Raw genomic sequence first — 57,671 nt, forward strand, 5'->3', positions numbered from 1 at the left:
TGCGCGGCGGCGAGCGGGAGTCTGCGATCCGGCTGCGGGAGAAGGACTCCCCGACCGAGGTGCTGACCGGGGCCAACCTGGTGCCGGGACTGGCCGAAGCCCTGGCCGCCACGTTCGTCGAGGACTGAGGCGCCCCGCCCCCGCGAGGGGGCGCCCGGCGCCCGCGGGGGCCGGCGCGGCGGCTCGGGGGCTCGGGGGCGCCGGGCCCCCGTCCTCCGCCCGTCAGCCGGCGGCGCGGCAGGTGGGGAGCCGGTCCTTCTTCCCCTCGCGGATGAGGGCGAGGGCGTCAAGGGCCCCGTCGAGGTCCTCGACCTCTACCAGGGTGAGCCCCTCGGGGGTGTCCGCCGCCGCGGCGGCGCAGTTGTCGGCCGGGGTGAGGAAGTACTCGGCGCCCGCCTCGCGGGCCGCGATGGTCTTCATCGTGATGCCGCCGATCGGCCCGACCGTGCCGTCGTCGTCGATGGTGCCGGTGCCGGCGACGAACCGGCCGCCGGTCAGGGGGGGCGCGTCCAGCTTGTCGATCAGCCCGAGGGCGAACATCAGGCCCGCGCTGGGGCCGCCGACGTCGGCGAGCTCGATCTCGATGTCGAAGGGGAAGGTGTGCTCGGTCCCCGCCTGTATGCCGACGACCGCCCTGCCGTCATCGGGCGACCTGCGGGTGGTGACGGAGACCTCCTTGCCGGCCGGGTCCGTCCCCTTCCCCTTCGCGCGGGAGGCCGGGACCACGGTGAAGACGGCCTTCTCGCCGGGGCTGTGCCGGGTCACGCGCTCCACCACGTCGGCCGGCTCGCGCACCTTCTCCCCGTCCACGGCCAGGATCACGTCCCCGGCGTGGAGTTCGCCCTCGGCTGCGCCGCCCTTGACCACGGAGGAGACGATCACCCGGGTGCCGACGGGAATGTCCAGCGCCTCCAGGGCCGCGACCTTGGCGCTCTCCTGCGAGGCGGTGAACTCCTCGGCGTTCTCCTGGTCGACCTCCTCGGCGGACTTGTCGTCCGGGTAGAGGGTGTCGTGCGGGACGACCGCGCCGTCGTGGGCGATCCAGCCGGCCATCGCCTCGACCAGGTTCATCCGGTAGTCCGCGCCGGTGACCTGCACCGTCGTCATGTTCAGATGGCCGCTGGTGGGGTAGGTCCGGTGCCCGTCGATCTGCAGCACCGGGTCGCCGTCGTGCTTGCCGAGGGTGTTCACGGTCGGCCCGGGGGCCAGCTCTGAGTACGGCACGGGCATCAGGAGGCCGGTGCAGAGCAGGGCTATGAGCGTCAGGGTCGAGCAGAGCATCGTCACGGTGCGGCGCGGCATGCCCCGACACTACGGGAAAGGGCGGGGCCGCGGCCCGTGGGAGCGGGCGGTGTGCGCCCGTCCGGGACGGGCGCACACCGTGTTCCGTCAGTGTCCTCCGGACCGCTCCATAGCCTCCCGGAACCGGGCGTAACCAGCGAGCGACGCTCCGTCGCCGGTGGTCCGGTTCCGGGCTGCCCAGCCGCCCCACAGGGCGGCCAGCACCGCGGCGACGACCGGAATGACCAACCAAGCAAGCGCAGCCACATCGGCCTCCACACCCCGCACGTACCCACCACGGCTATGAGCAGATTAACTGCCCTGCCAAGGAAATTATGGTACGGCGCGATGTCGTCCGGTCGCTCGTCGTAGCGCACCGGCGACGCCCCGGACGGGGCGGGGGCCGGGGACCGCGGCAGCCGGTGCCGGTGCGGTCGTGCCGGTGCGGTCAGCGGGAGCAGGCGCCGACCCACTCCTCGGTGCCGTCGGCGAAGGTCTGGTGCTTCCAGATCGGCACCTCGCGCTTGAGGTCGTCGATCAGCCGGCGGCAGGCCTCGAAGGCCTCCGCGCGGTGCGGGCAGGAGACCGCCACCACGACCGCGAGATCACCCACCCGCAGGTCACCCACCCGGTGGACGGCGGCCATCGCCCGGACGGGGAAGTCCGCGGCGACCTTCTCCGCCACCCTGCGCAGCTCCGACTCGGCGCCGGGGTGGGCCGAGTACGACAGGGCCGTGACCGGGGCCCCGCCGTCGTGGTCGCGGACGGTCCCGACGAACAGGGCGGTGCCGCCCGCCGCGTCGTCGCCGACCGCGGCGAAGACCTCGTCGACCGAGAGCGCGCCGTCGCGGACCGCGAGCAGCCGGATCGGTCCGGGCCCGGCGGGCCGGTCGTGGTCGTGGTCGTGGTGCGTGTGGGACATGGCCCCCATCCTGGCCCAATCGGCCGCGATACGGAACCGGCTCCCGCGTGCGGCGGGGGTGACGCGCGGACCGGCGGGGGCGGGAGCACCGGGGACGGGGTGCCCCCGGCTCACAGCCGGCGCTTCCTGCGGGCCCTGCGGACCAGGGCCGCCGTGCCGACCAGGGCGACCGTCGCGCCCGCCGCCCCCAGGGTCGTGGCGTCCTTGCGGCCCAGCCGGCGGCCGACGACCGTGCGGTTGCCCGAGACCTCCTCCAGCAGCTCCGCCAGGACCTCCTCGTTGGTCCACTTCGGCCGCCACCCGGCCTCGTGCAGCCTGTTCCCGGAGACCACCCACGGGTGCATGGTGTACGCCAGGTCCGCCGCCGGGGACGGGGTCAGGCCCAGGCGGTGCAGCCGCGAGGCCGCGCCCAGGGCGATGGAGGCCGGCAGCTCCATCCGCCGTATCCCGCTCAGCTCCTCGACCTCCTCCTGCTCCAGCCAGCCGTCGCAGCCCACGGCCAGCTCGCCGTCGACCTTCTCCAGGACCGCGAACTCCAGCGCCGAGACCAGGTCGTCGACGTGGCAGAACTGCCAGCACGGGCGGCTGCCCGCCACCACCAGCAGCCTCGGCGACTCGAAATGCCTGGTCAGCACGGTGTCGACGCCCCCGACCAGGGCTGCGGGGCGCAGCACGGTCACGTTCAGGCCCGGGTGGGCCCGCGGCGCGCGGCGGCCCAGCCGCTCGATCTCCAGCAGGTCGCCGACCAGCGCCGCGTCCTCGGTGGCCCGCAGCGGGGCGTCCTCCGCCAGCGGCACGTCGTTGTCGGGCAGGGCGCCGTAGACCATCGCGGAGGTGACCAGGACGACCCGCCGCACCCCGGCCGCGGCCGCCGCGGTGAGCACCGTCTGCGTGCCGCGCACGTTGTACGCGGTGCGCGCGGCCGGGTCCCCCTCCAGGCCGAAGTCCACCGCCAGGTGCACCACCACGTCGACGCCCCGCAGCCGCTCCGCGATCGCCGGGTCGCGCACGTCCAGCACCCGCCACAGCGCGCCGGGGACGTCCCCGCGCCGCTCGTCGACGGCCACGACCTTCGCCACCTCGCCGGACTCGGCCAGGCGCAGGGCCAGGCGGTGGCCCGTCCCCGAGGCCGCCCCGGTGACCGCCACCACGGGGCCTGCCGGGCCGTCCCCGCTCTGCCGAGAGCGAACGGGCGGTACATGGGAACTCACCGGTCATCTCCCGCGGTTTCTCTTGGTGTGCACGTGTGCCCCATCCTGCCCGAGGCACAGGTACGACATAGCACCCAGGTCGGTTGCAGCCGGGGTGTCTAGGCTTGGTCGTGTAGTCGGGTATACCGCCGCTGGAAGATCCAGCGGCCGAAGGAGCCGAGGATTCCCGTGAGTGACACCCCATTCGGTTTTGGCGTCCCGCCCGAGGACGGCGACGACGACAAGAAGGGCGGCCAGGACTCCGGGAACACCGGGGACCGCGGCGGCCGAGGCGGGCAGGGTCCCGCGAACCCGTTCGGATTCGGCGGCGCCAACCCCTTCGGGGGCGGCAACCCCTTCGGGGGCGGGGACAACCCGCTGGCCGCCATGTTCGGCTCCTTCAACCCGGCCGACCTGGGCGCGGCCTTCCAGCAGCTGGGGCAGATGCTCTCCTCCGAGGGCGGCCCGGTGAACTGGGACATGGCCAAGGAGATCGCCCGCCAGACGGTCGCCCGCGGCACCGAGGACGGCGTCAAGGACGTCAGCGTCGGGCCGAGGGACCGGTCCGCCGTGGAGGACGCGGTGCGCCTGGCCGACCTGTGGCTGGACGGCGTGACCTCGCTGCCCTCGGGCTCCTCCTCCGCCGTGGCGTGGAGCCGGGCCGAGTGGGTCGAGGCGACGCTGCCGGTGTGGAAGGAACTGGTCGACCCGGTCGCCGAGCGCGTCGGCGCGGCGATGGGCGACGTGCTGCCCGAGGAGATGCAGGCCATGGCCGGCCCGCTCATCGGGATGATGCGCAGCATGGGCGGCGCCATGTTCGGCACCCAGCTCGGGCAGGCGCTCGGCACCCTCGCGGGGGAGGTCGTCGGCTCCACCGACATCGGCCTGCCCCTCGGCCCCGCCGGCAAGGCCGCCCTGCTGCCGGTGAACGTGACCTCGTTCGGCGAGGGCCTGGGCGTGCCCCAGGACGAGGTGCGGCTGTACCTGGCCCTGCGCGAGGCCGCCCACCAGCGGCTGTTCGCCCACGTCCCGTGGCTGCGCGCCCACCTGTTCGGCGCGGTGGAGGGCTACGCCCGCGGGATCGCGGTGGACACCTCCCGGCTGGAGGACCTCGTCGGGCAGATCGACCCGTCGAACCCCGAGGCCATGCAGGAAGCCCTCCAGCAGGGCATGTTCCAGCCCGAGGACACCCCCGCGCAGAAGGCCGCGCTGGCCCGGCTGGAGACGGCGCTGGCGCTGGTCGAGGGCTGGGTGGACGCGGTGGTGCACGCCGCCGCCGAACCGCACCTGCCGTCGGCCGGGGCGCTGCGCGAGACCCTGCGCAGGCGCCGGGCGAGCGGCGGCCCCGCCGAGCAGACCTTCGCCACCCTCATCGGGCTGCAGCTGCGGCCCCGCCGGCTGCGGGACGCCTCCCGGCTGTGGGCGTCGCTGACCGACGCGCGCGGCACGGAGGGCCGGGACGCCCTGTGGTCCCACCCGGACATGCTGCCGACCGCCGCCGACCTCGACGACCCGGACGGCTTCGTGCACCGGGACCAGCTCGACTTCTCCGAGCTGGACAGGATGCTCGGCGACGCCGCGCGCGGGGACCGCGCGGAGGACGGCGGCGAGCGCCGGGAGGACGGCGGCACGGACGGCGGCGGCGACAACGGCGGCGACCGCGGTCGTGACCGTGACCGTGGGGACGAGGGCGGCGAGTGAGCCGGCTCCACGAGGACGCGGTCCGCGTCCTGAAGGAATGGACCGCGCCGGACGGCGAACGCGAACGGCTGCGCTCCGACTACCTCGACCACCTCGCGGCGCACCCGGACGGCATGTGGAAGTCCTGCCGGGACGGGCACCTCACGGCCAGCGCGCTGGTCGTGGACCCCGCGCGCGGACGCGTCCTGCTGACGCTGCACCGCAAGCTGACCATGTGGCTGCAGACGGGCGGGCACTGCGAGCCGGACGACGCCTCGCTGGCGGACGCCGCGCTGCGCGAGGCCCGCGAGGAGTCGGGCGTCCCCGGCCTGCGGCTGCTGGGCGGGGAGCCGGTCACCCTGGACCGGCACCTGACCCCGTGCGCCTGGCACCTGGACGTGCAGTACGCGGCCGTGGCCCCGGAGGGCTCGGTCGAGGAGATCAGCGACGAGTCGCTGGAGCTGAAGTGGTTCACCTACGACGAGGTCGCGGCGGTCGCGGACGAGTCCGTGCTGCGGCTGGTGGCGAGGACCCGCTCGCTGCTGTAGGCGCGCGCCGCGGCCGGGGTGCTCCGTGCCCGTCGCGGCGGAACCGCCCGGGCGTCCTCCGGTCCGGGTGAACGGCGCGGCCGGGCGCGGCACGGACGCGGTGTGCGGGGCCGGAGCCGGGGCCGGAGGGGACGGGCGCCGGACGTCCTAACCGCCGTCCCCCGGCCCCCGGAGACCTGTCGGCGGGGCCTCCTGCCCGCACGGGTCCGGCAGGTCCGGCAGGTGCGGCAGGCCGGCCGCCGCGACGACGCCCTCGAGGTAGCCGCGGGCCCGCTCCGTAAGGGGGTACGCCTCCAGCAGCTTCCAGAAGCGGGGGCCGTGGCCGGGCACCAGCAGGTGGGCCAGCTCGTGCAGCAGCACGTAGTCCACGACGTACTCCGGCATCCCCTGCAGGCGGTGCGAGAGGCGGACGGTGCCCTCGGCGGGGGTGCACGAGCCCCAGCGGGTGGTCTGGTTGGTGACCCACCGCACGCTCAGCGGGCGGGCGCGTCCGGCCAGGTACCGTCCGGACAGCTCCTCCGCCCGCCGGGCCAGTGCGTCGTCGCCGGCGGGCCGGCGCTTCTCCCGGGCGGCGAGCCGTTCGAGCATGGCGGCCACCCAGTGCTCCTCCTCCTCGGCCGACATCCGCGCGGGCAGGAACACCACGACCCGGTCGCCCTCGCGGCGCGCCGAGACCGTGCGGCTGCGGCGCGCGCTGCGCCGCACCTCGACCGCGGGGGTGCGTGCGTCGGCCGCGGGGGTGCGCGCGGGCACGGCCCGGGAGGGGCCGGGGGCAAAGTCGGGGCCGGAGGTGGGACCGGCGGGGCCGGGGGCGTCGGCGGCGGGGTCGGCTGGCACGTCGCCGAGGCTACCGGGCACGGGGCCGCCCGCGATCCGTCGTCCACAGGCTGCGGTGCGATCGTCCGACCGTCCTCCCGTGCCTGTGGACAACCGCGGACGGCGCAGGCCTCGGGGGCGCATGCTGGGGCCGTCGTCATGTGCCCGGCCGAGGGCCGTGTGCCCGGTTCAGGACAGGGGGTCGGTTTCCGTGCATCCGATGGTCAAGCCCGCGGTGCGCCGCGGGTGGCGGGACGCCCGCACTCTGCAGTTCGGCGTCGATCCGGCCCGCGCGGTCCTCATGGAGCACGTGGACCGCACCACCGAGCGGCTGCTGGGCCTGCTCGACGGCACCAGGTCGGTGGAGCGGGTGCGCGAGGAGGCGGGGCTGCTCGGGCTCGACCCGCAGCGCGCGGACCGGCTGCTGGACCTCCTGGCCGAGCACGGCGTCCTGGACGACACCGAGTCGCTGCGCGACCTGGTGCGCGGCCCCGGCGCGCCGCCCGCCGCCGCGCTGGACCGGCTGCGCCCCGACCTCGCCTCGCTGTCGGTGGTGCACCCGGCCCCGGGGGCCGCGGGCGCGGTGATGGCGGCCCGGCGCGCGGCCGTCGTGCAGGTGCGCGGGGCGGGGCGGGTGGGCGCGGCGGTGGCGGCGCTGCTCTCTGCCGCCGGGGTGGGCACGGTGGAGCCGGTGGACGAGGGGCGGAGCGATCCGTGGGACGTGTCGCCCTGCGGGATCGCGGCCGAGGACGTGGGGCGGCAGCGGACCCTGGCCGCCCGCGGCGCGGTGCGGCGGGCGGCGCCCGACCCCCGCGCCGCGGTCCGCGCCCGGCGCGCCCGGCAGGCGGAGCAGGCGGGACGGGAGGAGCAGGCGGGACGGGAGGGATGGGCGGAGCGGACCGGGCGGGCCGGGGACGCCCCGGGGCACGGCCGTCCGTGCGCGGCGGGAGGGGCCCGGTCCTCCTCGGCCTCCCCGGCCCTGGTGGTGTTCGCGCCCCGGGACGGGCTCGCCGCCTGGGCCCCGGACCCCGCAGCGGCCGCGGGACTGGTCGAGAGCGGGGTGCCGCACCTGTACGCGGGCGTCGTGGAGGGCCTGGGGCTGGTCGGCCCGCTGGTGGTGCCGGGCGGTTCGGCCTGCGCGGGCTGCCTGGAACTGCGGGCCTCGGAGGAGGACCCGGCACGGCCCCGGCTGCTCGCCCAGCTGCGGTCCGGGCGCTCCTCGGGCGTACCCGCCTGCGACACCGCGCTGGCCACTACAGTGGCTGGTCTCACCGCCCTGCACGCACTGGCCTTCCTGGACGGGGGTGTTCCGGTGAGCGTGGGGGCGCGGACGCGGCTGTCCCTGGCCGGCCTGGACACGGCCGTCCAACGGGTGGAGCCGCATCCTCGCTGTCCGTGTTCCCGGGCCCGCGGCCCGGAGGGCGGGCGGGCGGACAGGACCACGCCCACCTCGCAGGGCCGACCGGAAAGAGGGGCACATGTCTGATCTCCCGCGCAAGGCGGTGACGCGCACCGCGAAGCTCGCCGCGCTGCCCCTCGGCTTCGCCGGCCGGGCCACGATGGGCCTGGGCCGGCGACTGGGCGGCCGCCCCGCCGAGGAGGTCAGCGTCGAGCTCCAGGAGCGCACCGCCGAGCAGCTGTTCAAGGTGCTCGGGGAGCTGAAGGGCGGGGCCATGAAGTTCGGGCAGGCCCTGTCCGTCTTCGAGGCGGCGCTGCCGGAGGACGTCGCCGGACCGTACCGGGCGGCGCTGACGAAGCTTCAGGAGGCCGCTCCCCCGCTGCCCGCGCGGACCGTGCACACGGTGCTGGAGTCCGCCCTGGGCGGGGACTGGCGCGACTCGTTCGAGGAGTTCGACGACGTCCCGGCCGCGGCAGCCTCGATCGGCCAGGTCCACCGGGCCGTCTGGCGCGACGGCCGCCGGGTCGCGGTGAAGATCCAGTACCCGGGGGCGGGGGAGGCCCTGCTGTCGGACCTGACGCAGCTGGGCCGGGTGGCCCGGCTGCTCGGGCCCCTGGTGCCGGGGATCGACGTCAAGCCGCTGATCGCCGAGATGCGCGAGCGGGTCACCGAGGAGCTGGACTACGCGCTGGAGGCCGAGGCGCAGCGGGCGCACGCTGCGGAGTTCGCCGACGACCCGGACGTGTACGTCCCGGACGTGGTGGCCTGTTCCGGGCAGGTGCTGGTCACCGAGTGGATGGACGGCCGGCCGCTGTCGGAGGTGATAAGCGGGGGCAGCCCGCAGGAGCGGGACAGGGCAGGCCAGCTGCTGGCGCACTTCCTGTTCGCGGGGCCGTCGCGCACCGGACTGCTGCACGCCGACCCGCACCCGGGCAACTTCCGGCTGCTGACCGACGGCGGCCCGCCGTCGGGGTGGCGGCTGGGCGTGCTGGACTTCGGCACGGTGGACCGGCTCCCCGAGGGGCTTCCCGAGCCGATCGGCACCGCGCTGCGCATGGCCCTGGCCGGGGAGGCGGAGCCGGTGCACGCGATGCTGCGCCAGGAGGGCTTCGTCCGGAACGGGATCACCCTGGACCCGGAGGCGGTGCTGGACTACCTGCAGCCGATCGTCGAACCGGCGCGGGTCGAGGAGTTCACCTTCACCCGCGCCTGGATGCGGGAGCAGGCGGCGCGAATAGCCGACCCCCGCTCCCCCGCCCACCAGTTGGGCCGGCAGCTCAACCTGCCGCCCGCCTACCTGCTGATCCACCGGGTCACGCTGAGCACCATCGGGGTGCTGTGCCAGCTGGGGGCGACGGTCCGGCTGCGGGACGAGCTGCTGGAGTGGCTGCCCGGCTTCGACGACGGAACGGCGGAGGACCGGCCCGCCTGACGCGGAACCGGTCCTCCGCGGCGGCGGGCCCGTCCTGACGGACGGGTCCGCCGCCGTGTTCACCACCAGGACGCCGCCGTTCGCCGGCGTCCGCGCGGCATCACTGCATGACGGCGGCGGCCAGTGCCCGGCGGGCGCGCAGCGAGACGCGTTCGGCCCGTCGCTGCAGCCGGCGGGCGCGCAGAGACGCCCGCTCGGCCCGTCGCTGCAATCGGCCGGCCTCCGCCAGCCTGCTGCCCATGCGTTGGGACTCGGCCTCGTAGAACCTTTCCTGCATATGGGCACGGTTCACGGCTTCGGGGGCGAGGTGCATTTCGGGGTTCCTGTTCTTCCGGTGGACATGCATCACGGGTACTGCTTCGGGCGGTGGTTCAGGTGGTGCTTCAGGTGGTGCTCGAGGTGGCGCCGGGGCCGCCGGGCGGTGCCGGAGCGGGTCAGGCCGCGACCTCGTTCTTGCGCGGACGCCCCCGCGGCCGCTTCCGGGGCACGACGACGCCCTGGACGAACAGCTCGCCGCCCCAGACGCCCCACGGCTCGCGCCGGTCCTTGGCGCCGGCCAGGCAGGCCTCGCGCACCGGGCAGGTGCGGCACAGGGACTTGGCGTACTCGACGTCGGCCGGGGACTCGGCGAAGAAGACCTCCGGGTCGTAGGTGCGGCACGGAACGGCCGAGCCGAGGCTTTCGACGACGTCGTCGAAGGCGGTGAGCTGCATCAAGGACACCTCCGGGGGTCCGTCAGGGGTGCGGGGGTCGGACGGCGGTGCGGACGGGGCGTGCGGTGCGGGATGCACGGTCAGGGTGTTCCTCGTCTGTTCGGTCCGGCCGGTGGGCCGGCTTGTGGTCGGTACCGGGGCCGGGGGCTTTCCGACAAACGGAAGGGCCGCGGATCCCGGTTCGGGTTCCGCGGCCCTGGAGGCGCCGTCCTGATGCAGGATCAGGCTGGGTCTCTCCAGGGTGACAGGCCGCGGAAGGCCCGCATGTTCTGGTGCTTCGTGACCGCTGCGGAATCGACGCCGGCGAAGCCGCCGCCCATCCACTGCTGGTTTCCGGCACCGTTGGTCGTCGCAACGCAGGCATACGCCCGCACAGCCGCTGCCGCGGGTGCCTGGGTCGGTCGCTCGCTGCGCTCTCGCACGACGGGGGACACCGAAGGCAGGGCAACGGCGGAGGAGGCCCCGAGCAGGCAGGAGGCAGCGTTCGACAGACCGGCCAGTTTGGTGATGCTGATCATTGGAATCCGCCTCCTCTCGGCGTCTCGTAGGTGCATGTGGCAGTACAGCACGGCCCCGCACGCTCCCGGAAGAACCGTTTGCGACCGTGCTGGGAAGGCTATTGGGATTTCCACGGCGCGCGCAAACTATTTTTCGGACGAGTCCCGCCGCTGTTCACCCGAACACAGTTCGAGGACGTCTCGTCCGTACTTGTCCAGTTTCCTCCGGCCGACTCCGGCGATGGCCGCCAACTGCGCCTCGGACTCGGGCCTCGCCTCGGCGATCGCCAGCAGCGTCCTGTCGGTGAAGACGCAGTACGCGGGCTGCCTCAGCAGGACGGCCTGCTCGGCCCGCCACGCGAGCAGCCGCTCGTGCAGCGCCTCGTCGAGGTCGGACGGGCAGTCGTCGCAGCGCATCAGCTTGATCTCGCCCGCGTCGGTGAGGGTCCGGCCGCAGACGCGGCAGCGTGCCGGCGCCCTCCGGCGCCGCGCCGCCGGGCCGCGCCCGGCACCGGCGCCCCCGGCGGCACCGGAGGGGGCCGCGCCGAGGGCGCCCGCTCCGGCGCCCGCCCTGCGGCCGCCGGAGCCGGGCCGCAGGCCGTCGAGGAACCTCGACGCCCTGCGGCCGGCCCGCCCGCCCGGGGACCGGGCCAGGGCCCAGGACAGCGCCAGGTGGTAGCGGGCGCGGGTCACCCCCACGTACAGGAGGCGCCGCTCCTCCTCCACCTGTTCGTCCGTCGTGGCGTAGGCGATCGGCACCATGCCCTCGGTGAGGCCGACCAGGAACACCGCGTCCCACTCCAGGCCCTTGGCCGAGTGCAGCGAAGCCAGCGTCACCCCCTCGACGGTGGGGGCGTGCTGGGCGGCCGCCCGCTCGTCGAGCTCGGCGACGAAGTCGCCCAGGGAGGCGGCGGGCCGGGCGCGGGCGAACTCCTCGGCCAGCCGGGCCAGGGCGGCCAGGGACTCCCAGCGCTCGCGCACCGCGCCGGAGCCGACCGGGGGCTGCGCCGTCCAGCCACGGGTGCCGAGGACGGCCCGCACCTGGGAGGGGAGGTCGCCCGCGTCGTCCAGCGCCCGGTCCGCCCCTCCGGCGCGGGCCGCGCCGCGCAGCAGCATGCCCGCCTCGCGGACCTCCGGCCGTTCGAAGAACCTCTCGGCCCCGCGCAGCCGGTAGGGGATGCCGCGGTCGGCCAGCGCCTGCTCGTACGTCCCGGACTGGCCGTTGGTGCGGAACAGCACGGCGATCTGGCTCGCCCGCACCCCCGAGTCCAGCAGTTCCTGGATGCGGCGGGCGGTGCCGTCGGCCTCGGCCGGCTCGTCGGCGTACTCGGTGTACACCGGCTCGGGGCCCCGTTCGCGCTGCGAGACCAGCTCCAGCCGGTGGGCGGCGGCCCGGCCGCCGGCCTGCGCCAGCAGGCCGTTGGCCAGGTGCACCACCTGCGGGGTGGACCGGTAGTCGCGCACCAGGCGGACCACCGTGGCCTCCGGGTACCGGGAGCGGAAGTCCAGCAGGTAGTCGGGGGTGGCGCCGGTGAAGGAGTAGATGGTCTGGCTCGCGTCGCCGACCACGCAGATGCTGCCGCGGCCGCCGCACCACAGGTCGAGCAGACGCTGCTGGAGCGGGTTGACGTCCTGGTACTCGTCGACGACGAAGTGCTGGTACTGGGCCCGCACCTGCTCGGCCACGCCGGGATTCTCCTCGAGCACCCCGACCGTCAGCAGCAGCACGTCCTCGAAGTCGATGACCGAGCGCTCCTGCTTGAGCCGCTCGTAGGTCGCGTAGATCCTCGCGATCTCGGCCGGGTCGCGCGGGGCCTGGCGCGCCGACTTCGCGACGGCCGCCGGGTAGTCCTCGGGGACCGTCTGGGTGACCTTGGCCCATTCGATCTCGCCGGTGGTGTCGCGCAGCTCGTTGCGGTCGAGCCGGATCCGGCAGCGGGTGGCGGCCTCGGCGACCAGCTGGACCTTGCGCTCGGCCAGCCGCGGCGGTTCGCCGCCGACCGCGCGCGGCCAGAAGAACTGCAGCTGGCGCAGGGCGGCGGAGTGGAAGGTGCGCGCCTGGACGCCGCCGGCCCCCAGCTGCCGCAGCCGTCCGCGCATCTCGCCCGCGGCGCGCGCGGTGAAGGTGACGGCGAGCACGCTGGCCGGCTGCATGACACCGGCGCGCACCCCGTAGGCGATGCGGTGCGTGATGGCGCGCGTCTTGCCCGTGCCCGCTCCGGCCAGCACGCACACCGGCCCGTGCAGGGCCGTGGCGACCTCCCGCTGCTCGGGGTCGAGGCCGGCGAGCACCGCGTCCGGGTCCGGCGGTGCGCCCCCGGCTCCCCCCGGCACCGGGACGCCTGGTTCGGGAAGGTAGTGCGATGGTGCGCTCACCCGGCCATGCTCTCAGCTCGGCCGCGGTGCCCGGCACGCTTGTCCACAGGGCCGGTGTGATGATCATGCGCGCGGAACCGGCGCGCCGGGCCCGGCGGACGGCGGGACGCCGCGGGCGCGACGTACGGCAGGTGTGACGTACGGCAGGTGTGACGTACGGCAGGTGTGACGTACGGCAGGTGTGACGTACGGCGGGTGTGATGTCCGACGGGTGTGCGGCGGTCGCGGAATGAAGCCGCCGGGCCGCACGTTGTCCCTTCGGTAACGGAGCACACAACCTGCGACCACCGGGAGCGATCGACCGATGTCCGGCACTGTCACGATGTTCAGCACCACCTGGTGCGGCTACTGCCGCCGCCTGAAGAGCCAGATGGACCGCGAGGGGATCGCCTACAAGGAGGTCAACATCGAGCACGACCCGGAGTCGGCCGCGTTCGTGGAGAAGGCGAACGACGGCAACCAGACGGTGCCGACCTTGCTCTTCCCCAGCGGGGCGACGCTCACCAACCCCTCCCTCGCCCAGGTGAAGGCCGCTCTCGCCGTGTGAGCAGCCTCCCGCGGGAAGCCCCCTCGGCCCCGAGCCGGCCGAGGGGGCTTCCCGCGCACGGGGAGGAGCTCCCCCGGTACCTTGCACGGATGGTCGACTCATACGCGGGCCTCGACGACGCCGGGGTGGCAGCAACCGCGGCACGTGCGGGCGCCGATGTGGTGCGCAGCATGTACGGCAGGCGGCTCGCCCGCATCGACAAGGGCGCCGGGGACTTCGCCACCGCCGCCGACGTGGAGGCCGAGAAGGCGATCCTCGGCGTCGTCCGCGCCGCCCGGCCCGAGGACGCGGTACTCGGCGAGGAGGGCGGGCGGCAGGGCCCTGCCGGCGCCGCGCGCCAGTGGCTGGTGGACCCCCTGTGCGGCACGCTGAACTACGCCGCCGGCACCCCGGCGGTCGCCGTCAACGTGGCGCTGCGCGACGGGGCGGCGGCGGTGGCCGACCCGTTCGGCGGCGAGGTCTTCCTCACCGACGGTGAGACCGCCCGGGTCCGGCACGACGGGGCCGAAGCGCGGCTGGCACCCGCCTCCACCACCCGGCTGGTGGAGGTCAACCTGGACCCGCCGTTCCCGAACGCGCCCGGATTCCGGGCCGTGGACCTGCTGGCCCACCCAGGGTTCGCCGAGCGATTCCGGCCGCGGGTCCTGTCCACGACGCTGGCCCTGGCCTGGGTCGCCGCCGGCAGGCGCGCCGCGTACGTCACCGACGGCGGCGACCTGTCCGGGAGCGTGCACTTCGCCGCCGGCATCGCCGTGTGCCGCGCCGCAGGCTGCGTGGTCACCGGGATAGACGGCAACCCGGTCGGGCGGGCGGGCCGCGGACTCGTCGCGGCCGCCGACGCCGAGACCCACGATTCGTTGATGTCGATGATCAGCCGGTGCACGTAGCCGGCGGTCGAGGGCTGCTGCCCCCGGGCGGCCGGGGCGTCCCACCGCAGTTCCCGCCCTCCGGCCGTCGGCCCGTCGCCGCCGAGGGCCGCGATCCGCACCTCGCCCTCCGCGAGCCGGGTCCGGAAGTGCTCCTCCCCGGGCTCTCCGGGCTCCCCGGGCTTCCACCGGTCGATGCCCCGGGAGATCTGCCGGCGTGCGGCGGCGTCACGGAGGTGGACCGCTTCGGGGAGGTCGTGCACATCCGCACGCCGGACGGCCGGTTCGGGCCCGGGGAGGTCGTGCGGCCGCCCGGGGGATGTGTGTTCGTTCACGGTGCGGCACATCAACCCGACTGTCCGCTGCGGGACTTCGCGCGGACGTGCATGCGTTCGCCCTGCGGCCCGAAGAGGCTGAGGACCTCCACCGGGCCCTCCCCGGTGCTGCCGAACCAGTGCGGCAGCCGGGTGTCGAACTCGGCGGCCTCCCCCGGCCCGAGCACGAGGTCGTGCTCGGCGAGCACCAGGCGCAGCCTCCCGCTCAGCACGTACAGCCACTCGTAGCCCTCGTGCGTGCGCGGTTCCGGTTCGCTGCGGGCGGTGCCGACGACCATCTTGAACGCCTGCAGCCCACCGGGCTGCCGGGTGAGCGGCACCACCGTGGCGTCCCCGCGCCTGAACGGCTTCAGCCGCACCCTCGGGTCGCCGACCGGCGGCGCGCCGACCAGCTCGTCCAGGGGCACTTGGTGGGCGTGTGCGATCGGCAGCAGCAGCTCCAGGCTCGGTTTCCTCCGCCCGGACTCCAGGCGGGACAGCGTGCTGACCGAGATCCCGGTGGTCTCCGACAGCGCGGCGAGGGTGCACCCCCGCTGCTGCCGGATGCGTTTCAGCCGCGGCCCGACGGCGGCGAGCACGTCTTCCATCTCCTTATTGCAGAAACGGCAACAAGGTTTGTCAAGGCGTCCCGCCCGGGTGCACGGTCGGTTACAGGAGGTGTTCGACCATGGAGAAGAACGTGACGGCCGCCGGGAACAGCGGCCACGACGCACACGGGCATCGGCACGGGCATGCGCACGGGCACGGCGGTGCGCACGGGCACGGGCACGGCCGGGAAAGTGCCGCCGGGGAGGGCGCGGCGGACGACTTCGACTGGGCGGCGATGGCCGACCTGCTGGAGCTCGAGGGCGAGACGCACAGCCCCTACGTCCGGCAGGCCCTCGCGGAGCTGGAGCACCTGGACCCGCGCCGGGTCCTGGACGTCGGCAGCGGGCCGGGGGTCGCGGCCTGCCGCACGGCCTCGGTGTTCCCGCGGGCCGAGGTCACCGCGGTGGACGGGTCGCCGGAGCTGCTGGCCCGCGCCAGGGAGCGCGCCGAACGGCTCGGCGTCCGGCTGCGGACCGAGGTGGCCGGGTTCCCGGAGGGGCTCACCGGACTGGGCCCCGCGGACCTGGTGTGGTCGGCGCAGACCGTGCACCACGTCGGCGACCAGCAGGACGCGCTGGACCGGCTGGCCGGGCTGCTCGCACCCGGCGGCGTGCTGGCCGTCGTCGAGGGCGGCCTGCCGGCCCGGATGCTGCCGCGCGACCCGGGCTTCGGACGCCCCGGGCTGCAGGAGCGGCTGGACGCGGCCATGGCGGACCGGTTCGACCGGATGCGCACCGAGCTGCCCGGCTCGGTGGCGGTGGTCGAGGACTGGCCCGGCATGCTGCGGGCCGCGGGGCTCACCGAGGTGCGCAGCAGGACCTTCCTCGTCGACCTCCCCGCCCCGCTGGCCGAGGGGCCGCGGCGGTGGGTGCGGCAGTGGACGGAGCGGCAGCGCGCGGTGCTCGGCGAGGCCCTGGACGCCGGGGACGCGGCGACCCTGGACCGGCTGCTCGACCCGGCCGACCCGGCGGGCATCGACCGGCGCCCGGACCTGTTCCTGCTGGTCGCGAAGACCGTGCACTTCGGCCGCCGTCCCGGATCCTGACGGGCGGCGCGGCCGGTGCGGGGGTTCCCGCACCGGCCGCGGGCGGCTCCGCGAACGGCTCCCGGGACCGGCTCAGCCCGGGACCGGCTCAGCGCCGGGGGGCCGGCAGGGGCTTGCCGTACCAGTTCTCGATGAGCCGGGCGGCGATGGAGATGCTGGACGGCGGCAGCACCGTGCCCGCCTCGAAGCACTCGGCGAGCTCGTCGCGGGAGAACCAGCGGGCCTCGTGGATCTCGTCGCCGTCCACCCGGATCTCGGTGGAGACCGCCTGCGCGGTGAAGCCGAGCATCAGGCTGGAGGGGAACGGCCACGGCTGGCTGGCCACGTAGCCGACCTCGCCCACCGGGACGCCGACCTCCTCGGCGACCTCGCGGACCACGGCCTGCTCCAGCGACTCCCCCGGCTCCACGAAGCCGGCCAGGGTGGAGAACCTGCCCTCGGGCCAGTGCACCTGGCGGGCGAGCAGGGCGCGGTCGTCCTCGTCGACGACCAGCATGATCACCGCCGGGTCGGTGCGCGGGTAGTGCTCGGCCCCGCAGGCCGGGCAGCGCCGCACGTGGCCGGCGGCGGCGATCACCGTGGGCCGGCCGCAGCGGGCGCAGAAGCCGTGCATCCGGTGCCAGTTCTCCAGCGCGACGGCGTGCACCATCAGCCCGGCGTCGCGCCGGGAGAGCAGGCCGCCGACCTCGCGCAGTCCGGCCGGACGCGCCTCGCCGTCCATGCGGCCGGGCAGGGACTCGGCGGCCAGGGCGAAGTGGCGGACGCCGTCGGTGTCCGTACCCAGGAAGTACCGCTCGCCCTCGGGGGCCTCGAAGGAGGGCAGCAGGACCAGGGAGGGGCCGGCGCCCCCGGCGCCGCCCCCGCCGGGGGTGTCGTCAGGGGTGCCGCCGGGGGTGTCGTCGATGACCAGGACCTGCCCGCCGGAGACGACCAGGACCCGGGTCGTGGGGTGGCTCCAGGCGGCTGCGAGCCACGCCTCGTCCGTGCGGTGCTCCGCGTCGCGGTCCACGCCCGGCCGGGCGAGCGCGAGCGGTTCGATGGTGCGCTCGGTCCAGCTCACAGTCTCGTCATCTCCTCATTCGGCACCGCGGTGCCAGTTGCGCGCGAGATCGTCCCACAGGTGGGCGGCGGTCTCCGCGCCCTTGAGCAGGAGGTCCAGTTCGACCTTCTCGTTCGCCGAGTGCCAGCCGTCGGAGGGTACCGAGATGCCCAGGAAGAGCACCGGCACGCCCAGCACGTCCTGCAGGTCGGCCGCCGGGCCGGAGCCGCCCTCGCGGGTGAACCGGATCTCCTGCCCGAAGGCGCGGCCCATGGCGCGCACCACGGACTGCAGCGCCGGGTGGTCCAGCGGGGTCAGGCAGGGGCGGGTCGCCCCGTGGAAGCGGATCTCGTGGCGGATACCGGCGGGGAGCCGGGCGGCGACCCAGTCGCGGACCGCCTGCTGCACCTTCTCCGCGTCCTGGCCGGCGACCAGGCGGAAGGAGAGCTTGAGCTGCGCGGAGGCAGGGACGATCGTCTTGCCGCCGGGGCCCCCGTAGCCGCCGTGGATGCCGTTGACCTCGGCGGTCGGGCGGGCCCAGACGCGCTCCAGGGTGGTGAAGCCGCTCTCGCCGAGCGCGGCCGTCGAGTGCGCGGTGCGCAGCCAGGCGGCCTCGTCGAAGGGCAGTTCGGCGAAGAGTTCGCGCTCGCGGTCGGTCAGCTCCACGACGCCGTCGTAGAAGCCGGGGACCGTCACCCTGCGGTCGTCGTCGTGCAGGGCCGCGGCCAGGCGGGCGGCCTCGGTGGCCGGGTTGGGCACGGCGCCGCCGAAGGACCCGGAGTGAATGTCCCGGCCGGGGCCGTACAGGTCGATCTGGCAGTCGGTGAGGCCGCGCATGCCGGTGCACACCGTCGGGGTGTCCTCGGCCCACATGCCGGTGTCGGAGACGATCACCGCGTCGCAGGCCAGGCGGTCGGCGTGCGCCCGCAGCAGGGCGGGGAAGTTCGGGGAGCCGGACTCCTCCTCGCCCTCGATCAGCAGCTTGAGGTTGACGGCGGGGGCGGTGCGGCCGGTCGCCTCCAGGTGGGCGCGGACGCCCAGGGTGTGGAAGAACACCTGGCCCTTGTCGTCGGCCGCGCCGCGCGCGTACATGCGGCCGTCGCGGACGGCCGGCTCGAACGGGTCGGTGTCCCAGCCGTCCTCGACGGCGGCGGGCTGCACGTCGTGGTGGCCGTAGATCAGCACGGTGGGGGCGCCGGGCTCGCCGGAGGGCCATTCGGCGAAGACCGCGGGAAGGCCGTCGCTCTCCCACACCTCGGCGACCGGGAACCCGGTCGCGGTGAGCGCGGCGGCCAGCCACTCGGCGCTGCGGCGGACGTCGCCGGCGCGGTCGGGATCGGCGGAGACGGAAGGTATGCGCAGCCATTCGCCCAGGTCGTCCAGGAAGTCGGAACGGTGGGCCTCGACGTGCGCGCGGACGACGCTGTCCGGGTGGTTGCTCATGTCCGCACAGCCTATCCGTCCAGGATCCGCTCGAGTGCGGCGCGGTCGGGCAGCCCCTCGGGGCGCACCGTCTCGCCGGTGCGCACGTAAAGGAACGCCGCCGACACCTCGGAGAGCGGCACCCCCTGCTGCTCGGCCCACGCCAGCCGGTACACCGCGAGCTGGAGGGGGTCCGCGCTGCCCGCGCGGCCGGTCTTCCAGTCCACGACCTCGAAGGCGGGCCCGTCCGCCCCGCCGTCCCGGTCACGGTCCCGGTAGACGGCGTCGATCCGCCCGCGCACGGTGCGCCCCGCCAGCCTCAGCACGAACGGCGCCTCCACCCGGTACGGGGTGCGGTGCGCGTACGGGGTGCGCAGGAACGCCTCCTTGAGGGCCTCCAGGTCCTCCTCGTCGACGATGCCGTCGTCCTCGAAGCCGGGCAGGTCGTCCGGTTCGAGGAGGGGCCGCGGCTCGAACAGGGACTCCACCCAGGCGTGGAAGCGGGTGCCGCGCCGGGCCGCGGGCTGCGGGGGGCGCGGCATCGGGCGGGCCAGCTCGCGGGCGAACCCGTCCGGGTCGGACGCGACGCGCAGCAACTGCGAGGCGGACAGGGACGACGGCAGGGGCACGTCGCGCACGGACCGCCGGGCACGGCGCAGCTCCTCGGCGAGCGTCTCCAGGTCGCGGTCCCAGGACCGCACCTGCCGCTCCTCCTCCGGCGCCAGGCCGCCGGTGGTGACCGGGGTGCCGGGGGTGCCGGGGGTGCCCGGGGTGTCGGGCAAGGGGTGGCGGGCACCGGGCACGTGGCCGGGTGCGAGCAGCACCCGGCCCGGGGGCACCCCGCGCAGGAGCGGCGCACCGTCCCCGCGCCGCTCCTCCCCGGGTGCCTCGGACGCCTCGGGCGTTTCCGGGTCTCCAAACGCGTGCTGCCCGCCGTCGGGCCGGCCTCCCTCGGGCCGCTCCTCCTCGGGCCGCTCCTCGTCGGGCGGCGGCTCCTCGGACCAGGCGTCCTCGTCCGGCCAGGGCTCTTCGTCCGGCCAGGGCTCCTCGTCGGGCGGGGGCTCGTCCGGCCATTCCTCGTCGGCCCAGAGCGCCTCGTCCGGGAGGTCCGGAGCGCCCGGGGCGTGCGGGAAGCCGCCGGTCCCAGGCCCTTCCGGGCCGCCGGACGCGGCCGGGCCGCTTCGCGCCCCCGGGGCGGCGGGCGCGGCGGGGGCGGCCGGTTCGCGTTCCAGCCACTCGCGCACGGTGCGGGCGGCCTCGCGTCGGCGGGCCAGTGCGGCGGCGTCCAGGGGCAGCGGCCACTGGTGGTCGCCGCTGCGGTCCAGGGCCGGGTTCTCCTCGTCCTCGGCCGGCGGGTCGGCCCACGCCTCGATCTCGCCGAACCCGTTCTCGCAGTGCTCGCGCAGCGCGTCGAGGAAGGCGGACGGGCCGCGGGGCTTCTTCTGCGTCGGCCCCCACCAGTGGCCCGAGCCCAGCAGCAGCGACCGGGGCCGGGTGAAGGTGACGTACCCCAGGCGCAGTTCCTCGATCCGCTGGTGCTCCTTCATGGCCGTCGCGAAGTCCTTCAGTCCGCGCGAGGTCCACTCCTGCACGTCCGGCAGGGTCTCGGCGTCGCCGCGCAGGGCGTGCGGCAGGACGTGGGCGTTCTTCGTCCACAGGGAGCGGCCCTGCTCGCTGGGGAAGGTCTTGGCGACCAGCCCGGGGACGGCGACGACGTCCCACTCCAGGCCCTTGGACTTGTGGGCGGTGAGGACCTTCACGGTGTCCTCGCCGCCGGGCAGCGTGGTGTCCAGGCCCTTGTCGTACTGGACGGCGGTGCGCAGGAAGCCGAGGAAGGCGGTCAGGGAGGCGTCGCCGTCGAGGGGGGCTCCGCCCCGGTCCGGGGAGGAGAACGCGGCGGCCACGTCCAGGAAGGCGCCGAGGGTCTCGCGGCGGCGGGCCGCCAGGGCCTGCGGGGAGGCGGACAGCTCGACCTCCAGGCCGGTCACGGCCAGCACCCGGTGCAGGACGTCCATCAGCGGGTCGCCGAGGGAGCGGCGCAGGTCGCGGATCTCCCGGGCGAGGTGGGCGAAGCGCACCCGGGCCTCGGCGGAGAACTCCAGTCCGTCGTCGGGCTCGCCGGCGACGAAGGTGTCCAGGGCGTCGGCGAGCGAGACGACCTCGGTGGGGTCGACGCCCTCCACGGCCTCGGCGAGCCGCCGGTCGGGGTCGGTGCCGTCGTCGGGGGTGTCGTGGAGGCTGCGCACCAGGGTGCGGGCGCGGCGGCCCAGGAGGGCGAGGTCGCGGTGGCCGATGCGCCAGCGGGGGCCGACGAGCAGCCGCACCAGGGCGGCGTTGGCGGTGGGGTCCTGGAGGACCTCGCAGACGGCGACCAGGTCGGCGATCTCGGGCAGGTGCAGCAGCCCGGACAGGCCGACGACCTCGACCGGGATCTCCCGCGCCACCAGGGCGGCGTGGATGTCGGGGAAGTCGCCGGCGGTGCGGCACAGCACGGCGACCTGCCCGGGGGACGCCTGCCGGGTGCGCACCAGGTGGGCGATCGAGTCGGCGAGCCAGTCGATCTCCTCGGCCTGGGTGCGCAGCAGGGCGCAGCGCACCAGGCCGTCGTGCTCGGCTCCGGGGGCGGGGCGCAGCGCCTCGACGCCCTCGTGGCGTTCGCGCAGTTCGGCGGCGAGGCCGTTGGCGAAGCGCAGCAGGCGGCCGCCGCTGCGGCGGTTCTCGCTGAGGGAGTGGCGGTCGGCGGGGCGGCCGTCGCGGTGCGGGAAGTGGACGGGGAAGTCGTCGAGGTTGGCCACGGAGGCGCCGCGCCAGCCGTAGATGGCCTGGCAGGGGTCGCCGACGGCGGTGACCGCGTGGCCGCGGCCGGATCCGTCGCCGCCGTCGCCGAACAGGCCGGCCAGCAGCAGGCGCTGGGCGACCGAGGTGTCCTGGTACTCGTCGAGGAGGACGACGGCGTACTGCTCGCGCAGCAGTCGGCCGACCTCCGGGCTGCGGGTGGCGAGGCGGGCGGAGAAGGCGATCTGGTCGCCGAAGTCCATCAGGTCGCGTTCGCGTTTGGCCGTGCGGTAGCCGTCGACCAGGCCGGCGAGTTCGATGCGGCCGCGGGCGGCCTCGGGGGCGCGGCGCAGGTCGTCGTTGGTGAGCCTCACCCCGGCCAGGGTCTCCAGGAGGGCGGTGTCGTGGGCGCGCAGGGCGGCGGGGTCGACCAGGTGCTCGGCGAGCTCGCCGTCGAGGGCGAGGAGGTCGGAGACCAGGTCGGCGAGGTTCTTGGTGAGGGAGGGGAACGGGCCGGGGGCGGCGCGCAGGACGCGGGCGGCGAGCTGGTAGCGGGTGGAGTCGGCGAGGAGGCGGGTGTGCGGCTCAATGCCGATACGCAGTCCGTGCTCGGCCAGCAGCTGCCCGGCGAAGGCGTGGTAGGTGGAGATGGTCGGCTCGCCGGGGACGTCGTCGTCCCCTCCCGGCGTGCCGGGGGTGTTCGCCGCGCCGGGGACAGCGGGCGTGCCGGGGACGGCGGGCGTGCCGGGGACGGCGGGCGCGCCGGGGGGTTCCATGACGCCGGCCTCGACCAGGGCCTTGCGGACGCGCTCGGAGAGTTCGCCTGCGGCCTTGTTGGTGAAGGTCAGGCCCAGCACCTGCTCGGGCCGCACCTGCCCGGTCCCGACGAGCCAGACGACGCGGGCGGCCATCACCGTGGTCTTCCCCGAGCCGGCGCCCGCCACGATGACGTTCGGGGCGAGCGGGGCCGTGATGCAGGCCGTCTGCTCGGGGGTGAAGGGGATCCCGAGGAGCTCCTTGAGCTGCTCGGGGTCGGTGATGCGCGGTGCCACCCACCGAGGGTAGCCGCGTACGAGGACAACTCCGGACAGGGGGACCCGCGCGGACGGCCCCGCCCGCGGGCCGCCACTGCCCTGCCCGGCGGCGGGCGGCCGCAGGGGCGGACCCGCGCGGACGGCCTACGCCGGACGGCCCCGCGGCGGGCCGGAAGGGGTCCGTCCGGCACGCGGCCCCGGTCGGCGGAGCTGCTTGACCATCACGAGCTCCCTGCCCGTGCCGTCGGGCAGCGGGGCGCCGGAGGCGTCCGCGAGGACGAAGCCGTGGCGCCGGTACAGCTCGACGGCGGGCTCGTTGGCCGGGATCACGGTGAGCCTCAGCACCGCGGCGCCCGACCGCCGGGCCCACGCCTCGACCTCCGCCACCAGCCGGCCCCCCGCGCCGCGTCCCCGCGCCCCGGGGGCCACCCACACCGACCGCAGCTCGCACACACCGCCGCCCGAGGGCACGCCCCTGGCCATCCCGGCGGTCCGGCCGTCGTCCAGCACCGCGAGGACGTGGTGGGCGCCGGGCGTGGCGAAGCGGGCGCGCCACTGCTCCTCCCCGCCCCGGTGCCAGTCGGCGAGCCGGGCGACGAACGCGTGCGGCGCCTCGGTCAGCGCGGCGAGGCGTGCCTCCCGCCACAGCGGCCAGTCGTCCGCCGTGAGAACCCGCAAACGCACCATGCCGCAGAGTCTGCCGCATACGTGGAGGCGTCGTCCCGGTCGCGGGAGACGTAGTCGCCCACGACCAGGAAGGTGTTGATGTCACCTGGACAGTCACGCTTGGCATGCCGGCGTCGGATCGTCTCGGCCGGCCGGCGGTATTGCGTCAGTGTTGAGAAAACCACCGATGCGGTGGGCGCCACCGCCGATCCGGGCCTTGGCAGGAACGCGGCAGGCGGACACTCAGGCTCATGCGGTGAGCTCAAGGAATTGACGCACCTCGGGAACAGCCCGGTGTTCCACGAGCTTGGACCGCAGATCCGCCAGGGTGGCACTACCGCGAGCGGAAGTGACGCCGCCCAGGCGTTCGACAGCCTGCTGGGCAGCGCCCACCGCATGGTCGAGGTCGCGCAGGGCAAGGTACGCCTCGGCCTGCCGGGCGCAGTAGATCGCGGCCCCGCGGGGGAAGGCGTCACCGTTGTACGCCTCGGCCGCGGCGGTGCCGGCCTGCTGAAAATGGTGCAGGGCGCGGGCCGGGTCACCGAGGTTGAGGGCCGAGCTGCCCAGGAGCTGGTGGATCTCGCCGATGTTGACCCAGTACAGAGAGGGCAGATCCTCATCGAGCGGGATCGCGTTGCGGTAGGCGTCCAGGGCCGCGTTGGCCGCACGGTCGGAAGCACGCGGGTCCCCGGCTCGGGCATGGGCGCGGCAGGCACGGGCGTGCAGCATGGCGCTCATGCGGGCCGATCCGGTGGCGGTGGCGTAGGTGGAGGCCGCCTCCACCAGGGAGACCGCGGCGCGTGGGTCACCGGTGGAGTAGCACTTGATGGCCCAGAAGGCGAGGGTGTTCGCAAGGACTTCGGGATCGCCGGCGGCCAAGGCGTCCTCGGCCGCGTCCGCGAAGTGGTCTTCGGCCCGCTCAGAGTGGCCGCTGTCGTAGGCGGTCCAGCCGGCCGCGCGTTGTGCGTCGGCCGCGGCTGCGAGAAGACGGCGTCCGGTGGCATCACTGCAGGAAGCGGTGCGGAGGGTGTCGGTGATCATGTCGAATTCCTGGACCGCGGCGTTGTAGACGTGTCCGGAGCCGATCCGGTCGTCCAAGTGCCGCAGTACGGTGAGCCGCTGTTCGTGGAGGGCTGCGAGACTGTCGCCGACCCGTCTGCCGGTTGCCGCCCGGGCGGCGGGCGGGGGCGCGAGGGCCGAGGCCATGCTGCCGGCCGCTGCGGTGATGAGGAAACGACGCCGTTCCACGGATCCACCTGCTCTTCCTGAGACTGTCGGCGCGGTTGGAGTTGAGCGGCGGGACGCTGGGGGGTGCGTGGGCACCGCGAGGGCGAGCCAGCCCGGCCACCCCAGGTCCAGCACGTCACTGCGGCTGACACCGGTGAGATCGGCGATCGCCAGTTGGGTATACCGGTCGGGCACCGTGCCGGCCTTCCTCCGGGAGAGCTTCTGCCGGTTCGCCGCCAAAGCCCCGAACCCCAGCGCTTTGTGCCGTTCAGCAATCCGCCTGAGGAACGCGGCTGCGCTCCCGCCATGACGGGAGACGAGGTAATCCAGCCCGGTCGCCACATCGCTCACCACGGCTTCGCCTCTCGGTCGGTGCGGGTCGCTCCCAGTGTCGCCAACGAGGCCGGTTCGCGGGAAGAAACGGGCGAGCTGGATGACGGAGGGATGACAGCTGGGCCATCGGGGATGACGTCGGCTTCCTTCCGGCTCACCGGGCCGATGCGGTGTCCTCAGTCCTGCAAGGAACTCCGGCTCGGCGCGGGCCCGGACAGCCCCGCGCTGAGACGGAGCGGTCTGAGCACCACGCCTACCGGCTCATCATCACTGCCACTGGAGGATTCATGGACAAAGTGCTCGTCACAGGTGGGGCCGGCTTCATCGGCTCTCACTTCGTGAAGCGTCTGCTGCAGGCCGACGACGTGGCCGAGGTGACCGTGCTCGACGCCCTCACCTACGCGGGGCACATCGAGAACCTGGGCGAGGCGTTCCTCTCCTCGAAGCTGACCTTCGTCAAGGGCAACATCCTCAACGCCGGCCTGGTGGACGAGCTGGTCCGCCGGCACACGGCCATCGTGCACTTCGCGGCCGAGTCGCACGTGGACCGCTCCTTCTACGAGGCGGGGAACTTCCTGACGACGAACGTGCTGGGGACCCACACGGTCCTGGACGCCGCCAGGAGGCTCGGCACCCAGAAAATCGTCCACGTCTCCACCGACGAGGTCTACGGGTCACTGCTGTCCGGCTGGGCCAAAGAGTCCGATCCGCTGCGGCCCAGCGTCCCGTACGCCGCGTCGAAGGCAGCCGGCGACCTGGTGGCGCTCTCGTACTTCCAGACCTACGGCGTGCCCGTGTGCGTGACGCGTTCCTCGAACAACTACGGTCCTTGCCAGCACCCCGAGAAGATCATTCCGTTGTTCGTCACGCGTCTCCTCATGGGCGGGACGGTCGCCCTCCACGGTCGCGGCGAGCACGTACGCAACTGGCTCCATGTCGAGGACAACTGCCAGGGCATCGAGCTGGTCCTGCGGGCAGGGACCCCGGGCGAGACCTACAACATCGGCGGCGGGACGGACCTGACGAGCCGACAACTCACCGAGATCATCCTGCGCATCTGCGGTGCCGACTGGGACTCGGTGCGGTACGTGGCGGACCGGCAGGCCAACGACCTGCGGTACGCGATGGACTGGTCGAAGATCGCCAACAGCCTCGGCTACAAGCCGGTACGCCCGCTGGAGGACGGGATCGCGGAGACAGCACAGTGGTACAGGAACAACCCCGGCCGCTGGGCGCCTTTGCTCCGCAAACCACACGCCCCCTCGTCCCGGGTCAGCCTCCCTGCCATGGCCGGGGCGTGAGGCCGACATGCCCACCGACGCGCGGAAACAACCGTGGCGCATCCTCGTGACCGGGGTCGGCGGCGCTCCGGGGTTCGACCTGTCCAGGAGCCTGCTGCGGCTCGGCTGCCACGTCATCGGCACGGACGCGAACCCGCTGGCGCCGGGCCTGCTGCTGCCCGACACCACCCCGTACACCGCGGTCCCTGCGGGTCATCCCGACTACGGCGCCGACCTGCTCCGGCTGTGCCGTGAACTCAGGCCCGACGCGATCGTGTCCACCGTCGAGCAGGAACTTTCGAAGCTCGTCGCGCTCCGTCGCCCCCTGGCCGGCCTCGGCGTGAGAACGTGGCTGCCGGACCAGCGCGCGGTGGACGCCTGCACCGACAAAGCCGCCTTCCACCAGGTGCTCACCGAGCACCGCATCCCCACCCCCCGCACCTTCCTGCCGCACGAGATCGACGAAGCCCTCGACGGGCACCCGCTGGTCGTCAAGCCGCGGTGCGGGCAGGGCGCACAGAGCGTGCACTTCTGCCGGACCAAGGACCAGGCGCGGGTCCTGTGCGAACCGGTGCCGGAGCCCATCGTCCAAGAACAGCTGAAAGGCCGGGAGTTCACCGCGGACTGTCTCGTGGACCGCTCCGGTCGGGCATCGGTGATCCTGCGGCACCGGCTGCTCGTCAAGGGCGGCCTGGCCGTGGTGAGCAGCACGTTCCGCCATCGGAAGGTGGAGGAACACGTCAGGGCGACGCTGGCCGCCGTCGGCGCGACCGGGGTGTGCTGCGTGCAGGGATTCATCTGCGAGGACAGGCCGCAGCAGGTCGTCATGACCGAGGTGAACGCCCGGATCGCCGGCGGCTTCCCGGCGAGCGAGGCGGCCGGCGCAGACCTTGTCGGACAGTTCCTCAAAGGCCTGTTCGGACTCCCCGTCGACCACGACCGACTCCAGTACAGGCCCGGAGTCCGCCTGACCAAGTACATCGAGACCCTGGCCGCCGGCGAAGGGACAACGTGATGACCATGACGGCTCAGGCGGGCGTCGGCCAGAACGCCCGCCCCTTCATCCACGGCCCGGAGGAAGCCGCAGTACTCGAGGCCCTGCGCAGCGGCCAGTACAACCACAGCGGCATCACCGACGAGTTCGAGACACGCATCGCCCGGTTCCTCGGCGTCGCAGACACCGTCGCGGTCGCCTCCGGCACAACCGCGCTCCACATCGCCCTGCTCGCCGCCGGCGTCGGGCCCGGGCACGAAGTGATCGTCCCCTCGTTCACGTTCTGCGCGACCGTGCAGGCTGTCCTCGCCGTCGGGGCCCGGCCCCGCTTCATCGAGGTCAACCCGCGCACGCTGTGCGTCGAGAGCCAGGAGGTGCTGGACGCCCTGACGTCGCACACCCGCGCGGTCCTGCCCGTCCTCTACGGCGGCCGGGCCGTCGACCTCACCGACGCGCAGCCGACGCTGGCCGAACGCTGCATCAGCATCGTTGAGGATGCGGCGCACGCCTTCGGCTCCCACCAGGGCACCCGCCGTGTCGGGGCGACCGGCGCCCTGACGTGCTTCTCCTTCGGCCCGATCAAGAACCTCACTTGCGGACTCGGCGGCATGCTCGTGCCGCGTACACCGCAGGAGGCCGACATCTGCCGTCGCCTGCGTGGCCTGGGCATCGTTGAATCCCCGGCCCGGCGCGCGAAGACAACGACCTACACCGTTGACGGGTTCGGCCTGAGGGCGCAGATGTCCTCCCTGAACGCCGCGATCGGTATCGCCCAGCTCGCGCACTTCCCGCAGGCAGAAGCCAAGCGCCGGGCCCTGTGGCGGGCCTACTCCGCCGCATTGCAGGACGTGCCGGGTCTCGCCCTGATCGACGTCGACGTGGACCGCTCCGTCCCCCACCTGTGCGCGGTTCGCGTCCTGCACGACCGGGACCGCGTGTTCCACACCCTGCGGGAGCGCGGCATCGGCGTCGGCACGCACTACCCGCCGAACCACCTGCAACCCGCGTTCGCCCAGTGGCGCCGGCCTCTGCCGGTGACCGAGCAGGTAGGCCGGGAAATCATGACCCTGCCGTTCCACCAGCACCTCACAGACACCGACATCACCCGGGTCGCGGACGAGCTGCGGCAAGCCTTGACGCAGGGGACGGCCCGGTGACCGCCGACCGGCCGCGGCGCCTGCTGACCGTCTGCCTCGGCAACCACTGCCGCTCGCCGTTGGCCGCCGCCGTCCTCGCCGAGCTCGGCGGCCCCGCCGTCGAGGTACGGTCGGCCGGCACCCGGGACAAGTGGGCCGGGCACCCGGCCCACCCCGCGATGGCCACCGCCGCGGCAACCCGCGGCTACGACCTCACCGCCCACCGCGGCGCGCACGTCACTCCCGGTCTGCTGGAGTGGGCCGACGCCGTCCTCGCGATGGACACCGGCAACCTTGCCGCCCTCCACGACCTGGCCGACGAACACACCGCGCCCAAGCTCGGCCTCTACCTCGCGGACGGGGACGTCCCCGACCCGTGGGGGAAAGGCCCGGAGGCGTTCGCCGCCGTCGTCGGCCTGGTCGTCGACGGCGCCGCCCGCCACCTCCCGTAGGAGCCCGGCCCCGGGCCGGTCAGCCGGACGCGGCGGACAGGATCACGTCGACAAGCCTGTCCGCCGCGTCCGGCCGTCCGTGTGCCCGGGCCCGCTCCGCCATCACACCCCGCCGCGCGGGATCCGTCAGCAGCGGCCCGACCGCGTCCCGAAGAGTGTCGGCAGTGACCTCGCCGAGCAGGGCCACGGCCGCACCGGACTCCTCCAGGTGCCTGGCATTGTGCGCCTGCTCGTTCCCCGCGGAGGAGGCGAGCGGGACGAACACGGCCGGCTTGCCGAGGGCGGTCAGCTCGGCGAGCGTGCCGGCGCCGCTGCGGGAGACCACGACATCGGCGAGCGCGAGGACGTCGGGCAGCTCCGGGCCGACGAACCCGGTGAGGTGGTACCGGCCCGCCAACCCTGCGGGCAGGGCCGCCGCGTACTGCCGCAGGCCCTCAACATTGTCCGGGCCGCACTGGTGCACCACGTTCGCGCGCTCCAGCAGCCACGGCAGCAAGTCCCGGACAACGCCGTTGATCTGCTGGGAACCCTGGGCGCCGCCCGTGACGTAGAGAGTCGGGAGCTGCCGGTCGAAACCGTGCAGCCCCAGCGCCTCAACGGCTTTGCCGGCCTGCCCCGACAGGACCTCGGAGCGCACAGGATTCCCGGTGACGACCGCCGCGGAACGCGCAGCCTCCGGCAGGAGCGGCAGCGTCGACTCCGACGACACCGCGATACGCGTCGCCGAGGACGCCAACCTGCGGTTCGCCAGCCCGAGGCGGACGGTCTGCTCGTGCAGCACCAGCGGACGCCGGCACAACCGAGCAGCCAGCCCCGCAGGGACGGCAACGTACCCGCCGGTGGCGAGGACAACATCCGGCCGAAAATCACTGATGGCCTTCCGCGCCTGCGCCACGCCGAGCGGCACCCGGGCCATGTCCTTCATGTTCGCCGGGCCGGCCATCTTGAGAGGATTGCCGGAACGGCGGATCTTGCCCGTGGCGACCGTGGTGAACGGGATGCCCTCGGCCGGGGCGACCCGGGCCTCCAGTCCCTCCTCAGTGCCGATCCACAGCACGTCGAGCGTCCTGCCGTCCGCCGCGAGGCGGGCCTGCAACGTGCGGATCGCGGTCAGAGCGGGATAGGTGTGGCCACCGGTCCCTCCGCCCGTGACGATCAGGCGGAAGTCCTGCAGGGGACGGCGGGCGGCAGTGGTCACGAAAGGGCTCCCGATAGGCGGCTGCGGAGTTCACCCGCGCCTGGGGTGTCTGCAACTGCGAGCCACTGTAGGGCCCCGCGGTCCGGGCCGGGCCGGCCGTCACGGAATCGACACGGACGGGGTGGCACGTCTCCGGGCCGACCCGACCCGTTCACGGAAAGCTTCGCCGACCACCTTGCAGTGCTGGCTGCAGGAGCACAGCTCGAACCGCCCAGGTTGAGCCTGCGGAGACGCCCCGGGTAGGGGCGCGCGGGGCGCGGGCCACCGACCGCCGGCCGCAGGGCGCGGTCAATCCACGGTGTGGCGGCCCTCGGGCGGGCGCTGCACACGCGGTGGAACGAGCAGCGGGTGCAGTGGTTGCCGGTGGCCGGGGTGAAGTTCTCACCGAGGACCCGGCCCGCGGCGGTGGCCAGCAGTTCCTCGGCCCAGCCGTCGGCGGGCGGCTCCTGGGACTGGACGACGGGCAGGCCGGCCTGCCCGTCGCGGCCCGTGGCGGGCTGCCGCAGCTGCACCAGTTCCGCGCCGCCCGGTTCGGGGCGGCGTCCGCCGAAGAGGTCGTCGACGGCGCCGGAGCGCACGGCCAGCTGGTAGACGGCCAGCTGCGGGTGGCGGGCGACCTCGCCCTTCGTCGGCCGGGCCTTCCCCGTCTTGAAGTCCACGACGTAGGCGCGGCCCTCGGCGTCCTCCTCGACCCGGTCCATGCTGCCGCGCACCCGCACCTCGACGTCGCCGGCTCCGAGGGTGACGTCGAACTCGTGCTCGGTGGCGACGGGGGTGCGGCCGCGTTCCATGACGTGCCAGCGCAGGAAGCGCTCCAGCGCGTCGCGGGCCTGGCCGCGTTCCTGGGCCGACTTCCACGGCGCGTCGAAGGCGAGGGCGTCCCAGACCGAGTCGAGGCGTTCCATGAGGACGTCGAGGTCGGCGGGGGCCCGGCCGGAGGCGACCTCGTCGGCGAGGACGTGGACGACGTTGCCGAAGCCCTGGGCGGCCGTGGACGGGGTGTCGGCGCGCACCTCCCGGCCCAGGAACCACTGCAGGGCGCAGGTGTTGGCCAGTTGTTCCAGCGCGCTGCCGGACAGGGCGACGGGCAGGCCGGGGGGCCGGACGGGGTCCTTGGCGTGCGTCGGCTCGTTCAGTCCCCACCAGCGGTCCGGGTGGGCGGAGGGCACCAGGGGGTGGCCGTCGTCGTCGCGCAGGGCGGCGAGGCGGGCGAGGCGGCGGGCCGCGGCGTCGCGCAACCCGGGGGACGCGGCCGGGTCGACGGTGGTGGCGCGCAACTCGGCGACCAGGGCGGACACCGCCAGGGGGCGGCGGGGCCGGGAGGTGACGTCGACCGGTTCCACGCCCAGTTCGGTGAGGAAGCGGGACGGCTGGTCGCCGTCCTCGGCGGCGGCCTTGACCGCGGTGACCACCAGGCGTTCCTTCGCCCGGGTGGCGGCCACGTAGAACAGGCGGCGCTCCTCGGCGAGAAGGGCGCCCTGGCCCAGGGGCTCGGCCAGGCCGTCGCGGCCGATGCGGTCGGCCTCCAGCAGGGAGCCGCGGCGGCGCAGGTCCGGCCACAGCCCCTCCTGGACGCCGGCGACCACCACGACCCGCCACTCCAGGCCCTTGGAGCGGTGCGCCGTCATCAGCCGGACGGCGTCCGGACGGACGGTGCGGCGGCCGATGACGTCGGCCGCGATGTCCTGCCGGGCGAGCTCCTCCAGGAAGTTCAGGGCGCCGCGCCCGCCGTTGCGCTCCTCGGCGCGGGCAGCGGTCTCGAACAGCGCGCAGACCGCGTCCAGGTCGCGGTCCGCGTTGCGGCCCGCCGCGCCGCCCCGGCGGGAGGCGCGCTCCAGCCGGGCGGGCCACGGGGTGCCGTCCCACAGGTGCCACAGCGCCTCCTCGGCCGAGCCGCCGGCCGCCAGCAGGTCGCGGGCGGAACGCAGCAGCAGGCCGAGCCGCCGGGCGGGGCGGGCGTAGGCGTCCTCGTGGACGACTAGGCGCTCCGGTTCGGCCAGCGCCTGCGCGATCAGCTCGTCGGAGGGCGGCACGGCGGCGGCGCCGGCGGCGCGCTCCTCCTCGCGCAGGGCGCGGCCGAGACGGCGCAGGTCGCCGGCGTCCATGCCGCCGAGCGGCGAGGTGAGGAGGGTCAGGGCGTCCTCCGCGGAGATCCTTCCCCGCCGGGGGGCGGTGGCCGCGCCCTGGGCCGTCCCTTCCTGTTCCTGCTCCCCCGGGCGCACGTCCCCGGCGTCCCCGGCGGGTTCACCGGCGCCCTCGGCGGTCCCGGCGCCCCCGGCGGTTCCGGCGTCCCCGGCGGGGCGGGCTCCGGGGAGGAGGCCCGCCGGGGACGGGGCGGCGGCCTCGGCCGCGAGGCGGAGGGCCAGGAGCAGCGGGGCCACGGCGGGCTCGTGCCGCAGTGGGAGGTCGTCGCCGTCGATCTCCAGGGGGACGCCGGCCGCGGTGAGCGCGCGGCGCACACCGGGGATGGACCGGGCGCCGGCGCGCACCAGGACGGCCATCCCGCTCCACGGCACCCCGTCCTCGAGGTGCGCGCGGCGCAGGAGGTCGGCGATGCCGTCCAGCTCCGCCCCGGGGGTCGGGTAGGTGAGGACCTCGACCCGGCTCGTGTCGCGGGCGCCGTCCGGGAGCGGGGCCGGGCGGGGTTCGCGGTGGGCGCGCACCGCCTGCGCGGGCAGGCGGGTCAGCGGCATGCGCCGGGCGATCTCGCGCGTGGCGGCGAGCAGGCGGGGGCCGGCGCGGCGGGAGACCCGCAGCACCCGCACGTCGGCCGGGGTGCCGTCGGCGCGGGGGAAGTCGGTGCGGAACTGCAGGATGCCGTTGACGTCGGCGCCGCGGAAGGCGTAGATCGACTGGTCGGGGTCGCCGAAGGCGACCAGGGTGCGTCCGCCGCCCGCCAGGGCGTGCAGGAGGCGGACCTGGGCGGGGTCGGTGTCCTGGTACTCGTCGACCAGCACCAGGTCGTACCGGGCCCGCAGTTCGTCCGCGACGCCGTCCTCCTCGGCCAGCAGGACGGCGCGGTGCACCAGCTCGGCGTAGTCCAGGACGCCCTGCGCGTCGAGGACGTCGAGGTACTCGGCCAGGAAGTCCGCCGCCGCGGCCCAGTCCGGCCGGCCGGTGCGGCGGGCGAACGCGGCGAGCGCGTCCGGGCCGAGGCCGAGTTCGCGGCTGCGGGCCAGCACGGCGCGCACCTCGTCCGCGAAACCGCGCGTGGTCAGGCAGGCGCGCAGCTCGTCGGGCCAGCGCACGCCGCCCAGGCCCTTCCGCTCCAGCTCGACCTCGCCGGCCAGCATCTCGCGCACGACGACGTCCTGCTCCGGGCCGGAGAGCAGGCGCAGGGGGTGGGTGAACAGCTCGGGGTCCTGGTGGGCGCGGACCAGGGCGTAGCAGAAGGAGTGGAAGGTGGTGGCCTGCGGGCCGGCCGCGTCGCCGAGCCGCAACGCCATGCGGTCGCGCAGCTCCACCGCGGCCTTGCGGCTGAAGGTCAGGACGAGGATGCGCTCGGGGTCGGTGCCGCGGCGGACGCGCTCGGCCACGGTCTCCACCAGGGTGGTGGTCTTGCCGGTGCCCGGTCCGGCCAGGACCAGCAGCGGCCCGTCGCCGTGGCCGGCCACGGCCCGCTGGGAGGGGTCGAGCGCGGGCGCGGCGGCCCGCGCGGGCGGGGTGCGGACGAGCCGGTAGGGCGACGGGGCGGACGGCGGGGCGGAGACGGTGGTGGAGGTCACGGGGGCGATCGGTCCTGTGGGTCTGGCGGTCGGTGCGGAGGCTACCCGCACCGGTGGGCGCGGGGCGCGGCGCCCGCCGCGGGGGCGGCACCCGCGGGGCGGCGGACGAAGGGCTGCCGACGGAGGGTGACGGGCGCCCGGGAGGGGTAGGCCCCTCCGGGACGGAACCGTTGCGCGATCCGTCGTCCGAGAGCGGAAGCTTGGAGTTGTGGAGAGCGGTTCGTCGTCACGCGGAGCCGTCCGGGTGCCCCGGGGGGCCGTCCGGACCCGTACGCCCCTGCGCGTCGCGCGCCCCCCGTCCGCCGCGCGCCCCCTGTCCGCCGTGCGTCGGCCGTCCGTCGTGCGCCGGGCAGGTGCCGGGGTCGTCGTGGCGTCCGTCCCAGCGGGCGCGGGCCGTGTCCAGGCGGGGCAGGCTGCCGCGGCCGGTGCGGCCGCTCCCGCGCAGCGGGGTCCCCTCGGCACGGTAGTGCTCCAGGGCGCGCTGCTCGTGGCCGGGCAGCAGCACGCCGTCCGCGCGCACCACGCGCCACCACGGCACGGCCCCGCCGTACAGCGCCATCACCCGGCCCACCTGCCTGGGCCCGCCCTCCTGAAGCCACTCCGCGACGTCGCCGTAGGTCATGACCCGGCCGGGCGGGATGCGCTCGGCCAGGTCCAGCACCCGCTCGGCGAAGTCCGGCAGCCGGTCGCCGGGATCCTCCTCGTCCATGCTCATCCGGGACATCCTGCCCCATGCCGCGGACAACGGGTCACTGTCCGGCAGGTCACGATCCGCACCCTCGTGCCGCCTCCGGCCCCCCGCCCGTGCCACCATCTTCCGGGCGGTGACTGGTGAGACGAGACCGAGACGAGACGACCGAGCAGGGTGCGGAGACCGCCCTCCTGCCCGCGACCGAGACGAAGGCGGACCACGTGCAGGAGCGTGACCCGGCGCACACCGCTGCGCACGGCACCGTCCGGGAGTCCCTTCCCGACGGCGCCGTCGCCGGAAGGAAGGGCGCCGGGGAGGGCCCCCGGGAGAACGGCGGGAAACGCGCCGCGGGCGTCCCGGACGCGGCGAACACCGTCGACGCGGCGGGCACCGGGGGCGGCGCGGCGGACGGCCGCGCCGCGTCGGAACGCGTCTCGGTCGACGAGCCGCTGCTGCCGCCCCGCGCGCACCGCCCCTCCGACCTGATCCGCTTCCTCCTGGGCCTGCTCGGGGTGGCGGCGGTGCTGGTGATCGCCGGTGTGGCGCAGGGCACCACGGAGGGGCTGGAGCAGGACATCGGCAAGGGGACGTCCCAGGCGCCGCCGCTGCTGATCAGCATCACGGGCTTCGCCTCGAGCGTGGCGGTGCTGGTGGTGCCGGTGGTGTTCGCCGTGGAGCGGCTGATCAAGCGGGACGGGCTGCGGGTGGCCGACGGCGTGCTGGCCGCGGTCCTGGCGCACGGCGTGTCGCTGCTGACGGACCTGTGGGTGACCGGCAGCGCCCCGCAGTCGATCGACAACGCGCTCACCCAGCCGGCCCCCACCGGCGGGTTCACCGACCCGGTGCACGGCTACCTCGCCCCGGTCATCGCCTACATGACGGCCGTGGGCCTGTCCCGCAGGCCGAGGTGGCGGGCGGTGCTGTGGAGCGTCGTCGTCCTCGACGCGTTCGCGGTGCTGGTGGGCGGCTACAGCACGCCGTTCTCGATCGTCACGACCGTGCTCATCGGCTGGACCGTGGCCTACGGCACCGTCTACGCCGTCGGCTCCCCCAACGTGCAGCCGACCGGCCAGACCCTGCTGGCCGGCCTGCGCCGCGTGGGCTTCCGCCCCGTCCACGCGCAGCGCGCCGACGAGGGCCCGGAGGCCGGGGACGCCACCGAGAGGGGCCGCCGCTACCTGGTGGAGATGGAGGACGGGCCGCCGCTGGACGTGACGGTCGTGGACCGCGAGCAGCAGGCGTCCGGCTTCTTCTACCGGCTGTGGCGGCGGATGCAGCTGCGCGGGATCACCCAGCGGCGGAGCCTGCAGTCGCTGCGCCAGACGCTGGAGCAGGAGGCGCTGCTGTCCTACGCGGCGATCGCCGCGGGCGCCAACGCGCCGAAGCTGATCGCCACCTCCGAGCTGGGCCCGGACGCCGTGATGCTCGTCTACGAGCACATCGGCGGGCGCACCCTGGACCAGCTGGCCGACGAGGAGATCACCGACGGCCTGACGGAGCGCGTGTGGCGGCAGGTGCAGGCCCTGCAGTCGCGGCGGATCGCCCACCGCCGGCTCGTCGGCGAGTCGGTGCTGGTGGACGGGGACGGGGTCCCGTACGTGATGAACCTGCGCGGCGGGGAGATCGCCGCCGGCGACCTGGTGCTGCGCATGGACGTGGCAGCTGCTGGTGACGCTGGCGCTGCGGGTGGGCCCGGAGCGCTCGGTGGCCTCGGCGGTGAAGGTGCTGGGCCCGGACGCGGTGGCCGACGCGCTGCCGCTGCTGCAGCCGATCGCGCTGAGCCGCGTCACCCGGGCGACCCTGAGCCGGCTGAACAAGGAGCGGGCCCGGCGCGAGCGCGAGGCGGTCGTGGAGGCGTCCCGGGCCGGCGGCGCGGACACGGAGGCCCGGCCGACCGCAAGGCCGCGCGGGCCCGGCGCGCCGCGGAGAAGCGGGCGATCGAGGAGGCCCTGGAGGAGGCCCGCGAGGAGGACCTGCTGGTGCAGATCCGCCAGCAGGTGCTGCGGATCCGCCCCCAGGCCCCGGTGGAGCCGGCCCGCCTGGAGCGGATCCGGCCGCGCACCCTGGTCACCATGATCGCGGGCGCGTTCGCGGTGTACTTCCTGCTCTCCCAGATCGCCCAGACGAAGGGCTCGATGATCACCGGGGCGAACTGGGCGTGGGCGGCCGTCGCGCTCCTCGGCGCCGCGGTGAGCTACGTGGCGGCGGCGCTGAACCTGATCGGTTTCGTGCCGGAGAAGCTGTCGTTCGTGCGGACGGTGCTGGCGCAGGTGGCGGGCTCGTTCGTGAAGCTGGTGGCCCCGCCCGCGGTGGGCGGGGTGGCGCTGAACACCCGCTTCCTGCAGCGGTCGGGGGTGCGTTCCGGGCTGGCGGTGGCCAGCGTCGGCGCCTCCCAGCTGGCCGGCCTGGGCGGCACGATCCTGCTGCTGATGTTCTTCGGCTACCTGACGGGCACCGAGCACACCCCGTCCCTGTCGCCGTCCCGGGCCGTGATCGCCGGGCTGCTGACGGCGGCGGGTGCTGGCCCTGGTGATCACGGCGGTCCGCCGCTGCGGCGGTTCGTCTCCACGCGCCTGCGGTCGCTGTTCGCCGGCGTGGTGCCGCGGATGCTGGACCTGGTGCAGCGGCCGATGAAGCTGGCCGTGGGCATGGGCGGCGTGCTGCTGCTGACGCTGTCGTTCGTGGTGTGCCTGTGGGCGTCGGTCGCGGCCTTCGGCGGGGAGATCAGCTTCACCGCGGTCGCGGTGGTCTACCTGGCCGGCAACGCGGTGGGGTCGGCGGCCCCGACCCCCGGCGGCGTGGGCGCGGTGGAACTGGCGCTGATCACCGGGCTGATCACCTTCGGCGTGCCGAAGGAGATCGCCACCCCGGCCGTGCTGCTGTTCCGGATGCTGACCTTCCTGGGCCCCGTGCTGCCGGGCTGGGCCGCCTTCAGCTGGCTGACCCGCAAGGGCGCCCTGTAACGGATGGCCCCGCAGCCCCGCCCCGCAGCCCCGCCCCGCACCGCCGCGCCGCACCGCCGCGCCGCGCCGCCGCACCGCCACGTGTCCCGCCCAGACGTCCCGGGAGCCGAGATGACCACGACAGCCGTACGGTCCGCACGCCGCCGCGCGGCGCTGCCGGCCGCGCTCCTGCTCCTCCTCGCCGCGGTCGGCTGCGGGGGCGGCGGGAACGACGGGGACCGGGCCGGCTCCGGCGGCACCGTCCTGACCGTCCTGGCCGCCTCGTCCCTCACCGACGTCTTCGAGAAGGCCGGCGACGCCTACGAGGAGGCCCGGCCCGGCACCTCGGTGGAGTTCTCCTTCGCCGGCTCCCAGGAACTCGCCGCGCAGGTCCGCCAGGGGGTGCCCGCCGACGTCCTGGTCACCGCCGACACCGCGACCATGGACGGGCTGGGCGACGAGGTCGGGGCCCCACGGGTGATCGCCGAGAACCGGCTCGCCCTCGTCACCGCGAAGGGCAACCCCGAGGGCGTCGACGGGCTGCCCGACCTCGCCGACCCGGACCTGAAGGTAGTCCTGGCCGCCCCGCAGGTGCCGGCCGGCCGGTACGCCCGGCAGGTACTGAAGGCGCAGGGCGTGACGGTGCGGCCGGTCTCCGAGGAGCCGAACGTGCGGGCCGTGCTGAGCAAGGTCGAGCTCGGCGAGGCCGACGCCGGCCTGGTGTACGCCACGGACGCGGCCGCCGCGGCGGGGAAGGTCGACACGGTCGCCCTGCCCGACGACGACAACGCCGTCGCCCGCTACCCGGCCGCCGTCCTGACCTCCTCCGAGCACCCCCGGGAGGCCGCCGACTTCGTGGCCTGGCTCGGCGGCGGGACAGCCCGCGAGCTGCTGCGCGAGGCGGGCTTCCGCGAACCGCGGGACCGGTGAGCCGCGTGCGGCGCGCCCCCGCGGCCCTGCTGCTGCCCGCGGCGGCGGCCGTGGCGTTCCTGCTGGTGCCCCTGGCCGGGGTGCTGGTCCGCGCGCCCTGGCCGGACCTGGCCGCGCGGCTGACCGACCCCGCCGTCACCCGGGCCCTCTCCCTGTCGCTGCTCGTCTCGGCTGGGCACTGCTCCTCTCCCTGCTGCTGGGCGTCCCGCTGGCCTGGGTGCTGGCGCGCACCGAGTTCCCCGGCCGGGCGGTGGTGCGCTCGCTGGTCCTGCTGCCGATGGTGCTGCCGCCCACCGTGGCCGGCGTGGCCCTGCTGAGCGGCTTCGGGCGGCGGGGGCTGCTGGGCGGGGTGCTGGAGGACCGGTTCGGCGTCACCCTGCCGTTCTCCACGGCGGGCGCGGTGGTGGCGGCGGCGTTCGTCTCCCTGCCGTTCCTGGTGATCAGCCTGGAGGGGACCCTGGCCGGCCTGCACCCCCGCTACGAGGAGACGGCGGGCTCGCTCGGCGCGTCGCCGCTGCGGGTCTTCCGCACCGTCACCCTCCCCATGGTCGCGCCCGGCCTGGCGGCGGGCGCCGCACTGTGCTGGGCCCGGGCGCTCGGCGAGTTCGGGGCCACCATCACCTTCGCGGGGAACCTCCCCGGACGCACCCAGACCCTTCCCCTCCAGGTCTACCTGCTGCTGCAGGACGACCCGGAGGGCGCGACGGCGGTCTCCCTGCTCCTGCTGGCCGTCGCCCTGGCCGTCCTGGTCGCCCTGCGCGGCCGCTGGGCCGGGGCCGGGGCCGTGCGCGACGCGCGCCCGCGCCCCGGCGCGGGCACACCCGCGGACGACGCCGGGACCGCCGGGGCCGCCGGGACGCCCGAGGGCACCGGGGCCGTCGAGGACGCCGAGGCCGCCGTCCCTCCCGCCGCGCCCCGTGCCGCCGCCCCGCCGCCCACCCCGTCGTCCACCCTGCCGTCCGGCGGCCCGGCGGGGCCCGGGGAGCACGCGGGGGCGGCGTCCCTGCGCGCGGAGGTGACCGGCTCCACCGAGGTCTCCCTCGATGTCGGCGCCGGGACGACGGTCGCCGTGGTCGGCCCCAACGGGGCGGGCAAGACCACGCTGCTGCGCGCCCTGCTCGGGATCACCGGCCGCGCCGCCGCCCGGCCCCTGCTGATCGGCGGCCGGGACGTCTCCCCCCTCCCCCCGCACCGGCGCGGCATCGCCTGGGTGCCGCAGGACGGGGCACTGTTCCCCCACCTGACGGCCCTGGCCAACACCGCCTACGGGCTGCGCGCCCAGGGCGTTCCCCGGGCGCGGGCGCACCGCGAGGCGCAGGAGTGGCTGGACCGCCTCGGGGTGGGCCGGCTGGCCGGGCGCCGTCCTGCCGCCCTGTCCGGCGGCCAGGCACAGCGCGTGGCGCTCGCCCGCGCCCTCGCCGCCCGCCCCCGGCTGCTGCTGCTCGACGAGCCGCTGGCGGCCCTCGACCAGACGGCCCGGGCGCACGTGCGGCACGCCCTGCGGGAGCACCTGGCCGGGTTCGGCGGCGTGTGCCTGGTCGTCACCCACGACCCGGTGGAGGCGCTGTCCCTGGCGGGCCGCATCCTCGTGCTGGAGGAGGGGCGGGCCGTGCAGGAGGCGGCGCCGGCGAAGATCGCCCGCCACCCCCGTTCCCCGTGGGTGGCCCGCATGCTGGGCCGCAACGCCTGGACGGGAACGGCCGCCGACGGAGGCGTCGCCCTGCCGGGCGGGACCCGGCTGGTGGCCGCCGAGCCGCTGCCGGCGGGCTCCCCCGCCCTGGCCGTGGTCGCGCCGGAGGCCGTCGCCCTGCACCGCGGGCGGCCCGCGGCGGGCAGCAGCCCCCGCAACGCGTGGCCGGGGACGGTGCGGGAGGTCACCGCACTGGGCAGCCGCCTGCGAGTACTGCTGACCGCGGGCGCCCCGGAGGACGGGTCCGGCGGGACCGGCGGGACCGGCGGACCCGGCGGTTTCGACGTGATCGCCGAGATCACCCCGGCCTCGGCGGCGGAACTCGGCGTCGCGGAGGGCGCGCGGATGTGGGCGAGCGTGAAGGCGACCGAGGTGACACTCGTCGCCCTGTGAGGCGGGCCCCGGGACGGAAGCCCGCGGCGGCCCCCGTCGCCCCGCACCGAGCCGGCCCTGCGCACCCTCCGCCTCCGGCTCCACGACGACGCCCTGCCGGTCCTCGCGCATATCCTCGCCGGGCGGTCCGGGCATCCCGCCGACGACCTGCGCGAACGGGTGCGGGCCGCCGTGCCCGACGGTGGTCCGCGGGCCGCGGTCGAGGAGTACGCGCGGCGCAGGTCCGGGGCCCCGGCCGTCGGAGGGCCGCGCTACGATCCCGGCTCTACGCCGCCACGTCCCGGGAGGAACCGTGCAGGAGACGAGCATCGTGGAGTTGGCCTACGTGCCGACGACCGCGGATGCGACGCAGGCGATCCGCGCGCGGATGCGGGCCACGCCGGCGGGGCGGCTGCAGAGCCGGATCCTCCTGGCCAGTACGGTCGTCGTCCTGGGCGCCTTTGCCATGTACCTCGCGGTGTCGGAGGAGCCCAGCCTCCGGATGACCGTGCTCTGCCTCGCGTCACCGACCCTCTCCATCGGCATGTACCTGCTGGTACCCGCCCTGCAGGGGCGTCAGGTGCACCGGATGGTCGCCCCGCAGGGGGAGTTCCGGGCCGTCGTGGACGACGCAGGGGTGCGGGTCGTCTCGCGGGACAGCGAGACGACGCACCGGTGGCCGATGCTCACCCGGTACACGGAGACCGCCGCCCTCTTCGTGCTGATGACGCCCGACAAGCACGGCGTCGGCATCGTCGTCCTCCCCAAGCGCGGCGCCGCGGAACCGGCGGACGTCGACCGGTTGCGGGCCGTCCTCGACCGCAACGCCACGCGGGTCTGAGCCGCAGAACGGGCCCGCGGCTCCGACCGGATCGGAGCCGCGGGCCCGTTCTGCTGCGCCGGGGGGCCGGGGGCCGGTCAGTACACCGGCTTGTGCGGCTCGACCGTGTTGACCCAGCCGATGACGCCGCCGCCGACGTGGACGGCGTCGGAGAAGCCCGCGGACTTCAGGACGGCCAGCACCTCGGCGGAGCGCACGCCGGTCTTGCAGTGCAGGACGATCTTCTTGTCCTGCGACAGGTCGCCGAGGGCGCTGCCCATCAGGAACTCGTTCTTCGGGATCAGCCGCGCGCCCGGGATGCTGACGATCTCGTACTCGTTCGGCTCGCGGACGTCGATGATGTCGATGTCGTCGCCCGCGTCGATCATCTCCTTCAGCTGCGCCGGAGTGATCGTCGAGCCCATGGCGGCCTCCTGGGCCTCCTCCGACACGACGCCGCAGAAGGCCTCGTAGTCGATGAGCTCGGTGACCGTCGGGTTCTTGCCGCAGACCGCGCACTCGGGGTCCTTGCGGACCTTGACCTGGCGGTAGTTCATCTCCAGGGCGTCGTAGATCATCAGGCGGCCGACCAGCGGCTCGCCGATGCCGGCCAGGAGCTTGATCGCCTCGTTGGTCTGGATCGAGCCGATCGAGGCGCACAGGACGCCCAGGACGCCGCCCTCGGCGCAGGAGGGGACCATGCCGGGGGGCGGGGGCTCCGGGTAGAGGCAGCGGTAGCACGGGCCGTGCTCGGACCAGAAGACCGACGCCTGGCCGTCGAAGCGGTAGATCGAGCCCCACACGTACGGCTTGTTCAGCAGCACGCAGGCGTCGTTGACCAGGTAGCGGGTGGCGAAGTTGTCCGTGCCGTCCACGATCAGGTCGTACTGGGAGAAGATCTCCATCACGTTGGAGCTGTCGAGCCGCTCCTGGTGGAGGTTGACCTGCACGTAGGGGTTGATGCCCTGGATGGTGTCCCGGGCGGACTCGGCCTTGGGGCGGCCGATGTCCGCCTGGCTGTGGATGATCTGCCGCTGGAGGTTCGACTCGTCGACCTCGTCGAACTCCACGATGCCCAGGGTGCCCACGCCTGCGGCGGCGAGGTACATCAGGGCCGGGGAGCCAAGGCCCCCGGCGCCGACGGCCAGGACCTTGGCGTTCTTCAGCCGCTTCTGCCCGTCCATCCCGACGTCCGGGATGATCAGGTGGCGGGAGTACCTGCGGACCTCGTCGACGGTGAGCTCGGCAGCCGGCTCGACCAGGGGTGGCAGCGACACTGGGGCTCCGTTGGTCGGTGGAAGTACGGTCGTTCAGCCGTAACACTGCCACGCCCGTCGGCATTCCAAGACACCCGGTCCGATGGGCGAGACACGGACCGCCCGCATCGCGATACCGGCCCCGGGAAGCGCCCCGGAGGCCCGGAGGGCGAGGCCCCGGCGACTTCGTCCCGCATCCCGGGATTCCCGTCCCGGGATGCGGGACGGAAACAGCCGGGCCCGCGGGCGGTTCCCGCGGGCCCGGCCGTCAGATCCGGCACGCCGCCTCCATCCACACGTCGGCCAGCGACTCCTCCAGCGCGATCCGGGGGCGCCAGCCGAGGCGGTCGCGGGCGGTCCGCACGTCCGCCTGCTGCCAGGGGCCGCAGCCGTCGGGGGCGGGCCCCGCCTGGTCCGGGTGGCCCGGGTCGTCCGTCTCCGAGACGGGGCCCTCGTAGCCGGCGACGCGGGCGAGCGTGCAGACCGCGTCGCGCAGCCGCACGGCGCGGCCGCCCCCGATGTTCACCACCCCCTGCGCCGCGGACAGGGAGGCGGCGTGGGCGGCGCGGGCGACGTCGCGGACGTCGACGAAGTCGCGGAGCACGGACAGGCCGCCGATCCGGACCTCCCCCTCGCCGTGCTGCATGGCCCGGCGCAGGATGTCCGCGGCGCGGCCCAGCGGGGTCCCGGTGGGGGTGCCGGGACCCACCGGCGTGAACACGCGGAGGACGATCGCGTCGAGCCCGGAACCCAGGACGAGCTCGGTGCCGGCGAGCTTGCTGACGCCGTAGGCGCCGCCCGGCCGCGGAAGGGCCTCCTCCCCGGTGGAGGAGCCGACCGGCGAGGGGCCGTACTCGGCCGCGCAGCCCACCTGGACCAGCCGTGCGCCGCAGCCGCTGCGGCGCAGCGCCTCGCAGACGGTGGCCACGGCGACGGTGTTGTTCCGCGTCAGGTCCTGGGCGGTGCCGGCCATGGCGCCGGTGCAGTTGACGACCACGCCCGGGTGGACCGCGTCCAGGAAGCGGGCGAGCGCCCCGGGGCTGCCGGTGGACAGGTCGAACCGCACGTCGGCCTCGTCCCGGCGGCCGAGCGTGGTGAGCTGGACCGCGGGGTCGGCGAGCAGCCGGTCGGCCACGTGGCGTCCGATGAACCCGTCGGCGCCGAGCAGCAGCACCCTCATCGTGCGCCCCCGTCCCTCACGTGCGCCCTGCGGGGACGGTTCGGATGGTCGGTCATGTGAACAGCTCCTTGGGGAGTGGCGAAGCCGGTGGGCCGGCCGGCCCGGCGCCTGCGGCGGCGCGGTGGGCCGATGCACGGGCCAGTACGCGGCACGCGCCGGCCGCCAGGGCCAGCGCTGCGGAGCCGCATGCGGCGGCCTGTACGCCGCCGGGCCCGAGGTCGTGCAGGAACTCGGCCACCGGACGGAGGCGGGGTTCCACTGCGGGGAGCCGGTGCAGCCCGGCGACGGCCAGGGCCGCGGCCTCGGCCGCGCAGGCCGCCGCGCAGGCGGCGGCCCCGGCCCCGGGGAAGCCGTGCACGGCGAGCAGCCGGGCGAGGAAGAGCAGGAGGCCCAGCGCCGCGGCCCCGGCGAGGACGCCGGCCGGTACGGACCGGCCGGCGAGCAGGTGTGCGGCGAGCAGGTGTGCGGCGGCCAGGAGGGCCGCCAGGGCCAGCCCGAAGGCCGCGGTGGCGGCGGCGAACAGCGGCCGCACCCCGGCCGCGAACTCCTCCAGGCCGCGGCTGCGGCCCAGCTGGGCGGCGGCCCGGGCGGCGAAGCGGCGGGCGGACAGCGCGGCGGGCCCCACCGCGAGGGCCAGCGCGGTCAGCACGGTCAGCGCGGTGGAGGAGAACGGCCGCGCGGGGCGCGGGGCGCCCAGGAGGACGGCCAGCAGGTCCCCGCCGGCCACGGCGAAACCCAGCAGCCACCCGGTGCACAGGGCGCCGCCGGCCTGCCCGCCGCCGGGGGCCCGCAGCGGGCCCCGGCGCAGGCACAGCGCCAGGGCCGCCGCGATCACCACCGTGGCCGCGGCGTACGGGAGGAGCACCCGGGGCCCGTGCCCAACGGCCACCGACCCGGGCAGGACGACGGCCGCGCCGGCGCAGGCCGCACCGGGCAGCAGGTACCGTCCGGCGGCACGGCAGCCCCAGGACCCGTCGGCCGGCCCGCGCCCCCCGCCCGCCGGCACCGGCCGGAACGCCGGCAACGGCCGGGCCGTCGGCAACGCCCGGGTCACCGGCACCGCCCGGGCCGTCGTCGCGGGGCACCCGCGCGTGGAGTTCCTCGGCCAGGGAGAAGACGTCGCGGTGCCGGAAGCGCGCCGCGACGCGGTCGGTGACGCCGACGGCCTCCAGCGCGGCGGCGATCTCCAGCGGATCGACGGCCCGGCCGCACAGGCGCCGGTAGCGGTCGATCAGCACGGTGACGGGGTCCGCGGGCCGTCCCGCCGGAACCGGGGGCCGGTCCTCCGCGCCCGGGGGACGGGGCTCCGCGCCCGGGGGACGGGGCTCCGCGCCCGGGCGGTGCCGGTCCGTCGTCCCGTCCGCCGTCGTCCCTTCCGCCGTCGTCCCGTCCGCCGCCGTCCCGCTCGCCGCCGTCCCGTCCGACACCGGCCCGCTCGCCGGGAGGCAGCGCGCGGGCGGCTGCTGCGCCCGGCTCACCGGTCTCCGCCCCCCGGCCCGGCGAGGGCGCGCGGACGGGCGTCCGGGCCCGGGTGGAACCGCTCGGCCCCGGCCCCGGCGTCCGCGCGGTCCTGTGCGCGGGCACCGGTCCGGGCCCAGCGCCCGGGGAGGCGTGCCTCGGCGGGCCGGGCGAAGGGCCGCTGTGCCGCGCCGGGCCCGGGTGCGTCCCGGTGCTGCGGGGCCGGGGCGTGCGAGACCAGTTCGAGGTAGAGGCCCTGGAAGGCGGCGGCGGTGCGCTCCGCGGTGAACAGTTCGAGGGCGCGGGACCTGGCCGCCGCTCCCAGCCTGGCCGCCCTGGCGGGGTCGGCGAGCAGTGCCAGGCAGGCAGCCGCCAGGGCCCGGGGGTTGCGCGGCGGGACGACCAGCCCGGTGCCGCCGACCACCTCGCGCGCCGCGCCGGCGTCGGGCGTCACGGTGGCGCGCCCGCAGAGCATCGCCTCGACCAGTTCCCGGGGGAAGTCGCCGGCTCCGGAACCGGCCGGGACGACGACGTCGCCCGAGGCGCAGACGTCGGCGGCGTGGGGGCCGTCGGGGACGTCCGAGCGTTCGAACACCACGGGCGGGCCGTCGCCCGGACCGTCCCCGGGCTCCCCCGCCTCCGCACCGGGCGGGGTGTCGGGGAAGAGTCGGGCGGCCAGCTCGCGGCAGTGCGCCAGGTACTCCTCGTCCGCCTCCTCCGCCACGGGGCCGACGATCCTCAGCCGCGCCCGGGGCATCCTGCCGCGGACCTCGGCGAAGGCGCGGAGCGCTCCCGCCGGGTCCTGGGCCGGTCCGATGCGGCCGGTCCACACGACCGTCGCCGGCCGCCCCGGGTCCGGGGGGCGGTCCTCGGGGGCGGGGAGCCGTGCGGCGTCCTCGGCCGCCTCCGCCACCGCGCGGAACGGGGCCGGGTCGGTCCCCGGGTGCACGGTGCGCAGCCGGCCCGGGTCGGCGCCGCACCGCTCCTGCCAGCGCCGGGTGTGGGCGTGGTCGCAGGTCACGAGCGCGGCCCGGTGGTAGGCCTCCTGGAGGAGGAGGCGGTGGAAGGCGGACGTCAGGGCCCGCACCGGCCGCGGCAGCCGGCTGCGCGCCTGCGCCAGGTACTGGCCCCGCAGCGCCGAGCCGTGCTCGGTGAGGAGGAGGGGGACGCCGAAGAAGTGGCGTGCCAGGAGTCCGGGAAGGGCCGGCAGGGCGGTGGCCCCCGCGACGAACGCGTGGCACAGGTCCGCCCGGACCAGTGCGGGCCCCCTCCGGGAGGAGGGGGCGGGCCGGCCGTACCAGGGGGCGGACAGGGGGCGCAGCGCCCGTTCCACGGCCGTGTTCACGACGAGCAGGTCCTCGACGGTCGGCCCGCAGGCGCGCCAGGCGTCCTCCAGGACGGCCAGTGCGGCCTCGCCGCGCAGGAGGCCGGGAAGCGCGGTGCCCTCCCCGGCCAGCTCGGCGAGTCCGTACAACCCGGAGGCGAAACGGTCCGCCTCGCCGCCACGGCTGCCGGGGGCCCGGTCCGGCCCCTGCTCCGTTCCCTGCTCCGTTCCTCGGCCCGGGCCGTTCCGGGGCGCCGGGGCGGCGGGCCGCGGTGCCGCGGCCGACGCGGCCGTGGCCGCCGCCAGGTCGCGGTAGTGCGCGAGGAACCGCCGGCCGGCCCGGCCCCGGGCGGTCCCGGCGCGGCCCGCGGGCACGCCCCACAGCGGCTGGGCGTGCACCGGGCGCCCTCCGGGTGGCGTTTCCTCGCAGTGCCGCTGCTCGGCGGCGGTGCGGGTGAGCACGTACTCCTCGAAGTCGTGGCCGGGCAGGCCGCGGACGAGCCGGTCGCGCCACTCCCGCGCGTCGCTCCGCGCCTCCGGGTGGGCACCCTCGGTGAGCAATGCGATGCGCATGTGTGCCCTCCCTGGTCCGGCAGCCGACGACGCACGCCCCGCCGCGGTCGCGGCCGCCGCGGACCGCGGGCCGGTCACGACGGCGCCGGCCGCCGTTCCCGGTCCCGGCACCGACGCCGGTGCGGCACGGTGCGGTGCGGCACGGTGCGGCGTGACGTGGTGTGGAAGACGGTAGGCCCGGAGGCGGGGGGCGCGGCGGACGGTTGTCCGCCGCGCCACCGGAAGGGGTGAAAGCCCGTAACTTTCACCCCCGGAGCACGTTCCGCGGAGCTATTGGTCCCCGGCGAGGCGGCGGCCGACGAACTCAAGGGCGTGCGGCATGACGGCCCGCCAGTACCCGGGGTCGTGGGCGCCGTCGGTGAACCCGCCCACCGCCGCGCCCGACCGGGCCGCGAACTCGCGCGCCGCCCGGTGGAACGGGTCCTGCCGGCCGCACCACACGCCCAGGCCCGCGGCGTCGATCCCGAGGTCGTCCACGTGCCGCAGCGGCTCCGTCCCCTCCCAGTCCCTCCGGTCGGGGAACGGCCCGTACGTGCGGGCGGCCTCCCAGGAGCGGAACAGGGCCGGGCTGAGCACCGCCACCGCGTCGAGGGTCCTGCGGCGCCGGGCGTACACCAGGGAGCCGTAGCCGCCCATGGAGATGCCCAGGGCGGCCCGGGGGACGCCGTCGTCGGGCAGGCCCAGCCCCGCCTCCCCGAGCCAGCCGGGCAGTTCCTCCAGCAGCATCTCCTGCGGGTCGTTGCGGCCGATGGCGTGCCAGTACGAGTCCTGGCCGCCGTCGACCGCCGCCAGGGCGAACGGCGGGACGCCGGAGCGCACGGCCGCGGTGAGGAACTGCGGCATGCCCAGCCCGACCATGCCGCGCGCCGAGGAGTCGCGGGGGTGGAGCACGACGCAGACCGGCAGTTCCCGGGCCTGCTGCGCCCCGATGCCGTGCGGCACCATCGTGATCAGCCGCGGGACGGCCGACCTCGCCCGGGAGGCCACCCGGTGGGTCTCGACCCGCCCCGCGGGCACGTCGGGAACCTCTCCCGGTGTGCGGCCCGCGCCGGGGCCGCCGCCCTGGGGGGCGTCCCCTCCGCCGGGGCCCCGCGGGGCGGTGTCCGTGGCCGCCCAGGCGCCCCCGAGCGCCGCCGCCCCGACCCCGGCCCCTCCGATGGCAAGGAATGTCCGTCGCCGCACTGAAACCCCTTCCGTCGCAGGTCCGCCGTCGCGGACCGGTGCGCCGGGAGCGCGTCTGCCCCGCACGGGCCCGGGGCACGCCCCACCGTGATCCGCGTCACCGGGGGCCGCGGCCGGCGGCGGCGGCCGGCGGCGGCCGGTCCGGTGCGGGGAGGCCGGGCAGGCCGGGGGCCGGGTGCGGCGGGGAACGGGGCGGCACGGGGGTGGCGGTACCGGCCGGGCGCTCCGTTCCCACCGCGCCGTCAGGACTCCGGGTGGGGCCAGGCGTTGGGTCTGCAGGTCGCCCCGTCGGTGGCGAGGAACTTGGTCTGCTGCATCATCACCGGCGCGAGGGCCCCGTCCTCGGAGCAGTACTCGTGGCCGTGGCCGAGCCGGTGGCCGACCTCGTGGTTGATGAGCATCTGACGGTAGGAGAACATCGCGTCGGGGCCGTAGGTCTCCGCGCCGCGGGCCCAGCGGTAGGCGTTGATCATGATGCGCTCGGTGGACGCCGAGTCGCACGAGACGTTGTCGACGGTGGTGTCCAGGCCGGACCTGGCGCACCAGTCCGCGGTCGTCCCCGGGCTGGCCAGGGTGATCACGAAGTTCACCTTCCCCGACGAGACGCGTTCGAAGGCGAGGGCGCCGTCGTGGGCCCAGCTGCGGTCGTCGTTCAGGGTCCTGTGCACCGCCTCGGCGAACAGCGCGCCGTCCAGCGGGAGCCCCTTCTCCACGTCCACCCGGTAGCGCTTCACCGGGCCCTCGCCCGGCGCCCCGTCGGAGCCGGGCACCGTCTCGAAGCCGCCGGACAGGGCGAGGTCGGGGTCCAGGTCGTCGGGGCGGGACATCAACTGGGCGTAGGTCGGCTTCTCCTGCCCGGCGGCCCAGGGGCTCTTCGGGGTGGGGCGCCCGTCGGACCGCGAGGCCGGCTCCCCGGAGGAGCGCTCGGGTCCGCCGGCCGCCACTGAGTCGCCCTGCGCCGCCCCGGTCCCGGTGACCTGGCCGGCCACGACGATGGCCAGTGCGGTGGTCACCGCGGCCGCGGCGACGCCGGTGAAGGTGCGGCGCCTGCTGCCCGCGCGGGCCGGGCGACCGCCCCCCGGGCCGTCCTCACCGTGCGCTCCCCCGGCGCCACCGGCTCCCCCGGCGCCGTCCTCACCGGCCGTGCCGTGCGGGGAGTGCGGGGGCTGCGGGTCCGCGGGGCCGGAGAGGTCCGGGGAGGGGTCGTCGAAGGCCTCGACGTAGTCGCGCCGGGGTCCCCGGGCGGGCGGCACGAACGGCCCCGGCCCGGGGCGGCCCGCGGGCCCGCCCTGCCCCCGGGGCCCGGCGGCGACCCGTCCGGCGGCGACCCGTCCGGCGGGGGCCTGTCCGACAGGGGCCCGCCGGGCGGCGGCCTGCGGGGGGCCGCCGTACGGGGCCGCGGCGGCGCCGGGCCCGGGGAGGACGACACCGTCACCGGGGTGTCCCGGGTGCTGCCGCGGCACCTCCGCGGCCGGCCCGCCGTCCCGCACCGGCGCCTGACTGCGCTGCGCCCGTGCCGGCGCCGGCCGCGGCGCCCCCGCCGGTGCCGGTACCTGTGCTTGTCCCGGTGCCTGCGCCGACGCCGACGCCTGTTGCGGCGGCGCTGCGGGGCGCGGAATCAGGCGCCGACGCCCGGTCCCGGGTGCCTGCGGTCCCGGCGGGGGCGCCACGCCCTCCGTCGGCTGCTCGGCGCGGCCGCGCCCGGTGCACTGTGCCGTCCCACGCGAAGATTCAGCTCCTGCCAGAGGTCTCGTCCGTCGGCTCCGCCGTGCGCAGCAACTGCCGGAACTCCCGGGACACCGCCTCGGGGTGCTCCATCATCGCCACGTGGCCGGACTCGGGGAGCGCCAGCAGCCGGGCGTCCCGGAACGTCGCACACGCGCGACGGGCCATGCGGAACGACACCAGCTTGTCACGGACGCCGTACACCAGGAGGACGGGCGCGAGCACGCGCTCCGCCTGCCGCCACAGCGCGTGCTGGCCGCCGAGGGTGTATGCCGAGACCAGGCCGCGGGTGGAGCGGACCATGGCGTCCCGGAAGTAGGGGAGTTCCATCCGCCGTGCGTACTCGCGTGTCGCGTCGGCGAACAGCTCCTCGTCGACCCGGGCGGGGTCCCCGTAGCACAGGGACAGCACCGAGCGGGTGCGCCGCTCGGCCGTCCAGTTGCGGGTGGCGCGGCCGAACGCCTGCGCCACTCCGGGGACCGAGACCAGGGCCGTGGGCAGGGCCGAGCGCTGCGGCGGGATCTCGGGGAGGGCCGGGGAGATCAGGGTGAGGGTGCGCACCAGGTCCGGGCGGGTGGCGGCGATTCGGGTGGCCACCGCGCCGCCGAGCGAGTTGCCGAACAGGTGCACGGGGCCGCGGCCGCCCGCCTCCAGGAGCCGGACGACGGCCCGGGTGTGGCCGGCCAGGGAGTAGTCCCCGTCGTCGGGCGGCGGGGAGTGGCCGAACCCCGGCAGGTCCAGGGCCTGTCCGTCGACCGCGTCGGTCAGCCGTTCCATGAGCACGGACCAGTTCTGCGACGACCCGCCGAGGCCGTGGACGAACAGCGCGGGCGGCAGGTCCGCGGTCCGTGCCGGCCTGGAGCGGACGGTGAGCGTCAGGCCGGGCAGGCGCACCGTGCGCACCTCCTCCCCCGGTGCGGCCCGCGGTCCCCCCGGGGGTACTGCGGCCACCGGAGCGGCCGCGGTGTCCGGCGTCCCGGTCTGCGTCATGGTCCGGCCTCCTCGTTCGCTGGTCGGTCCGGCCGGCCCGGCCGGCGGGGAGCGCGGCCGGAGGCCGCGTCCGCGGCAATGTTACGAGACGATCACGTCTTCGATCCCGTGTTCGCCCTCACGCCCTTCCCGCCCGGCGGGGGCGTGTACGTCCGGCGGGTCCGGGCACCCTCTCCTGTGCTCACCACCTGCGACACCGCTCCACCAGGAGGCTTCGAATGTCCGAGACACCCCTGAGCCCGGACCACACCGACCCGGACACCTTCGAGGACGACGTCGACGACGGGGACTTCGACCTGGAGGCCCCGCGCGCCGACGCCGCCGAGCAGCACGCCGAGCTCCTGCAGCGCCGCGACGAGCCGCTGACCGGCCGCAGCATGGAGGTCGACAGCGCCGACGCGCAGGAGCAGCAGCGGGTGGTCGACCTCGACGAGGACGACTACCGCTGACCACCGGTCGCGGCCCGCCCGGCGAGGACGGCGCGGGGCCGCGCGGAGACCGTGCAGTGAAGATTCTGCCCACCGCACGCCCCACCCGGGTTACCCAAAAGTACGATGGCAGCCTGAAGCGTTTTGGTGCGGACCGCTGCCGGACCCGGTGGCGCAAGCGGACGAGATATCAGGAGGCGGCGTGACGGCCATCGAGGAATCCGAGGTGCGCCCGCGTGGAACCCGCCTGCCGCGCAGTGCCCGGCGGAACCAGCTCCTGGGGGCTGCGCAGGAGGTCTTCGTCGCGCAGGGGTACCACGCGGCGGCCATGGACGACATCGCCGAACGGGCCGGTGTCAGCAAGCCGGTGCTCTACCAGCACTTCCCGGGCAAGCTCGACCTGTACCTGGCCCTGCTGGACCAGCACTGCGACGCGCTCCTGCAGTCGGTGCGCAGGGCTCTGGGGTCGACCACCGACAACAAGCAGCGGGTCGCGGCGACCATGGAGGCGTACTTCGCCTACGTCGAGGACCCGGGCGGCGCGTTCCGCCTGGTCTTCGAGTCCGACCTGACCAACGAGCCCGCCGTGCGCGAGCGCGTGGACAAGGTCAGCGAGGACTGCGCCGAGGCGATCAGCGAGGTGATCGCGGAGGACACCGGCCTGTCCCCCGAGGAGTCGATGCTGCTGGCCATGGGCCTGGGCGGCCTGGCGCAGGTCACGGCCAGGTACTGGCTGTCCACCGGCGGGAAGCTGACCCGGGAGGAGGCGGCCCGGCTGATCTCCTCGCTGTCCTGGCGGGGCATCGCCGGCTTCCCCCTGCACGGCTCCGAGAGCGCCGGGTGACGTCTTCGCTACCGGCTTAAGCCGGCGTCCGCGCCGCCGCCGGCCGGCGCGGTTAACCTTGCCCGTGTACAGCGCGGACCCGTCGCGCAACGAATGACCGTCGGAGGGACGAAGCCGTGGAGGTCAAGATCGGCGTGCAGCACGCGCCGCGCGAGATCAGTCTCGAGAGCCCCCAGTCTGCCGAGGAGGTCGAGCGCGCGGTGTCCGACGCGCTCGCCGGCCGCGCCGAGCTGCTCAGCCTGACGGACGAGCACGGGCGCCGGGTGCTGGTCCCCGCCGACCGCCTCGCCTACGTGGAGATCGGCGAGCCGGCCGTCCGGAAGGTCGGTTTCGGCGCGCTGTAGGGCTGCGCCCGCATCGCAGGAACGGCCGAGGGCCCGGTGACTCCACCGGGCCCTCGGCCGTTCTGGTGATCTTCTCCCCCCGACGGCGGTTGTGTGCCAGGCCACAGGGGTAGTACCGACTGGGACCGATCCCGTGCGGCCGCAGCCGTGCGGGGCGTCCCAGGCTCCGGGAGGGGATCGCATGCTCGTGTGGGAGACGATCGTGTTCGCCGCGGCGGGTCTCGTCGTGGGTCTCACCGCCGCCCGTCTCCTGCCCGGCAGGCTCCCCCGGCGTCCGCTGACGCTCGGCACGGGGGCCTGTGCGGGCGTGCTCGGCGGCTACGTGACCCGCACGGTGCTCGACGGCCCCGGCCACCTGCCCGTGGTCCTCCTCGGCGCCGTGCTGGTCTCCGCCGCGCTGGTCTCGCTGCTGGTGCGTTCCCGGCCGCCCGTCGCGGGCCGGGCGCGGACGGACGCCGCCCGCCGCCCCGGCCGGTCCGGGCGCGGCAGGTGCGCACGCCGATCGCCTAGGCGGCCAGGCCCAGGGCCGCCATCCGCTTGGTGTGGGCCTCGGTGATCCTGGTGAACATCCGGCCCACCTCGGCCAGGTCGAAGCCGTCGGCGATCCCGCCCACCAGCATCGTCGACAGCGCGTCGCGCTCGGCCACCACGCGCTGCGCCTGGCTCAGCGCCTCGCCCATCAGCCGGCGGGCCCACAGGGCGAGCCGGCCGCCGCAGCGCGGGTCCGCCTCGATCGCCGAGCGGACCTTCTCCACCGCGAACTGCCCGTGCCCGGTGTCGTCCAGCACCTTCAGGACCAGGGCCCGGGTGTCGGAGTCGAGCCGGGCCGCGACCTCGCGGTAGAAGTCCGCGGCGATCGCGTCGCCCACGTACGCCTTGACCAGGCCCTCCAGCCAGTCCGAGGGCGCGGTCTGCCGGTGGAACCCGTCCAGCGCGGCGGCGAACGGCTCCATCGCCGAGGCGGGGTCGACGTCGATCGCGGCCAGCCGGTCCCGCAGCCGCTCGAAGTGGTGGAACTCGGCCGAGGCCATCGCGGCCAGCTGCGCCTTGTCCTCGACGGCCGGGGCGAGCTTGGCGTCCTCGGCCAGCCTCTCGAACGCGGCCAGCTCGCCGTAGGCCAGCGCCCCCAGCAGGTCCACCACGGCGGCCCGGTACTGGGGGTCCGCGGACGCCCGCGCCCAGTCCTGTTCCGCGACGGACGACCCGGCGGCCTCCCCGGTGCTCGTCCCGGCGGTTTCGACGGTCTCGTCAGAGCTCTCCATGCTGCGCACAATAGCCCGCCGCGGCCCCGCGGTCGGCCCGCCGCCCGCCCTCCCCGGAAACACGGCAGGGGACGGATGCACACGTCCGGGGTATGGTGGTAAAGAGCCCGCCGGCAACGGCGGCTCGTTCGCAGATAGGCGGATGCCCGGTCGGTGGCCCGATCGGCTCCGAACCGACCGCCCTCCCGGACCCCTCCGGAGGGACAAGCTCGCGGCACGTGCGAGGGCAGCGGTCCCGCGCCACCCGGCTCCCCGCCGGACGACCATCCCGGCGCGGTCGGCGTCCCGGCACCGTGTTCGTACGGTGCGCCGGAACGACTCGACCCCCCTCGCCGCACCGTGCCGCGTCTCACAGAAGAGGCAAGCATCCTGTCCACGTTCCGAGACCTGGGAATCCTCCCCGAGACCGCCGAGGCCCTGGAGGCCGTCGGCATCACCACCCCCTTCCCCATCCAGGAGATGACGCTCCCCGTCGCGCTGAGCGGCAGCGACGTCATCGGCCAGGCGAAGACCGGCACGGGCAAGACCCTCGGCTTCGGCCTCCCGATCCTGGAGCGCGTCACCGTGCGCGCCGACGCCGAGGCCGGCCGGGCCGCGCCCGAGCAGCTCACCGACGTGCCGCAGGCGCTGGTCGTCGTCCCCACCCGCGAGCTGTGCCAGCAGGTCACCAACGACCTGCTCACCGCCGGCAAGGTGCGCAACGTCCGCGTCCTGGCGATCTACGGCGGCCGCGCCTACGAGCCGCAGGTGGAGGCCCTGAAGAAGGGCGTCGACGTGGTCGTCGGCACCCCCGGCCGCCTGCTCGACCTGGCCGGCCAGCGCAAGCTGGACCTGTCCGCGGTCCGCGTGCTCGTCCTGGACGAGGCCGACGAGATGCTCGACCTGGGCTTCCTGCCCGACGTCGAGCGGATCATCGAGCTGCTGCCGGCCAAGCGCCAGACGATGCTGTTCTCGGCCACCATGCCGGGCCAGGTCATCTCGCTGGCCCGCCGCTACATGAACCGGCCCACCCACATCCGGGCCACCGCCCCGGACGACGAGGGCGCCACGGTCGCCAACATCACCCAGCACGTCTTCCGGGCCCACTCCCTCGACAAGGTCGAGCTGGTCTCCCGGGTACTGCAGGCCGAGGGCCGCGGCCTGACGATGATCTTCTGCCGCACCAAGCGGACGGCGGCCGACGTCTCCGACCAGCTCTCCCGCCGCGGCTTCGCCGCGGGCGCCGTCCACGGCGACCTCGGCCAGGGCGCCCGCGAGCAGGCGCTGCGCGCCTTCCGCAACGGCAAGGTCGACGTGCTGGTGTGCACCGACGTGGCCGCGCGCGGCATCGACGTCGACGACGTCACCCACGTCATCAACTACCAGACGCCCGAGGACGAGAAGACCTACCTGCACCGGGTGGGCCGCACCGGGCGCGCGGGCAAGTCCGGCACCGCGATCACCCTGGTCGACTGGGACGACATCCCGCGCTGGCAGCTGATCAACAAGGCGCTGGACCTCCCCTTCAACGAGCCGGAGGAGACCTACTCCACCTCCGAGCACCTCTACGAGCTGTTGAACATCCCGGCAGGCACCACCGGCGTCCTGCCGCGCGCCGAGCGCACCCGGGCCGGGCTCGACGCGGAGGAGATCGAGGACCTCGGCGAGACCGGCGGCCGGGGAGCGCGCGGACGCGGCGGACGCGGCGGCCGGGACAAGGACGACGCCCCGGAGGCGGCCGAGGAGCCGAAGCGCACCCGCACCCCGCGCCAGCGCCGCCGCACCCGCAACGGCCGTCCGCTCGACGAGGCCGGGGCCGAGGCCGCCGGCACCGGTCCCGGGGCGGCGGAGTCCGCCGGGGACGGCGACGCCGCCGACGGGTCGCAGTCGGCGCCGCGCCGCCGGCGCCGCCGCACCCGCGCGGGCGGCGCCGAGGCCGGACAGTCCGCGGACACGCAGGGCGCGGTCGCCGTGCTCGAGGGCGGGGCTCCCTCCGCCGAGGACGGGGCCGGGGACGAGGCGGCGAAGCGCGTCCCGCGCCGGCGCCGCACCCGCGGCTCGGTCCACCGGGCCGCCGTCGCAGAGGCCACCGCCGGCACCGAGGTCCCGGCCCAGGCCGGCGGCCCGGACGCCGGGCCCGCGGCCGACACCGCCCCGGCGCGCCGCCGCACCCGCACCCGCACCCGCAGCGCCTCCGCCGCGGCCGAGGCACCGGCGGAGAGCTGACCCCGGTCCGCGGCACGGCACACGGCGGCCGGCCCTTCCCCCGGGGGAAGGGCCGGCCGCCGTCGTTCCCCCGCCCCCGCACCGGCGCCCCCGCCCCCTCCCCCGCTGCGGCCCGCACCTACCGCGCTGCGGCCCGCACCGCCCGCGCGTCGGCCCCGGTCCACCCGTACGCCGGGCGTCCCGTGCCGCCCGGCGGCCCCTTCCGGCGGCTAGCCTTCCGCGCATGAGTACGCCGCCGTTCCTCACACTCCCCAAGGTCGCCGTGGCACGCAGCCTGGAGACCCCGCGCGGCTCCTTCGCCGTGCACGACGCCTCGCCCCCGGCCGGGACGGCGGTGCGCGGCACCGCCCTCCTGGTGCCCGGCTTCACCGGGAGCAAGGAGGACTTCATCGCCCTGCTCCAGCCGCTGGCCGAGGCCGGCTACCGGGTCGTCGCGGTCGACGGACGCGGCCAGTACGAGAGCGGGGGCCCGCGCGACGAGAGCGCCTACGCCCTGCACGAGCTGGCGCTGGACGTCGTGGCTCAGGCCCGCGCCCTGGACGGCGACGGCTTCCCCGTCCACCTGCTGGGGCACTCCCTCGGCGGACTGATCGGCCGGGCGGCCGTGCTGCGCGACGCCTCCCCGTTCGTCTCCCTGACAATCCTCAGCTCGGGGCCCGCAGCGATCCACCACGAGCAGCAGGCCCGCACCAGGCTCCTGCTGGAGGCCCTGTCCGTGTACGACCAGGAGACGGTCTGGCGGGCGATGCGCGACCTGGACGCCGAGAACGGCCCGCGGCGCGACGTGCCGCCCGAGATCTCGGACTTCCTGCGCGCCCGGTGGCTGGCCACCGTGCCCGAGCAGCTGATCGCCACCGGCCGCCATCTGGTGTCCGAGCCGGACCGGGTGGACGAGCTGGCCGCGGTGGACCTGCCCAAGCACGTGGTCTCGGGGGCGCTCGACCACGCGTGGCCGGTCCCGTGGATGGACGAGATGGCCCTGCGCCTCGGCGCCCGCCGGCGGGTGATCGACGGCGCCGAGCACTCGCCGAACGTCGAGCGGCCCGCGGAGACGGCCCGCGCCCTGGCCGGTTTCTGGGACGAGGTCGCCCGGGAGGCGGACCGCTGAGGCCGCACGGCCGGGGCCGCACGACTGAGGGCGGAGGGCGGGGGCGGAGGGGTCAGAACTGTCCCTGGAGGTGTTCCCAGAAGCCGTCGCGCAGGACGCGCCGCAGGTCCGAGTGGGAGCGCAGGGAGTGCTGGAGCAGGCTCTCGGCCTCGACCAGCAGCTCCTGGTCGACCGCCCCGGGGAGCACGGGGTGTGCCGCGAGCAGCGGGGCGAGGTCGTCGCGGCCGCGGGTGGCCAGCCACTGGGCGGCAACCCTGGCGCCGACGAACCGGACCTCCTCCCGGGTGGGGGCGGGGCCGGGCCGGACGGAGGGGTCCGGCGGCGCCCCGTCCGCCCTGCCGGGGCGCCGACGCACGTAGGGCTCGCAGAAGTCGCGGGGGAAGACGCGCTGGCTGTCGGCCTCCCACAGCAGCGGGTCGGCCTGGTTCTTGCCGTAGGCGGCCTCGATGCCCCACAGGTGCACGCGCGCCCCGTACGCCTGGGCGGCCTCGACGGGGCTGACCAGGTCCTCGTCCCCGCTGACCAGCACGGCGTCGCTGATGGCCCGGTGGCGTGCGAGGGACTCCAGGTCGGAGCGGACGAGGGAGTCGACGCCCTTCTGCTGGTTGTGGGCGTTGAGGTTGCCCAGTCGCACCTTGACGTCGGGCAGCTCGGCGATCCGCCGCTGCTCGAGGGTGGGGACGCGCTGGCGGGCGCCGTCGTACCAGTACAGCCGCAGCAGGCGGCTGTCGGGGAAGATCGTGCGGGCGAGGTCGATGAACGCCTCGATGAGGTGCTCCGCGTCGAGGTCGAAGGTCCTGCGGTCCTCGCTGCCCGCGACGAGCTGCCCCA

Annotated in this window: 43 protein-coding genes and 4 pseudogenes (2 of these 47 only partly in view); 21 read left to right on the plus strand and 26 right to left on the minus strand. The window is 75.6% G+C overall.

All coding sequences use genetic code 11. The annotated features are described in order from the left end of the window. Positions 1-128: the end of a PPA1309 family protein gene (locus GQS52_RS08605; RefSeq protein ID WP_182312831.1), read on the plus strand. Its footprint begins 430 nt before the window's first position; 128 of the gene's 558 nt are visible here — the last part of the coding sequence; the start codon falls outside the window, past its left edge; the stop codon is at positions 126-128. A 94-nt stretch (positions 129-222) separates the two neighbouring features. On the opposite strand, the gene GQS52_RS08610 is transcribed toward GQS52_RS08605, so the two are convergent. The 3 genes from GQS52_RS08610 to GQS52_RS08620 all read right to left on the minus strand — a co-directional run bounded on the left by GQS52_RS08610 (position 223) and on the right by GQS52_RS08620 (position 3,414). Further along, positions 223-1,302, minus strand: a complete 1,080-nt coding sequence (locus GQS52_RS08610) for a PDZ domain-containing protein (protein WP_182312832.1) — start codon at positions 1,300-1,302, stop codon at positions 223-225. Positions 1,303-1,729: 427 nt separating this feature from the next. Then, on the minus strand, positions 1,730-2,212 hold the full coding sequence (locus GQS52_RS08615; RefSeq protein WP_182312833.1) for a molybdenum cofactor biosynthesis protein MoaE: 483 nt from the start codon (positions 2,210-2,212) through the stop codon (positions 1,730-1,732). A 101-nt stretch (positions 2,213-2,313) separates the two neighbouring features. Continuing rightward, positions 2,314-3,414: an NAD-dependent epimerase/dehydratase family protein gene (locus tag GQS52_RS08620; protein WP_259370661.1), complete on the minus strand. Its 1,101-nt coding sequence runs from the start codon at positions 3,412-3,414 to the stop codon at positions 2,314-2,316. A 168-nt stretch (positions 3,415-3,582) separates the two neighbouring features. On the opposite strand from GQS52_RS08620, the gene GQS52_RS08625 reads away from it, so the two are divergent. Together GQS52_RS08625 and GQS52_RS08630 are read left to right on the plus strand one after the other, a co-directional pair. Further along, a complete protein-coding gene (locus tag GQS52_RS08625) occupies positions 3,583-5,094 on the plus strand; it encodes a zinc-dependent metalloprotease (RefSeq protein WP_182312834.1) in 1,512 nt (503 codons plus the stop codon). Continuing rightward, positions 5,091-5,621: an NUDIX hydrolase gene (locus tag GQS52_RS08630; RefSeq protein WP_182312835.1), complete on the plus strand. Its 531-nt coding sequence runs from the start codon at positions 5,091-5,093 to the stop codon at positions 5,619-5,621. The genes GQS52_RS08625 and GQS52_RS08630 overlap by 4 nt, the downstream gene beginning before the upstream one ends. A 147-nt stretch (positions 5,622-5,768) precedes the next feature. On the opposite strand, the gene GQS52_RS08635 is transcribed toward GQS52_RS08630, so the two are convergent. Beyond that, complete coding sequence (locus tag GQS52_RS08635; protein WP_259371072.1) at positions 5,769-6,374, minus strand: M48 family metallopeptidase; 606 nt, start codon at positions 6,372-6,374, stop codon at positions 5,769-5,771. A 283-nt stretch (positions 6,375-6,657) separates the two neighbouring features. On the opposite strand from GQS52_RS08635, the gene GQS52_RS08640 reads away from it, so the two are divergent. After that, positions 6,658-7,923 (plus strand): TOMM precursor leader peptide-binding protein, encoded by a 1,266-nt coding sequence (locus GQS52_RS08640; RefSeq protein WP_182312837.1) that lies wholly within the window; start codon positions 6,658-6,660, stop codon positions 7,921-7,923. Further along, complete coding sequence (locus GQS52_RS08645) at positions 7,916-9,268, plus strand: AarF/ABC1/UbiB kinase family protein (RefSeq protein WP_182312838.1); 1,353 nt, start codon at positions 7,916-7,918, stop codon at positions 9,266-9,268. Before GQS52_RS08640 ends, GQS52_RS08645 begins: the two co-directional genes overlap by 8 nt. Positions 9,269-9,368: 100 nt before the next feature. Here the strand turns inward: GQS52_RS08645 and GQS52_RS08650 are convergent. The 4 genes and pseudogenes from GQS52_RS08650 to GQS52_RS08665 form a co-directional block, all read right to left on the minus strand. Next, positions 9,369-9,602: pseudogene (locus tag GQS52_RS08650) on the minus strand (hypothetical protein); the annotation flags it as partial. A gap of 100 nt (positions 9,603-9,702) precedes the next feature. Further along, entirely contained in the window at positions 9,703-10,059 is a 357-nt protein-coding gene (locus GQS52_RS08655; protein WP_275946456.1) for a WhiB family transcriptional regulator, read from the minus strand. A 143-nt stretch (positions 10,060-10,202) separates the two neighbouring features. Beyond that, positions 10,203-10,499: a hypothetical protein gene (locus GQS52_RS08660; RefSeq protein ID WP_182312840.1), complete on the minus strand. Its 297-nt coding sequence runs from the start codon at positions 10,497-10,499 to the stop codon at positions 10,203-10,205. Between the two features lie 126 nt (positions 10,500-10,625). Further along, complete coding sequence (locus tag GQS52_RS08665; protein WP_259371073.1) at positions 10,626-12,812, minus strand: ATP-dependent DNA helicase UvrD2; 2,187 nt, start codon at positions 12,810-12,812, stop codon at positions 10,626-10,628. A gap of 346 nt (positions 12,813-13,158) precedes the next feature. Here GQS52_RS08665 and GQS52_RS08670 point away from each other — a divergent pair, with 346 nt between their 5' ends. Continuing rightward, on the plus strand, positions 13,159-13,401 hold the full coding sequence (locus GQS52_RS08670) for a mycoredoxin (RefSeq protein WP_182312842.1): 243 nt from the start codon (positions 13,159-13,161) through the stop codon (positions 13,399-13,401). A gap of 89 nt (positions 13,402-13,490) precedes the next feature. Then, positions 13,491-14,288 (plus strand): inositol monophosphatase family protein, encoded by a 798-nt coding sequence (locus GQS52_RS08675; RefSeq protein WP_182312843.1) that lies wholly within the window; start codon positions 13,491-13,493, stop codon positions 14,286-14,288. A 325-nt stretch (positions 14,289-14,613) separates the two neighbouring features. Here GQS52_RS08675 and GQS52_RS08680 read toward each other — a convergent pair whose 3' ends face one another. Continuing rightward, positions 14,614-15,189: an XRE family transcriptional regulator gene (locus tag GQS52_RS08680; protein ID WP_182312844.1), complete on the minus strand. Its 576-nt coding sequence runs from the start codon at positions 15,187-15,189 to the stop codon at positions 14,614-14,616. An 80-nt stretch (positions 15,190-15,269) separates the two neighbouring features. On the opposite strand from GQS52_RS08680, the gene GQS52_RS08685 reads away from it, so the two are divergent. Then, a complete protein-coding gene (locus tag GQS52_RS08685) occupies positions 15,270-16,235 on the plus strand; it encodes a class I SAM-dependent methyltransferase (RefSeq protein ID WP_182312845.1) in 966 nt (321 codons plus the stop codon). An 88-nt stretch (positions 16,236-16,323) separates the two neighbouring features. Here GQS52_RS08685 and nudC read toward each other — a convergent pair whose 3' ends face one another. The 5 genes from nudC to GQS52_RS08710 form a co-directional block, all read right to left on the minus strand. Next, the gene (gene nudC / locus GQS52_RS08690) at positions 16,324-17,295 is read right to left on the minus strand and encodes an NAD(+) diphosphatase (RefSeq protein ID WP_182312846.1); all 972 of its coding nucleotides are present in this window, start codon (positions 17,293-17,295) and stop codon (positions 16,324-16,326) included. 15 nt (positions 17,296-17,310) lie between these two features. Continuing rightward, complete coding sequence (locus GQS52_RS08695) at positions 17,311-18,717, minus strand: dipeptidase (RefSeq protein ID WP_182312847.1); 1,407 nt, start codon at positions 18,715-18,717, stop codon at positions 17,311-17,313. A gap of 11 nt (positions 18,718-18,728) precedes the next feature. Next, positions 18,729-22,523 (minus strand): ATP-dependent DNA helicase, encoded by a 3,795-nt coding sequence (locus GQS52_RS08700; RefSeq protein WP_182312848.1) that lies wholly within the window; start codon positions 22,521-22,523, stop codon positions 18,729-18,731. Positions 22,524-22,649: 126 nt separating this feature from the next. Further along, positions 22,650-23,192: a GNAT family N-acetyltransferase gene (locus GQS52_RS08705; protein WP_182312849.1), complete on the minus strand. Its 543-nt coding sequence runs from the start codon at positions 23,190-23,192 to the stop codon at positions 22,650-22,652. Between the two features lie 228 nt (positions 23,193-23,420). Then, positions 23,421-24,419, minus strand: a complete 999-nt coding sequence (locus GQS52_RS08710) for a transcriptional regulator (RefSeq protein WP_259370663.1) — start codon at positions 24,417-24,419, stop codon at positions 23,421-23,423. A gap of 599 nt (positions 24,420-25,018) precedes the next feature. Between GQS52_RS08710 and rfbB the strand changes: the two genes are divergently transcribed. Genes rfbB through GQS52_RS08730 form a run of 4 tightly spaced genes read left to right on the plus strand, consistent with a single transcriptional unit; the run spans position 25,019 to position 28,593 of the window. Continuing rightward, positions 25,019-26,032 carry a dTDP-glucose 4,6-dehydratase gene (gene rfbB / locus GQS52_RS08715; RefSeq protein ID WP_182312850.1) on the plus strand — a complete coding sequence of 338 codons (1,014 nt, stop codon included), beginning with the start codon at positions 25,019-25,021 and terminating at the stop codon, positions 26,030-26,032. Positions 26,033-26,039: 7 nt separating this feature from the next. Then, positions 26,040-27,026: an ATP-grasp domain-containing protein gene (locus tag GQS52_RS08720; RefSeq protein ID WP_182312851.1), complete on the plus strand. Its 987-nt coding sequence runs from the start codon at positions 26,040-26,042 to the stop codon at positions 27,024-27,026. Continuing rightward, positions 27,026-28,162, plus strand: a complete 1,137-nt coding sequence (locus GQS52_RS08725) for a DegT/DnrJ/EryC1/StrS family aminotransferase (RefSeq protein ID WP_182312852.1) — start codon at positions 27,026-27,028, stop codon at positions 28,160-28,162. The genes GQS52_RS08720 and GQS52_RS08725 overlap by 1 nt, the downstream gene beginning before the upstream one ends. Beyond that, on the plus strand, positions 28,159-28,593 hold the full coding sequence (locus GQS52_RS08730) for a low molecular weight phosphotyrosine protein phosphatase (protein WP_182312853.1): 435 nt from the start codon (positions 28,159-28,161) through the stop codon (positions 28,591-28,593). The genes GQS52_RS08725 and GQS52_RS08730 overlap by 4 nt, the downstream gene beginning before the upstream one ends. A 19-nt stretch (positions 28,594-28,612) precedes the next feature. Here the strand turns inward: GQS52_RS08730 and GQS52_RS08735 are convergent, their stop codons facing one another. The 3 genes and pseudogenes from GQS52_RS08735 to GQS52_RS08745 form a co-directional block, all read right to left on the minus strand. Then, entirely contained in the window at positions 28,613-29,791 is a 1,179-nt protein-coding gene (locus tag GQS52_RS08735; RefSeq protein ID WP_259370664.1) for a UDP-N-acetylglucosamine--N-acetylmuramyl-(pentapeptide) pyrophosphoryl-undecaprenol N-acetylglucosamine transferase, read from the minus strand. 288 nt (positions 29,792-30,079) lie between these two features. After that, positions 30,080-33,516, minus strand: a pseudogene (locus GQS52_RS08740) (ATP-dependent DNA helicase). A 226-nt stretch (positions 33,517-33,742) separates the two neighbouring features. After that, on the minus strand, positions 33,743-34,231 hold the full coding sequence (locus GQS52_RS08745; protein ID WP_275946457.1) for an MGMT family protein: 489 nt from the start codon (positions 34,229-34,231) through the stop codon (positions 33,743-33,745). A 401-nt stretch (positions 34,232-34,632) separates the two neighbouring features. On the opposite strand from GQS52_RS08745, the pseudogene GQS52_RS08750 reads away from it, so the two are divergent. The 4 genes and pseudogenes from GQS52_RS08750 to GQS52_RS08765 all read left to right on the plus strand — a co-directional run. Next, positions 34,633-37,170, plus strand: a pseudogene (locus GQS52_RS08750) (lysylphosphatidylglycerol synthase transmembrane domain-containing protein); the annotation flags it as partial. A gap of 111 nt (positions 37,171-37,281) precedes the next feature. After that, positions 37,282-38,079, plus strand: a complete 798-nt coding sequence (gene modA, locus GQS52_RS08755; protein ID WP_182312855.1) for a molybdate ABC transporter substrate-binding protein — start codon at positions 37,282-37,284, stop codon at positions 38,077-38,079. Between the two features lie 26 nt (positions 38,080-38,105). Beyond that, positions 38,106-40,162, plus strand: a pseudogene (locus GQS52_RS08760) (ABC transporter permease). Between the two features lie 292 nt (positions 40,163-40,454). Beyond that, a complete protein-coding gene (locus tag GQS52_RS08765; protein WP_182312856.1) occupies positions 40,455-40,982 on the plus strand; it encodes a YcxB family protein in 528 nt (175 codons plus the stop codon). A gap of 77 nt (positions 40,983-41,059) precedes the next feature. Here GQS52_RS08765 and moeZ read toward each other — a convergent pair whose 3' ends face one another. The 7 genes from moeZ to GQS52_RS08800 form a co-directional block, all read right to left on the minus strand. Further along, positions 41,060-42,238, minus strand: a complete 1,179-nt coding sequence (gene moeZ, locus GQS52_RS08770; protein WP_182312857.1) for an adenylyltransferase/sulfurtransferase MoeZ — start codon at positions 42,236-42,238, stop codon at positions 41,060-41,062. Positions 42,239-42,485: 247 nt separating this feature from the next. After that, entirely contained in the window at positions 42,486-43,397 is a 912-nt protein-coding gene (locus GQS52_RS08775) for an NAD(P)-dependent oxidoreductase (RefSeq protein WP_182312858.1), read from the minus strand. A 52-nt stretch (positions 43,398-43,449) separates the two neighbouring features. Beyond that, positions 43,450-44,262, minus strand: a complete 813-nt coding sequence (locus tag GQS52_RS08780) for a hypothetical protein (protein ID WP_259370665.1) — start codon at positions 44,260-44,262, stop codon at positions 43,450-43,452. A gap of 609 nt (positions 44,263-44,871) precedes the next feature. Then, positions 44,872-46,752, minus strand: a complete 1,881-nt coding sequence (locus GQS52_RS08785; RefSeq protein WP_182312859.1) for a glycosyltransferase — start codon at positions 46,750-46,752, stop codon at positions 44,872-44,874. Positions 46,753-47,022: 270 nt separating this feature from the next. After that, entirely contained in the window at positions 47,023-47,769 is a 747-nt protein-coding gene (locus GQS52_RS08790; RefSeq protein WP_182312860.1) for an alpha/beta hydrolase-fold protein, read from the minus strand. A gap of 407 nt (positions 47,770-48,176) precedes the next feature. After that, the gene (locus GQS52_RS08795; protein WP_346268231.1) at positions 48,177-49,187 is read right to left on the minus strand and encodes a DUF3152 domain-containing protein; all 1,011 of its coding nucleotides are present in this window, start codon (positions 49,185-49,187) and stop codon (positions 48,177-48,179) included. A gap of 478 nt (positions 49,188-49,665) precedes the next feature. Continuing rightward, on the minus strand, positions 49,666-50,649 hold the full coding sequence (locus GQS52_RS08800) for an alpha/beta hydrolase (RefSeq protein WP_182312861.1): 984 nt from the start codon (positions 50,647-50,649) through the stop codon (positions 49,666-49,668). A 218-nt stretch (positions 50,650-50,867) separates the two neighbouring features. Between GQS52_RS08800 and GQS52_RS08805 the strand changes: the two genes are divergently transcribed. From GQS52_RS08805 to GQS52_RS08815, 3 genes are all read left to right on the plus strand, one after another. After that, the gene (locus GQS52_RS08805; RefSeq protein ID WP_330166906.1) at positions 50,868-51,098 is read left to right on the plus strand and encodes a hypothetical protein; all 231 of its coding nucleotides are present in this window, start codon (positions 50,868-50,870) and stop codon (positions 51,096-51,098) included. Positions 51,099-51,279: 181 nt separating this feature from the next. After that, entirely contained in the window at positions 51,280-51,921 is a 642-nt protein-coding gene (locus GQS52_RS08810) for a TetR/AcrR family transcriptional regulator (RefSeq protein WP_182312862.1), read from the plus strand. 116 nt (positions 51,922-52,037) lie between these two features. Beyond that, entirely contained in the window at positions 52,038-52,265 is a 228-nt protein-coding gene (locus GQS52_RS08815; RefSeq protein WP_182312863.1) for a DUF3107 domain-containing protein, read from the plus strand. Positions 52,266-52,771: 506 nt separating this feature from the next. Here GQS52_RS08815 and GQS52_RS08820 read toward each other — a convergent pair. Beyond that, complete coding sequence (locus GQS52_RS08820) at positions 52,772-53,527, minus strand: ferritin-like fold-containing protein (protein WP_182312864.1); 756 nt, start codon at positions 53,525-53,527, stop codon at positions 52,772-52,774. A 339-nt stretch (positions 53,528-53,866) separates the two neighbouring features. Here GQS52_RS08820 and GQS52_RS28215 point away from each other — a divergent pair, with 339 nt between their 5' ends. Next, positions 53,867-55,732, plus strand: coding sequence for a DEAD/DEAH box helicase (locus tag GQS52_RS28215; RefSeq protein ID WP_275946458.1), 1,866 nt, complete (start codon positions 53,867-53,869; stop codon positions 55,730-55,732). Positions 55,733-55,955: 223 nt separating this feature from the next. Beyond that, positions 55,956-56,840: an alpha/beta fold hydrolase gene (locus tag GQS52_RS08830; RefSeq protein ID WP_182312865.1), complete on the plus strand. Its 885-nt coding sequence runs from the start codon at positions 55,956-55,958 to the stop codon at positions 56,838-56,840. Positions 56,841-56,892: 52 nt separating this feature from the next. Here GQS52_RS08830 and GQS52_RS08835 read toward each other — a convergent pair whose 3' ends face one another. Continuing rightward, on the minus strand, positions 56,893-57,671 hold the 3' portion of the coding sequence (locus GQS52_RS08835; RefSeq protein WP_182312866.1) for an NYN domain-containing protein. Its footprint extends 136 nt past the window's final position; 779 of the gene's 915 nt are visible here — the last part of the coding sequence; its start codon lies beyond the right edge, outside the window; it ends in the stop codon at positions 56,893-56,895.

The organism is Streptomyces sp. SCUT-3, assembly GCF_014083985.1.
GTDB classification, from domain to species: domain Bacteria; phylum Actinomycetota; class Actinomycetes; order Streptomycetales; family Streptomycetaceae; genus Streptomyces_H; species Streptomyces_H thermolineatus.

What these genes read in the sequence shown, in the direction of transcription:
- GQS52_RS08610 (WP_182312832.1), bottom strand. Translation starts at nt 1,302, where the DNA reads ATGCCGCGCCGCACCGTGACGATGCTCTGCTCGACCCTGACGCTCATA.
- GQS52_RS08615 (WP_182312833.1), bottom strand. Translation starts at nt 2,212, where the DNA reads ATGGGGGCCATGTCCCACACGCACCACGACCACGACCACGACCGGCCC.
- GQS52_RS08640 (WP_182312837.1), top strand. Translation starts at nt 6,658, where the DNA reads ATGGTCAAGCCCGCGGTGCGCCGCGGGTGGCGGGACGCCCGCACTCTG.
- GQS52_RS08645 (WP_182312838.1), top strand. Translation starts at nt 7,916, where the DNA reads ATGTCTGATCTCCCGCGCAAGGCGGTGACGCGCACCGCGAAGCTCGCC.
- GQS52_RS08660 (WP_182312840.1), bottom strand. Translation starts at nt 10,499, where the DNA reads ATGATCAGCATCACCAAACTGGCCGGTCTGTCGAACGCTGCCTCCTGC.
- GQS52_RS08670 (WP_182312842.1), top strand. Translation starts at nt 13,159, where the DNA reads ATGTCCGGCACTGTCACGATGTTCAGCACCACCTGGTGCGGCTACTGC.
- GQS52_RS08675 (WP_182312843.1), top strand. Translation starts at nt 13,491, where the DNA reads ATGGTCGACTCATACGCGGGCCTCGACGACGCCGGGGTGGCAGCAACC.
- GQS52_RS08680 (WP_182312844.1), bottom strand. Translation starts at nt 15,189, where the DNA reads ATGGAAGACGTGCTCGCCGCCGTCGGGCCGCGGCTGAAACGCATCCGG.
- GQS52_RS08685 (WP_182312845.1), top strand. Translation starts at nt 15,270, where the DNA reads ATGGAGAAGAACGTGACGGCCGCCGGGAACAGCGGCCACGACGCACAC.
- GQS52_RS08695 (WP_182312847.1), bottom strand. Translation starts at nt 18,717, where the DNA reads ATGAGCAACCACCCGGACAGCGTCGTCCGCGCGCACGTCGAGGCCCAC.
- GQS52_RS08705 (WP_182312849.1), bottom strand. Translation starts at nt 23,192, where the DNA reads ATGGTGCGTTTGCGGGTTCTCACGGCGGACGACTGGCCGCTGTGGCGG.
- rfbB (WP_182312850.1), top strand. Translation starts at nt 25,019, where the DNA reads ATGGACAAAGTGCTCGTCACAGGTGGGGCCGGCTTCATCGGCTCTCAC.
- GQS52_RS08720 (WP_182312851.1), top strand. Translation starts at nt 26,040, where the DNA reads ATGCCCACCGACGCGCGGAAACAACCGTGGCGCATCCTCGTGACCGGG.
- GQS52_RS08725 (WP_182312852.1), top strand. Translation starts at nt 27,026, where the DNA reads ATGACCATGACGGCTCAGGCGGGCGTCGGCCAGAACGCCCGCCCCTTC.
- GQS52_RS08745 (WP_275946457.1), bottom strand. Translation starts at nt 34,231, where the DNA reads ATGAGCATGGACGAGGAGGATCCCGGCGACCGGCTGCCGGACTTCGCC.
- modA (WP_182312855.1), top strand. Translation starts at nt 37,282, where the DNA reads ATGACCACGACAGCCGTACGGTCCGCACGCCGCCGCGCGGCGCTGCCG.
- GQS52_RS08775 (WP_182312858.1), bottom strand. Translation starts at nt 43,397, where the DNA reads ATGAGGGTGCTGCTGCTCGGCGCCGACGGGTTCATCGGACGCCACGTG.
- GQS52_RS08785 (WP_182312859.1), bottom strand. Translation starts at nt 46,752, where the DNA reads ATGCGCATCGCATTGCTCACCGAGGGTGCCCACCCGGAGGCGCGGAGC.
- GQS52_RS08800 (WP_182312861.1), bottom strand. Translation starts at nt 50,649, where the DNA reads ATGACGCAGACCGGGACGCCGGACACCGCGGCCGCTCCGGTGGCCGCA.
- GQS52_RS08805 (WP_330166906.1), top strand. Translation starts at nt 50,868, where the DNA reads ATGTCCGAGACACCCCTGAGCCCGGACCACACCGACCCGGACACCTTC.
- GQS52_RS08820 (WP_182312864.1), bottom strand. Translation starts at nt 53,527, where the DNA reads ATGGAGAGCTCTGACGAGACCGTCGAAACCGCCGGGACGAGCACCGGG.
- GQS52_RS08830 (WP_182312865.1), top strand. Translation starts at nt 55,956, where the DNA reads ATGAGTACGCCGCCGTTCCTCACACTCCCCAAGGTCGCCGTGGCACGC.